Genomic DNA, 54,876 nt, shown 5'->3' with positions numbered 1-54,876 from the left:
TGCGACGAGGCGTCCCGCGACGAACGGTCCTGCGGCGAGCCGGAGCCCGTACCGGACGGCATCGGGTCGGTGCGCGGACCGCGCGGGACACCCCTGGTGGCGTCGCGCGAGCCGCGCGGATCCCCCTGCCGACGGTCGTCGCGTGGGTGTCCCGGCGGCGTGGTGGCGTGAGCCTCGCTGCTCCCCGGCTCGACCATGCGCCCATTGTGCCTGCCGACCGGCGGGCGCAGGGGCTCCTCAGCCATGGCTCGCCGGACCGGGCAACGGGCACAGGTCCAGGTCGAACGGCAGCAGGTCGGGAGAGCCCGCCTGCGCACGGGCGGCGTGCGCCGTCATCCGGCGCATGTAGTGGCGGCGGCAGAGCACCTCGTACTCCACCTGGCCCGCCGGCGCGCCCGCCGTGTCACCGACGACGACCTGCTCGCCCTCGACGACCATGTGTCCGTCGACGACGCGCGCGTTGTGGGTCGCACGCCGGCCGCACCAGCACAGCGCCTCGACCTGCGGCACCTGCGTGCGGTCGGCCAGCTCGATGAGTCGGCGGGAGCCGGGGAACAGCTCGGTCCGGAAGTCGGCCGTGATGCCGAAGGCGTAGACGTCGATGTCCATCTCGTCGACGATCCGGGCCAGCTGCTCGACCTGCTGCGGCGTGTAGAACTGCGCCTCGTCGCAGATGAGGTACTGCACGGCGCGGCCGTGGGTCGCCTGCTCGACGACGAGGTCCCACAGGTCCAGGTCGTCCCCGACCTCGGTCGCCTCGCGGGACAGCCCGAGCCGTGAGGAGATCACGGCCTCCCCGGCCCGGTCGTGCTTGGTGAGGACCAGGCCCGTGCGACCTCGCGCGCGATGGTTGTGGTCCATCTGCAGCGCGAGCGTCGACTTGCCGCAGTCCATCGTCCCGGAGAAGAACACCAGCTCAGCCACGGCACGACCTTAGGTGGCGAGCGACCCGCCGTCTCATCGCTGGTCGGGCGCGTCGAGGTGCAGCATCGGGACGTTCTGCTCCTCGGGCGTGAGAGAGCCGTGCTGACCCAGGAGCCCGAGCACGACCGGACGCATCACCCGGCTGTCGACGACGCCCACGGGCTCGTGGAACGCGACCACGACATCGCCGATGCGCGGCATCACCCGCTCCTGCACCGGGCCGAACCAGCCCTGACCGACGGCCTCCTCGCGCGAGAGGATCCACCCCGAGGCGCCGAGCCGGCCGCGCCAGGTCGCGAGGACGTCCGCGGCGGCTCCCTGCTCGCAGTACAGCTGCAGGGCCCGCATCTCTCCACCGACGAGACGGACGCCGGACGCGAGCTCGCCGTCGTGCGCGACGTCGATGCGGGCGTCCATCGGGATGTCGATCATGCCGTGGTCGGCCACCACGGTCAGGGAGCAGTCGCGCGGGAGCCGGTCGGACAGCCGGCGCAGCTCGCGGTCGATGTGCTCCAGCTCCTCGCCCCACTGCCGGCTCTGGCACCCGTGGACGTGGCCGGTGCGGTCCAGCTCGCCCCAGTACAGGTAGACGAGGGCCCGGCTGTCCTTGCGCACCGCGGAGAGCGTGGCGTCCACCCGGTCCTCCAGGGCGTCGGCCGCCCGAAAAGCGGCGCCACGCAACGCAGCTCGCGTCAGCCCTGAGCCGTCGAAGTACGCCGGCGCGACCATCGTCGTCGCGACGCCGGCCGCCGCGGTCCGCTGCAGGACCGTCGGCTCGGGCTGCCACGTGCGCGGGTCCGGGCCGCCCTCCCAGGAGAGCTCGTTGAACAGCCGGCCCTCGCCCGGGATCTCCACCTGGTAGCCGGTGAGGCCGTGCGCGCCGGGCGGCAGGCCCGTACCGAACGAGCCCACGCTCGTGGCGGTGGTCGAGGGGAACCCGGCGCGTAGGTCGCGAGCCTGCGCGAGCAGCGCCCGCAGGAACGGCGCGTGCCCCTTGCGCTGGCGGAGCAGCTCCATGCCGAGTCCGTCGACGAGGACGACCACGGCACGCCGGGCGGGTGCGAGGTCCAGCGGTCCGGTACCGACGCCCAGCGACGCCGCGACGGACGGGAGGACACCGGCGAGCCCACCACCGTCGTACGCCGGCAGGACCGGCTGGACGGTGTCGCTGCCTGCGGTCACGGCGTGGTCTGACCGATGGCGGCCGAGAGCGCAGCGGCGAACGCGTGGGCGCGCGAGAGGACGTTCTCGCCCTCGGCGTCCGCGCTCACCCGCAGCGAGATGTCATCGCCGGTGACCGTGCCCTCGTACCCGTGGTCGGCCTCGCACTCGGGGTCGCCGCAGGTCGCCGGGACGAGGTCGAGCCGCGCCACGGTGCCCCAGCCGAGCGTCAGGGTCAGCTCGCGCCCGAGGGTCCCGGGGACGTACTCGTCCGGGGAGGGGACGACGTGGGTCAGCATGACGCCGCGGACCGCGCTCAGCGGGACGCACTCGGTCGAGGCCGTGGCGACCGACGAGGCGTGGATGCTGGAGGTCGGGTCGGGCGCGTGGTCGTCGGCGTGGGCGATGACCAGCCGGCCGCGCGTGAGGGCCAGGACGGTGATGTGGCGGCGGACCGACTCCTGGTCCAGCGTGGTCTCCTGGTGCACCAGGTGAGCGGTGACCTCCTCGCCGGCAAGCGCGGCGGAGACGACGTCGGCCACCAGAGCCGGGTAGTAGCCCGCCTGGACGATGTCGTCGGTGAGCGTGGTGGGAAGCATCGCCTGCGGGGCTCGGGAGACCATGGCCCCGATTGTCCCACTGGTCAGGACAGGGCACGCCTCCCGGAGTCGGCCCGGGTGGCGGGCGGCGCGACGGCCACGCTCGCACCGAGCACCTCCAGCCCGCCCGCATGGCAGTTCACGGGGTTCAGCTCGAGCGAGACGACCTCGGGCACGTGGTCGGCCAGCACCGACACCCGCGCGATCAGGTCCTCCAGGGCCGCCCGGTCCACCGGGTCACCGCCGCGGTGCCCGTGCAGCAGGGGCGCCGCCTTCACCGACATCACCAGGTCGCTCACGTCGACGTCGGTCAGCGGTGGGATGCGGTAGCCGATGTCGTCCAGCAGCTCGGTCGGGGCGCCGCCGAGGCCGAAGCTGACGACCGGGCCGAACAAGGGGTCCTCGCTGCTGCCGATCACGCACGCGGTCCCCGGGGTCGCCATCTTCTGCACGACCATCCGGTTCGCGTGCAGCGGAGCGAGGCGCTCGTCGAGGGCGTCGTAGGCGCCACGCATCGCTGCGTCGCTGGTGATGTCGACCCGGACCGCGGTGACCGGCTGGTGGCGGACCAGCGGCGAGACCGACTTCAGCACCACCGGGTAACCGAGCTCGCGCGCGGCCCGCACGGCCGCCCTGCGGTCCTCGACCGGGACCGTCGGCCAGACCTCGATGCCGTAGCAGGCCAGCAGCCTCGTGACCTCCTCGGTCCGCAGCCGGCGGCCGTCCGGCGAACCGGCGAGCACCGCATCGACGAGACGCTCGGCGGCAGCCTGGTCGATGCCGTCCGGCCGCACCTGCTGCCCGTGGTCGCGAGCCCGCCACTCGCCGTACCGGGTAGCGGCAGCGAGCGCCCGTACGCCGTTCTCGGGCATGGAGTAGGAGGGCACGACGCGGCGGGTCCCGTCCGCGGCCACTGCGCTCGCGAGCGCCTCCGGAGCGCCGTCCACCCCGAGGAACGTGGTGATGCAGGGCTTGTCGTGCGCGCTGCTGGTCCGGGCGAGGACCGCGGCGACCTCGGCGCCGTCGGTGACCAGTGGCGGGATGAAGCAGGCGATCACGCTGTCCACGTCGGGGTCCTCGAACGCCTCTCGCAGCGCGCGCTCGAACGTCGCGGCGTCCGCCTCGGCAGGTACCGACACCGGGCCGTGGACCACGTCGAGGCCGCGCCCCGCGCACGCGTCGGCGGCGAGCACCCCGAGGGCGTCGGAGTTGCCGACGACGGCCACGTGACCGCCTCGGGGCAGCGGCTGGTTCACCACGAGCTGGGCGACGTCCAGCATCTGGTGGACGTCGTCGACCCGGATGACGCCGGCCTGCCGGAGCATCGCCCGGAACGCCGACGGCCGCGCCCGGGTCGCGCGTACCCGGTGCCCCGGCGGGACGCCGTACGACGACACACCGCTCTTGACGACGATGACCGGTTTCCGGCCGGTCAGCCGGCGGGCGATGCGGGAGAACTTGCGCGGGTTGCCCATCGACTCCAGGTACAGCGCGACCGCGTGGGTGTCGTCGTCGTCGAACCAGTACTGCATCAGGTCGTTGCCGCTCACGTCGACGCGGTTGCCGGCCGAGACGAAGTCGCTGAGCCCGAGCCTGCGGCGGTCGGCCTCCGCCAGCACGGCGATGCCGAGCGCGCCGCTCTGGGCAAACAGACCCAGCGCACCCGCCGCGGGCATCTGCGGCGCGAGCGAGGCGTTCATGCGCTGCTGCGGGCGGGCGTTGATGAGGCCGAAGGAGTTCGGGCCGACGACCCGCATGCCGAACCGGCGCGCGGTGCGCAGCAGCTCGACCTGCCGCCGCTCCCCCTCCGGACCCGCCTCGGCGAAACCGGCGGAGACGACCAGCAGCGCCCGGACACCGACCCGGCCGCAGTCGAGCACGACGTCCTGCACCGCGTCCGCCGGCACCGCGACGACCACCAGGTCGACCGGCTGCGGGATGTCCCCCACCCGCGCGTACCTGGCCCGGTCGGCGACCGGCTCCCCGGCGCTGCTGACGGCCCAGAGGTCGCCGGTGAAGCCCGCGTCCCGCAGGTGCTCGAACACCTGTCGCCCCACCGAGGCCTCGCGGCGGCTGACGCCGACGACCGCGACCGAGCGTGGCCGAAGCAGCGAGCGGACGCTCACCGACTCGGCGCGCTGCTCACGGGCGGCGCGGACCGCCTCGCTGCGGTCGGTGGGGCTGATGTCGAACGAGAGGGCGACCACGCCGTCGTCGAACTGCCGGCTCACCTCGTAGCCGGCGTCGGAGAAGACCGACAGCATCTTGGTGTTCTGCGGCAGGACGTCGGCGACGAACCGCTGGACCCCCGCCTCCTGCCCGATCGCCGCGAGGTGCTCCAGCAGCACCGAGCCGACACCGCGCCCCTGCATGGCGTCGGAGACGTTGAACGCCACCTCGGCGGTCGGCCCGTCGTTGCCCTCCAGCCGGTCGTACCGGGCGACGGCCACCAGTGCGTCCCCGACCTCGACCACCAGCGCGACGCGTCCGTGGTGGTCGACGTGGGTGAACCGGTGCAGGTCCTTGTCGCTGAGCCGCTTCAGCGGGGCGAAGAAGCGCAGGTAGACCGACTGCTCCGACTGGGACTGGTGGAACCGCTGCAGCGCCTCCGCGTCCTCGGGGCGGATCGGCCGGACGTGGGCGACGCTGCCGTCCCGCAGGACGACGTCCGCCTCCCACGCCCGCGGATAGCTCGGCGTGGTCTGCGCCTCGGACGACGTCATACCCGCAGCATGGCAGCAGCCCCGCGGACGGTGTCGGACGATCCGGTCAGCGACGGCTGGGCGCCGACGCGCTCCGGTACGGGTCGACGACCCGCCACGACCTGCCGTCGTTGCCGGAGTACCAGAAGCCGCGGGTGCTGCGCGATACGGCGTAGACCTGGGAGCCACCGGGGCTGGCCGACCAGTCGAAGCCGTCGGTCGGCGCGGCCGGCACGGCGGGCCGGGACCAGGTCCGACCGCCGTCGGTGGTCACCTGCAGGTGGGTCGCCGACACCGGGCCTCGGGGCTGGCGAGGACCTCCGGTGGTGGCGACGATCCGCCCGTCCCTCGTCGAGGCGAGGCTGAGTCGGCCTGCGCGCGGCATGACCAGCTGGTCCCCCGACGCCTGCCAGGTGCTGCCGTCGTCGGTGCTGCGCAGGACGCGGTAGCGGACCGATCCACCACTGCTGCCGGTCTCGCAGGCGGCGTAGAGCACGTTCTTCGCGTCGGCCGAGGAGGTGAGCGCCTCCAGCGGCCGGCCACCGCACGCGGTCGCCGACAGCGACGTGAGCGACCCGCCGTCCAGCCGCACCGGACCCGTCCCGCCGCCCGTGGGCTGGACGTACACCTGACCGTTGCGCAGGACCAGCTGAGCGTCCGCGATCCGGCCGGCGGCCTGCTGGGTCGCGACCCGGCGGAGGGCTCGAGGCCCGTCAGAGGTCGCGGTCGAGACGTACATCGGGCCGGTGCACCCCTGCGCGCTGCACCCGTCCGCGCTGAGCACGACCACCTTGGCGCGCCGGTCCCCCAGCCCCTCGATCTCGACGTCCAGCACGGTACGGCCGGGGTGCTCCACGCGGGTGAAGGAGGCACCCGCGTCGCCGGTGACCCACAGGTCGCCCCCGAGCACATAACCGACCTCGGGCAGCGCGAACCGCGCCTCGGTCAGTGCCTTCTCACCCTGGACGTACGGCTGCTGCCCGCCGCTCGCCCGGCTCATGTCCGCCTGCGGGAAGGTGTGCACCGTCACCCAGGTCCCGCCGTTGTCGATCGACCGGAGCAGCGTCGGGCAGGTACCCGCGGGCCGGCACGGCGAGGAGCCGAAGGCGAACATCGCGCCCTGGCCCGCGTACGTCAGTGACCACGTCGTGAACCGCGGGTCCACCGGGCTCGTCGCCTGGGCCGCCGCGGCGGCCGGCGCGCCGGCGCGGTCGAACGACTCGATCGTCGGGGAGGTGCTGGCCGAGACCGCTGCCCCGCGGCTGACCTCGCCCTCGCCGAACGACTTCTGGTGCACCGACCAGCCCGCCACGCCGATCGCGACAGCCGCGGCGGCACCGGCGACGACGCCCCACCACGGGCGACGGGTCACCCGGGTCCCGGACAGCGCGACGATGTGCTGCCACTCGTCGTCGTCCACCGGCGCTGGCCGGACGGCGTCGCGCTCCTGGGCGAAGAACCGCGCGACGGGGTCGTCCTGGTCCTCCGGGTCTCCCGAGACGTTCGGGTTCATCGCACTCCCTCCAGCTCGTTCGCGAGCAACCGTCGCGCATCGAACAGGTCACGCTTCACGGCGCCCTCCGACTTGCGCAGGCTCTGCGCCACCTGCACGACCGGGAGGTCGGCGAAGTAGTGGAGCAGGACGACCGCGCGCAACCGGTCCGGCAGCGCCAGGACCGCCCCCTGGACGGTGAGCCGGTCCGCCGGGTCCGGACCCGGCGCGGCCACGTCGATGCCGACCGGGCTGCCGGCGTGCCACTTGTCGTACGCGGCCGCCTCACGACCGCGGCGGCGCCAGTGGTCTCGGACCTGGTTGGTGACCGCCGTGTAGAGCCAGGCGCGCGGGTTCTGCACGCTCGACCAGTGCCGCAGCAGCCGGACGAACGCCTCGGTGACGAAGTCGTGCGCGAGGTCGGGGTCGTCGACCAGACGAGTGGTCCACCCGACGAGCTGGCCGTAGTGCGCGTCGAAGACCTCGCGTACGGCCTCCTCGGACCCGGCAACCCGCACTGCTGCGCTCCTCTCGACCCTGCCCCGAAGGCGCAGAGGTACCCCGTCGGTCACCGCTGTCATGGTCGGTACGACGTACGGACCTCGGCTTCGGTTGGCTCCCCGTGCGCCGGCGACGCGTCGGTCGCCGCGGACCAGTATCGACGACCGGCCACCCCCGTCGCAGGCCGGTCACCTGCTGGACGACTCGCGACAGGCGACCACCGACGTGCGAGGGTGGCCGGCGTGTCGACGCAGCAGACCGTGCTCCTGGTCCAGAACGCCGAGGGCAGCGGTCCCGGGCGGCTGGTCGAGTGGATCACCGAGGCCGGCCTGCGTCCGGTCGTGCTGCGCGCCGATGCCGGCGAGCCGGTCCCGACCGAGCCCGGCACCCACGCCGCGGTCGTCCTCCTCGGTGGCGGGCTGCTGCCCGATGACGACGCGCGGGCGCCGTGGCTCGGGGCCGAGCGAACGCTGGCACGCACCTGCCTGCGTACCCGGACGCCGTTGCTCGGGATCTGCCTGGGCGGTCAGCTGCTCGCCGTCGTCGCGGGCGGCCGGGTCGCCGCCGACCACGGGAAGCCCGAGAAGGGCGTGACCGACGTCCACATCCGGGCCGACGCGCGGGACGACCCGCTCCTCGGCGCGCTGCTCGGCGCGCTGCGCGGGAGCGTGCCCGCGGTCGAGAGCCACCGTGACGCGATCACCGCGCTACCGCAGGACGCGGTGTGGCTCGCCTCGAGCGAGCGCTGCCCCTACCAGGCCTTCCGACTCGGCGCCGCGGCGTGGGGACTGCAGATGCACCCCGAGGTCCACGCGGACGGGATCGCCTCCTGGGATCCTGCCGACGTCCGCGAGCTCGGCTTCGACCCCGAGGAGGTGACCGCACGCGCGCGGTCGCAGTCCGACCTCCTCGAGACGACGTGGAGCGGCGTCCTGCGTCGCTTCCTCGTCCTGGCCGGGACCCCGCTGTCCCCTGTCCCCTCGTAAGGAGCCCGTCATGCAGCTGCAGGAGGCGATCCGACGCCGCCGGATGGTGCGTCGCTACGACCCCGACCGCCCCGTGCCGCCGGAGGTCCTCGACCGGGTCGTGCAGCTGGCGCTGCGCGCACCGAGCGCCGGTTTCAGCCAGGGCTGGGACTTCGTGGTGCTGGAGTCCGCCGAGGACCGCACCGCGTTCTGGGACGCCACCGCCGAGGACGACGACCTGCCGGACGCCTGGCTGAGGGGTGTCTCCAGCGCGCCGGCGCTGATCCTGTGCTGCTCGGACCGGCAGACCTACCTCGACCGGTACGCCGAGATCGACAAGCCCTGGCAGGACAAGGACGAGTCGCACTGGCCGGCCCCGTACTGGGACATCGACACCGGCATGGCCGCGCTCCTCATGCTGCTCGTCGCGGAGGACGAGGGCCTGGGCAGCCTGTTCTTCGGCGTGCCGGCGGAGGCGCACGACACCGTGCACGAGACGTTCGACATCCCGAAGGACCACACGATCATCGGTGTCGTCGCCCTGGGGTACGCGGCCGAGGACGCGCCCAGCGGCAGCACCACGAAGCGTCGGCGACGCGGCGTCGAGGAGGTCGTGCACCGCGGGCGGTACGGCAGGCCGTACACGCCCTCAGCCTGAGCGCGGCGTCACGAACGAGCGGTCGAGCTCGGCGGGCGAGGTGACACCGGCGAGGCCGAGCAGGTGGTTCACGTGGTCGGTGAGACCGGCGAGCACGTCGCGGACACCGTCGGCACCGGCCGTCGCCAGTCCGTAGATCACCGGGCGGCCGACCATCACCGCGTCCGCGCCCAGCGCGAGCGCGGTCAGCACGTCGTACCCGCTGCGGATGCCGCCGTCGACGACGACCGGCGCCTCCCCCGCGACCGCGTCGACGACCTCGGGCAGCGCCTGCGCGGTGGGGACGACGCGGTCGAGCTGGCGTCCGCCGTGAGTGCTCACGATGATGCCCGCCGCGCCCGCGTCGAGGCACTCGCGGGCGTCGTCGCCCCGCAGCACGCCCTTGACCAGGACGGGGAGACCGGACAGATCAGCCAGCCAGTCGATCGTCTCGACGGTGAGGCCCGCGTCCTCCTCCAGGCAGCGCAGGTCGCGGCCGTCCAGATGGCGGGCGGCGTTGACCATGGCGGCCTCGTCGTCCAGCGGGAGCGCCCGGGCCGACCGGGTCCGCCACGACAGGTACGGCGTGTCACCGGTCAGCACGAGCGCGCACGCGCCTGCCTCGACCGCGCGGAGCACCATCGCCTCGGTGATGTCGCGGGCGACGGTGACGTACACCTGCATCCACCAGGGCTCGGTGGCCGCGGCGCCGACGTCCTCGATCGAGGTCGTCGACCGCGTCGACAGGCAGTACAGCGAACCCGCAGCGCCCGCGCCGGCGACGCTGGCGAGCTCGCCCTCGGGGTGGTAGACGCGGTGGAACGCCGTCGGCGCGGCGATGACGGGCGAGGCGAGCTCCTGCCCGAGGAGCGTCGTCCGCGTCGACACCGCCCGGACGTCGCGCAGCACGCGAGGGCGCAGTCTCCAGTGCTGCCAGGCGTTCTCGGCCTCCTCGAGGCTGATCTCGGCACCAGCACCGGTCTCCACGTAGTCCCACACCACCGGCGGGAGCTGCTCCTCGGCGGCGGCTCGGACGGACGCGATCGGTCTGCTCGTCGGCACGCCCCTAGCATGACCGCATGACGCCAGCCGTGGCTCGTCCGGTGCGGATCGCCGTTCAGCTGCAACCTCAGGACGCCGAGTACGGCCGGATCCGCGACGGTCTGCGGCGTTGCGAGGACGCCGGTGTGGACATCGCGTTCACCTGGGACCACTTCTTCCCGCTGCGGGGGGACCCGGACGGCAAGCACCTCGAGTGCTGGACGACCCTCGCGGCGTGGGCGGAGCAGACCAGCCGGATCGAGATCGGTGCGCTGGTCACCTGCAACGGGTTCCGCAACCCCGACCTGCTCGCGGACATGGCCCGTACGGTCGATCACATCAGCGAGGGCCGGCTGATCCTCGGCATCGGTTCCGGCTGGTTCGAGCGGGACTTCACCGAGTACGGCTTCGAGTTCGGCACCGCCGGTAGCCGCCTGGACGACCTGGCCGAAGCCCTCCCCCGCATCGAGTCGCGACTGGCCCGACTCACCCCACCGCCGACGCGGGACATCCCGGTGCTCATCGGCGGCGGCGGCGAGAAGAAGACCTTGCGCCTCGTCGCGCAGCACGCCGACCTGTGGCACTGGTTCTCCGGACCCGAGGAGCTCCCGCGCAAGCTGGACGTCCTGCGCCGGCACTGCGCCGAGGTCGGACGGGACCCGGCCGACATCGAGGTGTGCGCCGGCGTCGGGGGTCTGGGTCGCGCCGGCCTGCCGCCGGGTCCGCCCGAGCGGGAGGGTGCTCCGCTGCTCGCGCTCGGCGTGACGACGTACACCATCAACGCCGTCGGGCCCGACTTCGACCTGGACCACGTGCTGCCGTGGCTGGCCTGGCGGGACGCGGTCAACGCCGAGCGCAGCGCCTGAGCCGCCCGGCGACACCGACCTAGGGTGAGGCGCATGACTCGCCCTCTTCGGATCGCCGTCCAGCTCCAGCCGCAGCACGCCGACTACGCGCAGATCCGCGACGCCGTACGACAGGCCGAGGACCTCGGCGTCGACGTCGCGTTCAACTGGGACCACTTCTTCCCCCTGTCCGGCGGTCGCGACGGCAAGCACTTCGAGTGCTGGACGATGCTCGCCGCCTGGGCGGAGCAGACGACCCGGATCGAGATCGGCGCGCTGGTCACCTGCAACAGCTACCGCAACCCCGACCTGCTCGCGGACATGGCCCGCACCGTCGACCACATCAGCGAGGGCCGGCTGATCCTCGGCATCGGCTCCGGCTGGTTCGAGCACGACTACACCGAGTACGGCTACGCGTTCGGCACCGCCGGCGGCCGCCTGGACGCACTGGGCGAGGCCCTCCCCCGCATCGAGTCCCGGCTCGCCCGGCTCAACCCGCGTCCGACGAGGGACATCCCGGTGCTCATCGGCGGTGGCGGTGAGAAGAAGGCCCTGCGCCTCGTGGCACAGCACGCCGACGTCTGGCACACCTTCTCCGACGGCGACGAGCTGCGCCACAAGATCGAGGTGCTGCACCGGCACTGCGCCGACATCGGCCGGGACCCGGCCGAGATCGAGGTCTCGGTCAACTTCCTGGGCGGTCCCGAGAGGGAGGAGCAGCCCGAAGTCGAGGGCGAGCAGCTCCGTGCCCTCGGCGCCACCCTGTTCACCGTCGGCCTCACCGGACCCGACTACGACTTCACCGCCGTACGCCGTTGGCTCGCCTGGCGGGACGAGGTCAACGCGACCTCCTGAGCCGAGGTTTTCTTCCGATCACCGCGAACAGCAAAGGAACTCGCCCGATCCGGGCGGCCTGGCCGAGGACGATCTAGTCTCGCCCCATCAGTGGGGGATCCTGACGCGCGCCGATCGCCGCTGATCCGTGGCGGGCGACGACCCGCCGAGCCGGACACCACGGTCGCGGGCGCGGGCGACGCAGCAACGGCCGCCCCTACGGCGGACGGCCGACCCCTCCCTGCGTCCCCGCCACCCCGCGGCCGTGGCCGGCCCCGCGGCCTCCGGTCGGCGCGCCTGACCCGAGCGACGCGGGAGCCGCGCGATCATGGGAGGCTGACCGGGCGTCGTACGCGTGTGCGACGCACCGCCCTCTCATGCAGGAGAACGCACGCCTCATGGCCCGCCGCACCAAGACCTCGCAGGACACCGCACCCGTCGCCGACGTCCCGGAGAACATCGTCGACATCACCGTCGAGGACGAGATGGAGGCCGCGTACCTGGAGTACGCCTACTCCGTCATCTACTCCCGGGCCCTGCCCGACGCCCGCGACGGCCTCAAGCCGGTCCAGCGCCGCATCCTCTACGCGATGAACGAGCTCGGGCTGCGGCCCGACCGCGGCCACGTGAAGTCCTCGCGGGTGGTCGGCGAGGTGATGGGTAAGTACCACCCGCACGGCGACCAGGCCATCTACGACACCCTCGTCCGGATGGCGCAGCCGTTCACCATGCGCCTCCCGCTGGTGGACGGCCACGGCAACTTCGGCTCGCTGGACGACGGACCCGCGGCGGCGCGGTACACCGAGGCCCGGCTCGCCTCCGCAGCCATGCTGATGACGACGAGCCTGGACGAGAACACCGTCGACTTCGTCCCGAACTACGACGACCAGTTCACCCAGCCCGGGGTGATGCCCGCGGCGTTCCCGAACCTGCTGGTCAACGGCGCGAGCGGCATCGCGGTCGGCATGGCGACCAACATGGCGCCGCACAACCTGGGCGAGGTCATCGCGGCGGCCCGGCACCTGATCAAGAACCCGGACTGCTCGCTGGACGACCTGATGAAGTTCGTCCCCGGCCCGGACCTGCCGCTCGGCGGGCAGATCGTGGGCCTGGAGGGCATCCGGGACGCCTACCTGACCGGACGCGGCTCGTTCAAGACCCGCGCGACGGTCCGCATCGAGAACGTCACGCCGCGGCGCAAGGGCATCGTCGTCACCGAGCTGCCCTACCTCGTCGGCCCGGAGAAGGTCATCGACCGGATCAAGGACCTGCACAACGCCAAGAAGCTCCAGGGCATCTCCGACGTCAAGGACCTCTCGGACCGCCAGCACGGCCTGCAGCTGGTCATCGAGATCAAGAACGGGTTCAACCCCGAGGCCGTCCTGCAGAACCTCTACAAGCTCACGCCGATGGAGGAGTCCTTCGGCATCAACAACGTCACGCTGGTCGACGGGCAGCCACGCACTCTCGGGCTCAAGGAGCTGCTGCGCGTCTACGTCGACTTCCGGATCGATGTCGTCCGGCGGCGCACGCAGTACCGGCTCGACAAGCACGAGCGCGACCTGCACCTGGTCGAGGGCCTGCTGCTGGCCATCGTCGACATCGACGAGGTCATCCAGATCATCCGGTCCTCCGACGACGCGGCGTCGGCACGCGAGCGCCTGATGCAGGTGTTCGACCTGACCGAGGTCCAGGCCAACTACATCCTCGACCTGCAGCTGCGCCGCCTGACGAAGTTCTCCCAGATCGAGCTGGAGAAGCGTCGCGAGGAGCTGGTCAAGGCCATCGAGGCGCTGCGCGCGATCCTGGACGACGAGAAGCTCCTCCACAAGACGGTCTCGGACGAGCTGGCCGCCGTCGCCAAGGAGCACGCCACCCCGCGCCGGACGGTGCTGCTGGAGTCCAGCGGCCAGACCGCCCCCGCCGCGACGCCGTTGGAGGTCGCGGACGACCCGTGCTGGGTCCTGCTGTCCTCGACGGGCCTGCTCGCGCGTACGACGTCCGCGGACCCGTTGCCGTCCGAGGGCGGCAGACGCAAGCACGACGCGGTCATCGCCGCGGTCCGCACGACGTCCCGCGGGCAGTACGCCCTGATCACCTCGGCCGGCCGGATGATCCGGCTGTCGGCGATCGACCTGCCCACGCTGCCGCCCAGCGCGGACGCCCCGAACCTCTCCGGCGGCGCACCGCTCGCCGCGTACGTCGACCTGCCGCAGGGCGAGCAGGCCCTCACGCTCGCCTCGACCGACACCGAGGGACCGGGGATCGCGATCGGCACCGAGCGTGGTGTCGTCAAGCGGGTCGCCACGGACTATCCCGCCGGCAAGGACTCCTTCGAGGTCATCGGGCTCAAGGACGGTGACCGGGTCGTCGGTGCCGTCGCTCTCGAGACGGGCGAGGAGGACCTCGTCTTCGTCACCAGCGACGCACAGCTCCTGCGGTTCTCGGCCGGCCTGGTCCGACCTCAGGGTCGGGCCGCGGGCGGCATGGCCGGGATCAAGCTGAGTGCCGGAGCCCGGGTGCGGTTCTTCGGCGCGCTCACTCCCGAGCGCCCCAACGTCGTCGTCACCGTCGCGGGGTCGTCCGGCGCGCTGCCGGGCACCGAGAACGGCTCGATCAAGGTGACGCCGTACGACGAGTACCCCAGCAAGGGTCGCGCCACCGGAGGCGTGCGCTGCCACCGCTTCCTGCGCGGCGAGGACGAGCTGATGCTCGCCTGGGCCGGGGCCACACCCGCGCGCGCCGCGAGTGCGAGCGGCGTCGCGGTCGACCTGCCGGCGGCCGATGGACGGCGGGACGGCTCGGGTCAGCCGGCGCCGGCCCCGATCACCGCCATCGCTGCGGCGCCGCGTGGCTGACCGGGTCGTGGCCGCCGTCTAGGGTCGAGCGCGTGATGACCACACACGCTCACAGCAGTCCGACCGCGTGCTCCGTGCAGTGGGAGGACGCCGAGCTCCCGGCCTGGGGTACGGCGTCGCAGGCGCAGTTCTGGGTGGCGCTGGAACAGCCCGGGCCCTGGGGACGCGAGGCGGCGCTGGACTCCCACCTGGTGCCCGACCTCGGTCACGCGCTGACGACGGCGTGCGCGGACGCGGGCGGGCGGCTGCTGCTCGTCCGTGAGCCCGGTCGGCACGCGGACGTCCACGCCGAGCCCGGTTCCAGGGTCTGGATCGCCGGCGGGCTGGCCCGGGAGCCGTGGCTCGTCGAGGGCGAGATCGACGACCCCACCGACCTGCTGCGGCTTCCTTGGTCCGACCTGGTCGGCACCGAGCCGGACCGGGTCGAGGCGGCCGTGCCCGGTCTGGAGGAGACCCGGGAGCCGTTGCTGCTGGTGTGCACCAACGGTCGTCGGGACCTCTGCTGCGCCGTCCGCGGGCGGCCCGTCGCGCTGGAGGCCGCCGAGCGGCTGCCCGCCCGCGTCCTGGAGTGCTCGCACACCGGCGGCCACCGGTTCGCGCCGACCGGCATCATGCTGCCGTCCGGCCAGACGTGGGCCCGCCTGGACGCCGACCTCGCCGTCCTCGCCTTCGAGGCGGAGCGTCAGGGCCGCCTCCCGGCCGAGCTGAGCACCGCTGCGCACGACCGGGGTCGCAGCTGCCTCTCCCCCGCCGCGCAGGCGGCCGAGTCCTGGGTCCGTCAGGCGGTCGGCGAGCTCGGCCTCACTGCGCTGCGGACGCCGCCGGACGCCGGCGAGGGCGTGGTCGAGGTCACCCGGGGCGAGGAGGTCTGGCAGGTGCGCGTCACCCGCGTCGAGGGCGCGTCGCTGCCGGACTCGTGCGTCAAGCCGCCGAAGCCGTCCATCACCTGGCAGGCCGGGCCCGCGTAGGTCCGACTCAGTCGTCCTCGAGGTGGTCGGGGTCGTGCAGGTAGGTCCGGTGCGCGTAGAACGCCCGGTTGACGAACCAGGTGATGACCCACAGCACCAGCCCGAGCAGCAGCAGCCAGCCCGCGATGACGTACTGCTCGCTGTCCCGGCCGGAGAGCTTGGGCAGCACCAGGAAGGCACAGGTGATCGCGCCGACGACGGGCAGGTACGTCGGGGTCCGGAAGTGGTCGGCGCCCACGTGGTCGCGGCGTAGCACCAGCACCGCGACGTTCACCACGCTGAAGACCGCCAGCAGGAGCAGGGAGGTGGTCCCGCCGAGGTTCTTGACGATGTCACTGCCGGACTGGGACGTGACGTAGCTGATCAGTCCGAAGGCGATGGCGGTGGTGAACAGTATCGCCACCCACGGCGTCCGCCGACCCGGCAGCACCCGCCCGAGCGGCCGGGGCAGCACCTCCTGCTTGGACAGCCCGTACAGCAGGCGGCTGGCCATCAGCATGTTGATCAGGGCCGAGTTGGCGACGGCGAACATCGAGATGAACGGCAGGATCCGCTCGATCGGGAGGTCCGGTGCGCCCTTCTCGACCACCGTCACCAGCGGCGTCTCACTGCCGGCGAGCTCGCCGATCGGCACCAGGGCGACCGCGCAGATCGACACCAGCACGTAGATGATGCCGGTGACGGTGATGCCGGTGATCATCATCCGGGGGAAGATCCGCACCGGGTCCTTGGTCTCCTCGGCCATGTTGACCGAGTCCTCGAAGCCCACCATCGCGAAGAAGGCCAGCGAGGTCGCGGCCGTCACGGCGAGGAAGGTGCTCTTGTCGCTCGGCGACTCGAAGACGGTGACGCGGGAGAAGTCCGCCTTGCCCTGGGTCATCGCCCAGAACCCGACGAGGATCACCAGCAGCAGACCGGACACCTCGACCAGGGTGAGGACGACGTTCGCCCGCACGCTCTCGCCGACGCCGCGCAGGTTGATCAGCATGACCAGCAGCATGAAGCCGAGCGCGATCAGCATCACCTGACCATCGCTCGCCTCCCACTCCAGACCCTTGGCGAGGTTGGACGCGAAGGCTTGGGACGCCGTGGACGCCGAGGTGATGCCGGAGCACATCACCGCGAAGCAGACCACGAAGGTGACGAAGTGCACGCCGAACGCCTTGTGCACGAAGACGGCGGCACCGCCGGCGGCGGGGTACTTGGTGACCAGCTCCAGGTAGGAGAACGCGGTCACCATCGCGATCGCGAAGGCCAGCAGGAAGGGAGCCCAGGCGGCGCCGCCGACCTCGCCGGCGATCTCGCCGGTCAGGGCGTAGATGCCGGTGCCCAGGATGTCCCCGACGATGAACAGCAGCAGCAGCTTCGGGCCCATGACCCGCTTCAGCTCGGGCTGCTCCGCCCGTGGCCCGACCGGCTCCGCCTCCGTGACGTGGCTCATACCAGGACAACCTAACCGGGCGGCGCCGCACACGGTGGCGGCGCGCCCGGGGATTCGTCAGCTCTGCGCGGCCTTCGCCTTCGCCTTGGCGGCCTTCTTGAACTCGCGCACCTTCTGCAGCGAGTCCTCGTCCACCACGTCGGCGACCGAGCGGAAGCTACCCCCCTCGGCGTACGGGCCGATCGCCTCGCGCCAGCCGTCGTGCCGGACGTCGAGCTGCTTGCCCAGCAGGGCAGCGAAGATCTTCGCCTTCTGCTCGCCGTACCCGGGCAGCGCCTTCAGCCGCTTCAGCAGATCTCCCGTCGAGCCGGCGGTGGTCCAGATCCGCGAGGCGTCGCCGTCGTACTCGTCGCGCACCGTCGCGGCCAGCTGCTGGACGCGGCCGGCCATCGAGCGGCCGTACCGGTGGATCGCCGGCGGGGTGACGCACAGATCGGCGAACGACTCCGGGTCGGCGTCGGCGATCGCGGCGGGGTCGAGGGTGCCGAACCGCTGCGCGATCTTGGCCGGCCCCCGGAACGCGTGCTCCATCGGGTACTGCTGGTCCAGCAGCATCCCGACGAGCAGCCCGAACGGGTCGGTGGACAGGATCTCGTCGGCAGCCGGTTCCTGGGCGAGGTGCAGCGTCGCGGCCATGAGCGCAGCCTACGTCGCCGGGAGCGGCTAGTGGTCGTGGGCGTACTCCGCCCGCCGCAGCAGGACGACGCCGAGCATGAGGACGAGCATCGCGACGTGCGCCACCATCATGAAGTCCATCGCGCTCATCACCCCGGCCCGCACGAGCGGGACCAGCACGAGCGGCACGTACATGACCGCGCACATCTCCAGCGTGCGCGACCAGGTGTGTCCGCGCCATCGCATCAGGGCGGCCATGGCGATCGACATGTCGGTCGCCATCAGCAGGTAGCCGAGCGCGGGACGCTCCTCGAACGAGACGTCCGCGCCGAGCATCGCGCGCGCCGTTGCGAGCAGCAGCATCCCGGCCAGCATCGCCGCGACCATCTCGAGGTAGTGCCGGGCGATCGGGCGACAGGTGCGCGGTCCGTCGGTCCGGGGTGTGGTCAGCCGTGGTGAGGTCATGCCGCTCAGCCTCGGCCGGCCCTGCCGCTCAGGGAACGGCCGAGCCCGACCGTGTCCGTTCTGCTGGGCACGGCGTCCTCCCGGACACCGGTGGAGGCGGGCGGCGGCGCCGTACCGTGAAGCCATGATCGAGCCACGCCGCATCGTCGTCGTCGGCTACCACGCCGCCGAGCTCATCGACATCGCCTGTGTGACCAGCGCGCTGGTCATGGCCAACTGGCTGCGCCGGTCCGCGCTGTACGACCCCACGGTCGCCACGCCGGGTGGGCGGCCCATCGTCTGCGGCAGCGGCCTGACGCTGCAGGCGGAGTCAGCGCTGGAGCGGGTGACCGGGCCGGTCGACACGGTCCTGGTGTCCGGCGGCATCGGGCACGTGCAGGCCGCCGCCGACCCCGTCCTGGTCGCCCACGTACGCCGGCTCGCCCGGGACGCCCGCCGCGTCGCGTCGGTGTGCACCGGCGCCGGGATCCTGGCGGCGAGCGGCGTGCTGGACGGGCGCCGCGCCGCCACCCACTGGTTCCACGCGGACGACCTCGCGGCGTCCTACCCGCAGGTGTGCTTCGACCCCGCGCCGATCTACATCCGCGACGGCAACCTCGCGACGTCGGCCGGGGTGACCTCCGCGCTCGACCTCACCCTGTCGTTCATCGAGGAGGACGGCGGCGCCGACCTGGCGCGCTCGGTCGCGCGGCACATGGTGACCTATCTGCAGCGGCCCGGGAACCAGGCGCAGATGAGCGTGTTCACCAGCGCTCCGTCAGCAGCCGGTGACGTGGTCCGGCGGGTCGTCGACCGGATCACCGCCGACCCGGGCGGTGACCTCACCACCGCGAACCTCGCAGCGGTGGCCGGGGTCAGCGAGCGGCACCTCACCCGGCTGTTCCTGCAGGACCTCGGCGAGACGCCGGGCCGGTTCGTCCGGCGGGCTCGGGTGGAGGCCGCGGCCCACCTGCTGGTCACGACCGCGCTGACCGTCGAGCGGATCGCCGTCCGCTGCGGCTTCGGCAGCGCCGAGTCACTGCGTCAGGCCTTCACCACCCGGTACGGCGTCGCCCCGTCGCACTACCGACGTACGCAGTCCGCGACGGGCGGCGCCACCACGCCGGGCCGTGGCTCAGGCGTCGATCCGCTCGCGGTCCAGCTCGCCCGCTGAGGAGACGATGAACTCCTTGCGCGGGGCGACGTCGCTGCCCATCAGCAGGTCGAACACCCGCTCGGCGGCCTCCGCGTCGGCCATCGTGACCCGGCGCAGCGTGCGGTGCCGGGGGTCCATGGTCGTCTCGGCCAGCTGGTGGGCGTCCATCTCGCCGAGGCCCTTGTAGCGCTGCATCGGCTGCTTGATCGTGCGGCCCTTCTTCTGCAGGGCGGCCACCGTGCGCCGCATCTCCTGCTCGGAGTAGGTGTAGATCAGCTCGCCCTTGCTGCGCCCGCTCGCGGCCGTCTCGATGCGGTGCAGCGGCGGGACGGCGGCGTACACCCGGCCGGCCTCGACCAGCGGCCGCATGTACCGGAAGAACAGCGTCAGCAGCAGGGTGCGGATGTGTGCGCCGTCGACGTCCGCGTCGGTCATCAGGATGACCTTGCCGTAGCGAGCCATGTCGACGTCGAACGACCGGCCCGAGCCGGCGCCGACGACCTGGATGATGGCCGCGCACTCGGCGTTCTTGAGCATGTCGCCCACGGACGCCTTCTGGACGTTGAGGATCTTGCCGCGGATCGGCAGCAGCGCCTGGAAGTCGGAGCTGCGCGCGTCCTTGGCCGTGCCGAGCGCGCTATCGCCCTCGACGATGAACAGCTCGGTCCGGGCCGGGTCCGAGCTACGGCAGTCCTTGAGCTTGCCGGGCAGCGAGGACGACTCCAGCGCGGTCTTGCGCCGCTGCGTCTCCTTGTGCAGCCGCGCGGAGATGCGCGACTTCATCTCGGCGACGACCTTCTCCAGCAGCTGGGCGGACTGCGCCTTGTCGTCCCGCTTGGTCGAGGTCAGCCGGGCGGTCAGCTCGCCCTCGACGACCTTGCTGACGATCTGGCGGACGGCGGACGTGCCGAGCACCTCCTTGGTCTGGCCCTCGAACTGCGGCTCGGCCAGCCGGACGGTGACCACGGCCGTGAGCCCGGCCAGGATGTCGTCCTTCTCGACCTTGTCGCCGCCCACCTTGAGCCTGCGGGCGTTGACCTCCAGCTGCTTGCGGAACACCTTCATCAACGACTGCTCGAAGCCGCTGGCGTGGGTACCGCCCTTCGGCGTGGAGATGATGTTGACGAAGGAGCGCACGTGCGTGTCGTAGCCGTTGCCCCAGCGCACCGCGATGTCGACCTCGCACTCGCGCTCGACCTCGGTGGGACTCATGTGGCCCTTGGAGTCCAGGACCGGCACGGTCTCGGTGAAGCTGCCGCTGCCCTGCAACCGCCAGACGTCGGTGAGGGCAGGATCGGTGGCGAGGAACTCAGCGAACTCACCGATGCCGCCGTCGTGCTGGAAGACCTCCTCGTGCGGGCCGCTCTCGCCCTCCGTCCCTGCCAGACCCCGCTCGTCGCGGATGACCAGCGTCAGCCCGGGGATGAGGAAGGAGGTCTGCCGCGCGCGGGTGATGAGGCTGTCGTAGTCGAAGCCCGCGGTCTTGAGGAAGATCTGCCGGTCCGCCCAGTACCGGATGCGCGTGCCCGTCACGCCGCGCTTGGTCTTGCCGACGACCCGCAGCTCGCTGGTGTCGGTGTACGGCTCGAAGGTCGAGTCCGGGCTCGGGCCGTCGCTGCCGTCGACGAAGACGCCCGGCTCACCCCGCCGGAAGCTCATCGCGTACGTCTTGCCGCCTCGGTCCACCTCGACGTCGAGCCGGGAGGACAGGGCGTTCACGACCGAGGCGCCCACCCCGTGCAGACCGCCCGAGGCGGTGTAGGAACCGCCGCCGAACTTGCCGCCCGCATGGAGCTTGGTGAAGACGACCTCCACGCCGGTGAGGCCCGTGCGCGGCTCGATGTCCACCGGGATCCCGGCGCCGCGGTCGGCCACCGACACCGACCCGTCCGCGTGCAGCGACACGGTCACGTGGTCACCACGATCGGCCAGGGCCTCGTCCACCGCGTTGTCGATGATCTCCCAGAGGCAGTGCATGAGGCCCCGGGTGTCCGTGGTGCCGATGTACATGCCCGGACGCTTGCGCACCGCCTCCAGCCCCTCCAGGACCTGGAGGTGGCGCGCGGTGTAGTCGGCCGGGCGTGTCGTGGTGGTGATGGCCACGGAGGCTGCTCCTGCGGTGCTCGCGGATCGACGCGGATGCGTCGACCGAAGGGTAGTCGCCGCGGCCGACACCGGCGGCGCTGACAGGCCGGTGGCGCGCAACTGCCGTCCCATCGTGCGGCGCCCCGGCCACGACGCGTCCGGGGCGTTGCGCTGGAAGCGAACGTAGTCGCCGCCACGCCGCCGACCTGCGGGGAACTCGCCGGAATGACGCTCGCCACACGACGAGAAGTCACACGCGGGAATCCCCCGGCGTGCTTGACTGTTGGCACTTCCGAGACGACGGAGAAGGAAGCCGGTGCAACGACATCGGGCTCCGCACCGTCTACGAAGTACGGCCCCTCGGGGCCTCACCGCATTGGCGCTCCGGCGCCAGGACGAGAGGATGGCAGACATGACGACCGCTCTTGCCCCCACTTTGACGATGGCCGACCGCTGCGACCGTTGCGGCGCCCAGGCCTTCATCCGTGCTCGCCTCACGGGAGGCAGCGAGCTTCTCTTCTGCGCCCACCACGGCCGTGAGCACCTCGACAAGCTCCGGTCGATCGCCGAAGAGGTCATCGACGAGAGCGAACGCCTCCACGTGTCCACCGCGCCGGAGCCCCAGGAGGTCTGAGCGCGCCGCCTCACGGGCGTCACAGGAAGCCCCCGCATCCGACCCGGATGCGGGGGCTCCCTGCTGCTCGGGCGAGGTTCTCGACCGCTAGGTTCTGCGCATGGAGCTGGTCACCGTCGCCGCGGCCGTCCTCGTCGTGGGCGGCATCCTCGGTCTTGTCATCCCGGTTCTGCCGGGCCTGCTGCTGACCATCGCCGGCGTGCTGCTGTGGGCCGGCGACCGTAACGACGCGACCGGATGGACCGTGTTCGTCGTGTGCCTGCTGATCGCCGCAGCTGGGTGGACGATCCAGTACCTCGTGCCGAGCCGGCGGATGCGTGCCGCCGGGGTCCCCACGACGACGCTGCTCTTCGGCGCGGTTTGCGCGGTGGTCGGCTTCTTCGTGATCCCCGTGGTGGGGCTGTTCGTGGGGTTCGTCCTCGGCGTCTACCTGGCCGAGCAGCTGCGGCTGCGGGACGCCTCGCGGGCGTGGACGGCGACCAAGACCGCCCTGCGGGGGGTGCTGCTGAGCATCGGCATCGAGCTCGCCGCGGCCTGCCTGGTCGCCTGCGTCTGGGTCGCGGGACTGCTGATCACGCGCTGACCGGCCCTGACAACAGCAGAAGGCCGCCCGAGGGCGGTCTTCCTGCGTGCGCGGAGCGCGTGTGGGCTACCAGCCGTCCTGGCCCCGCCGACGGTCCCAGCGCTGCTCGATGCGGTCCATGAACGAGCCGGTGCTGCCCTTCGCCCCGCGCTTGCGCGCCTTCGTCTGTCCCTGGTGGTGCAAGGTGACGTCGCCGTTCTCGCCGACGGAGCCGAGAGTCCGACGATGCGTCGGCGTGACCGCGTAGCCGGCGCCCCCCACCATGACCGCGAAGCCCACGCCGCCGAGCCAGATCTGCTGACTCATGACGCCCAGGACGACCAGCACGAGCCCGATGACCAGGACTGCCCCGCCGATCATCAGCTTGCGTCGAGTGCGGTGACGGGAGGGGTCACCCACCATGTGTGAAGCAAACTTCGGGTCCTCGTCGTAGAGGGCCTGCTCCATCTGGTCGAGCAGACGCTGCTCGTGCTCGGAGAGCGGCACCTTTGACACCTCCCACATTCCCGAACGCTGACGCGACGGCGCTGACTCAGCCGGCCCTGACCGTTCAGGCGCTGGCCGTGTGCTGGTCAGGATAGGTCTCCAGAATACGCCGCGGTAGTCGGCCGTGGGAATCTGCGACCTGACCTCGATCAGGGCAGGACCCCTCAGGCCCACCGGCCTCTAAACGACCCGGCGAGGCGAATCGTGCCCGGCGGTGCCGCACGCGTGCGCCGAGAGCCGACCGGTCAGGTCAGGGGCGGACGGTCGGCGTCATGCATCGGGTGACCGACGCCTGGACCGGCAGGCCGAGCTGAGCCAGCACCAGGTCGAGGAACGTCTCCGCCTGGCGGACCAGGTCGTCCGCCTCACGACTGCTCATGTCGGCGCTGCCCCGCTCGACCGCCTGCCGGCGACGGCCGGTCGCCGCGAAGAACGCGGTCCACTCGGTCAGCTCGGGCGCCACGACCGGGACGGTCTCCCAGACGCTGCGTGGCCTCCCCTTGCCCGAGGGCCTGCCGCGCGCCGCGAGCACCGCGGCGGCCGCCCGCAGGGCGGCCAGGTGGGCGAGGCAGAAGCGCTCACCGGAGGCGTCGGCCCGGCACGCGGCCAGCAGACCTGTACGAGACCGCTCGACGAGATCGAGCACCGTGCCCGCGACCGGCGCCGGCGATGTCGACTGCACCTCAACCTCCGACCGGCAGCAGGGTCCACCCGCCGCCGGACAGACCGACCGGCACCGGTGCTCGGTAGGAGAGGTCGAACGTCGCGCAGCCGTGCTCCCGGCCGGCGCTCGCCTCGACGCGCCACACGACGTGGGCACGCGCGGACCGCTCGGTGCTGCGCCGTGCCACCACCCGGCGGACGACGAAGAGCCGACCCCGCCACACGAACATCGACGGCTCGCCCGTCCCCTGAGCGATCGGACGCACGTCGACCTCCTCCTGCACCGCTCTCACCACTCACCTCCGAACGCCTTATCGAACACCTGTTCGACTGAGTCGAGACTAGCGCTCCGCGCCGACGGCGCCAACCCCGCCAGGCCGGCAAATCCGCGCATGTCACCGGCGATGCCGCTACCGTCCTGCCATGTCGGACGACACGGGGGCGAGCACCACGAACGGCCCGACTCTGCCCTCGACCACCGACAGCCGACAGCTGAGCCGTGATCCGGCGGTCATCCGGGTGCGGCAGGCGCTGCTGGAGCAGCGAGCGACCGGTCGGACCTTCGCCATCCGCGGGCCGGCTCAGGGGCCTGCCGCGACGGCCGCGCTGCTCGGGGTCGACGTCAGTCAGGTCGCCCGCACGACCGTGTACCGGGCGTACGACCTGGACCGTCAGCAGTCACCGCTGCTGGTGGTGGCCTCGAGCGGCCACGACGTCGACACCGTGAAGCTGTGCGAGGTGCTCGACCTGGCCCACCTGGAGCTCTTGGAGGCGAACGCCGTCGAGCAGCTGACGGGGTTCCCCGTCGACGGGATCGCGCCCGTCGGTCTGCGCGAGCCGATCGAGACGGTGGTCGACGTGGCGCTCAGCCGGTGCGTCGAGGTGTGGGTGACTGCTGGACACCCGCGAGCGGTGTTCTCCACCACCTACGGCGAGCTGCTGCGCATCACCGCGGGGCACGCCGCGGAGGTCGGCTGAGCCGAGGCTCAGCGCAGGTTCGCGAAGACCTCGAGGGTCGCGGTGGACCGGTTCATGGTGATGAAGTGCAGCCCCGGCGCGCCTTCGGACCGCAGCCGCTCGGCGTGCTCCGTCGCGATGGCGATGCCTTCGGCGCGCACGGCCGCCTCGTCGTCCTGGACCGCCTCGATCCGCCGGACGACCTCGGCGGCCAGCGGCTGACCGTTGAGGGCGGTCATCCGCTGCAGCTGACCGAAGCGGGTCACCGGCATCAGACCCGGGACGATCGGGATGTCCCGGCCCCGCGCGGCGACGAGGTCCCGCAGCCGCAGGTAGGCGTCGACGTCGGTGACCATCTGGGTGATCGCGAACTGCGCGCCGGCGTCCGCCTTGCGCACCAGCGTCTCGGCGTCGTCCTCCAGGGTCGCCGACTCCGGGTGCTTGTCCGGGAACGCCGCGACACCGACCGTGAACCGCCCGAGCGAGCGGACCAGCCGGACCAGGTCGTCCGCGTGGTCCAGACCCTCGGGGTGGGCGACCCACGGCGCGTCCAGCCCGCCCTGGGGGTCGCCGCGCAGGGCGAGGACGTTCGAGACGCCCGCTGCGGCGTACTCACCGATCACCTGCCGCAGCTCCGCGACCGACGACCCCACACAGGTGAGGTGCGCCATCGGGACCAGGGTCGTCTCACGGGCGATCCGTCCGGTCACGCGGACCGTACGATCACGGGTGGATCCACCCGCGCCGTACGTGACGGACACGAAGGACGGGCGGATCTGCTCGATCCGGCGTACGGACTCCCACAGCACCGCCTCGGACGCGTCGTCCTTCGGTGGGAAGAACTCGAAGCTGTAGGCGGTGCCGGGGTCGGCCAGCATCTGCGGGATCGAGACAGCGGCAGACTGGACCTGGCGGCCGGCGGCGACGGACATGCCGCCGATCGTAGACACATCGGCGCCCCGTACGCTCGTGACGGACCACCTGACGGAAGGACTCTCGTTGGCCAGCCCCCTGGACGTCGACTCGCTGCGCTCTCGCGTGCAGGCCGCGATCGACACCCAGCTGAAGTCGCAGCAGGAGGTGCTCGCCCCCGTCGGGCCTGCCACCGACATCCTGATGGCGGCCGCGACCGACCTGCTCAGCGGCGGCAAGCGGCTGCGCGCTGCCTTCTTCTACTGGGGATACCGCGCGCTCGGCGGCGTCGACAGCGACGAGCTCGTCCGGGCCGCCGCCGCGATGGAGATGTTCCAGGCAGCGGCCCTCATCCACGACGACGTCATGGACGACAGCGACACGCGGCGTGGCGCGCCGGCGGTGCACCGGCGGATCGAGGTGCTGCACCGCGACAGCGGCTGGCAGGGCGACAGTGCGCGGTTCGGTGCCGCGGGCGCCGTCCTGACCGGCGACCTGTGCCTGACCTGGACCGACGAGATGTACGCGACGAGCGGGCTGCCCGAGCCCGAGCTCGCACGCGGACGCGCGCTGTTCGACGCGATGCGCACCCAGCTGATGGGGGGCCAGTTCCTCGACGTCCTCGAGGCGGCCCTGGGCTGGGAGGGCTCCTCGACCGATGAGCGGGTCGCGCGCGCCCGGCACGTGGCGCGGGTCAAGAGCGCCCGCTACACCGTCGAGCAGCCGCTGCTGATCGGCGCGCTGTGCGCCGGAGCCGACGAGGCGACGGCCGGTCACCTCTCGGCGTACGGACTGGCGCTCGGCGAGGCGTTCCAGCTGCGGGACGACCTGCTCGGCGTCTACGGCGACCCGCAGCAGACGGGCAAGCCCGCCGGCGACGACCTGCGCGAGGGCAAGCGCACCGTGCTGATCGCCTACGCCCTCGACCGCCTCGCCGCGGCGCAGACGGAGCGCTTCGAGTCGGTGTTCGGCCGGCCCGACCTCGACGAGGCCGAGGTCGCCACCGTGCGCGAGACCATCTCGGACACCGGAGCGGTCGAGCAGGTCGAGGACCTCATCACTGCGCTGGCCCGGTCCGCCCAGGACGCCCTGGCGCAGGCCACGAGCCTGGAGCCCGCGGCGCGCGAGGCCCTGGAGGAACTGATCGGGATCTCAACGGCTCGCTCCTCCTGAGCCGGACGCGCCACGGTTGGTCTCACGACTCCCCAGGCGGGTCCACACGGCGCAGGTGAGCAGGACGAGCGCGAACCCGAACCCGAGGTCCTCCACGGGAGCGAAGACCAGGCGACCGTCGCCGACGAGCACCGGCTGCCCGCCGCCGATCACCGTGCCGGGGTCGTACCGGACGATGCCCCGGCCGGTGAGCCACCCGTTCGTGAGCAGCTGGAACCCCACGATCACCGCGTACGACGCCCACCAGGTCGCGGTGCACACCAGACGGGTCCGCAGCACGAGCAGGTCGAGCAGGACCACCAGCGGGATGGCGCAGCCGACGAGCGCGGTGTAGCTCACCGCGACGCCCGCCTGGCCCGCCGCCGGCCGACGACCTCGCCGACGGCGGCATGGGTGAGAACGGCCGCGACCGGGATCACCACGAAGAAGCCGACCTCCTCCCAGGGGACGCCGAGCACCCGCATGGGCAGCGTCTGAGCGGGGTCGAACCACCAGTGCCCGGCGTGGGTCGCCAGCAGGTCCCACACCAGGAACGGTCCGGCGGCCAGCAGAAGGGTCAGCGAGAGCCGCCGTCCCTGCCTCAGCACTCCGAGACCGAACCAGCGGTCCAGCGGAAGGGTGCCGAGCAGGCAGAACACCAGCATCCCGGCGTACGCCAGGTGTCTCATCTCAGAACGCGAGCTCCTGTGCGCGCTTGCGCACCTCGGCCCGGCGGCCGGCGATCAACATGTGCACCGGCGCACCCTCGATCGGGAGCGTCGGGTCAGGCGTGAAGAGCCAGATGAGCGCCTCGTCGTCGCTCAGGCCCGCGTCGCCGAGCACGGTGATCGTCCCACCGAGGTTGGGCAGCACGGCACCGTCGAGGACGAACAGGGCCGGTACGGCGACGACGTCCCGCTCCCCGACCCGGTGCGCGAGCAGCTCGCGGTCGGCGATCATCTGACGCACCTTGCGCAGCGGGAGATCGAGTGCCTCGGCGAGGTCCGGGACGGTCAGCCAGTCACCGACCAGCCGCTCCAGCGTGCGGTCGTTCGCATCATCAGTCACGTGCTCAGGGTGCCAGAGCGGTCGGAGCGCTCCGTGGCGCGCCTGCGTGGAACCCCCGCCGAAGTTCGTTAGCGTCGCCGAGCACGGTCACAGGCGCCACTCCAGCACCACGATCACCAGCGCCGACACCGGCCGGTGGTGCAGAGCCAGAGCAGCCCAGGGCGAGAGGACGACCGATGGCACCGTTCGACTACACCCCTCCGCCGAACCCGCACGCGCTGCACAGCATCGACGAGCAGGTCGCGGGCCGGACCTGGGCGCGCTACACCGTCCGGCCGGGTGACTCGTTGGCCAAGCTCGCCCGCACCCACCAGACCTCGATCGCCGTGCTCGTGCACAAGAACCGCATCAGCGACCCGCGCAGGCTCCCGGTGGGCGCGGTCATCCAGGTCCCGACGGGGAAGGCACCCGTCCGCTCGGCCGCCCCGGTGACCAGGCCGGCGGCGCGGGCCGCGGTGGCGCCTCGTGCGGCCACGGCTCACAAGCAGCCCGTCCGGCAGCTGCGCACCCATGTCGTGCGGCCGGGCGACAACCTCATCACGCTGGGCATCCGGTACGGCGTCGGCTGGTCGGCCCTGATGAAGGCCAACGGCCTCGCCAACCCGAACCAGATCGCGGTCGGCCGGGTCCTGCAGGTCCCGGTCCGGCCCGGCGCACCCGTCCAGGCCCCGGCGAGGCCGACCCCCGCTCCCGCCACGCCCCGCGCCGCCACGCCGCGGCACCCGGTGTCCAGGTCGGCGGTGCTGCCGCGGACCCACACGGTCCGGCCGGGCGAGAACCTCATCGGCCTCGGCGTCCGGTACGGCGTCGGCTGGCGCGCCCTGATGAACGCGAACCACATGTCGGACCCGAACCGGGTGTCGGTGGGTACCGTGCTGCGCATCCCGGCGAAGGGGCAGCCCGTCCCGGCTCCCGCCCCGGCACGACCGACGCCGAAACCGGCGCCCCCGCAGGCGAAACCGGCACCCGAGCCCGCACCCCCGCAGGCCAAGCCCGCTCCCAGACCCGCGCCGAAGCCCGCCCCCAGGCCCGCGCCGAAGCCGGCCCCTCCGAAGACCAAGCCGGCTCCTCCGAAGGCGACACCTCCCCACGCCAAGCCGGCCCCACCGAAAGCCAAGCCGGCCCCGAAGCACACCGCCCCCACGTCGTCCGGCCGCAGCAGCCGGAACAGCTCCAACACGTTCCTGGGCCGTACCTACCCCGACCACGTCGTGGCGTCGGCGAGCCGCAACCGCGAGGCGCTGCGCCACGTGGCCGTCCCCTCCCGCAGCCAGACCCGGGACCTCATCGTGCAGACCGCCCGCCGCTACGGCGTGGATCCTCGGCTCGCGCTCGCGATCGGGTGGCAGGAGTCGGGGTGGAACCAGCGCTCGGTGTCCGTGGCGAACGCCGTCGGGGTGATGCAGGTGATGCCGAGCACCGGCACGTGGTGCAGTGACATGGTCGGGCGGCGGCTCAACCTGATGAACCCGCGCGACAACGTCACAGCGGGTGTCGTGCTCCTGCGCTGGCTGACGACGCACGCGAGCAGCCGCGACCAGGCCATCGCCGGCTACTACCAGGGGCTCGGCGGCGTGCGGAAGAACGGCATGTACCCCGACACCCGCGCCTACGTCCGCAGCGTCAAGCAGCACATGGCCCGCTTCTGAGGCGGACGGCACCGTCTCGCCGCGCCTGTCCGGCCCCTCCGCCCGGCCTCCGTACACTCGGGGCGTGTCCAAGGTCGCGTCGTCGTCACTCGTCGGTCGTGTGATCGACGGTCGGTACCGCGTGGTCTCCCACCACGCCGACGGTGGCATGGCGTCGGTGTTCGTCGCGGTCGACGAGCGCCTGGACCGCGAGATCGCCCTGAAGGTCATGCGCGCCGACCTCAGCCGCGACGAGGCGTTCGTCGCCCGGTTCCGGCGCGAGGCCCGGTCGGCGGCCCGCCTCTCCCACCCCCACGTCGTCAGCGTCTACGACCAGGGCCAGGACGGGACGTACGTGTTCCTGGTCATGGAGCTCGTGCGCGGGCGGACGCTGCGCGACGTCATCCGCGCCGACGCCCCCCTGACCGCTCGCGCTGCCCTGGACATCTTCGAGGTCGTGCTGCGGGCGCTGGCCGCCGCGCACGGCGCGGGCCTGATCCACCGGGACGTCAAGCCCGAGAACGTCCTGATCAGTGAGGACGGCTCCGTCAAGGTCGCCGACTTCGGCCTCGCCCGGGCCGTCACCACCGACACGCTGACCACGAACAGCGACGTCCTGCTCGGCACGGCCGCCTACCTCTCTCCGGAGCAGGTGGAGCACGGCACGGTCGACCAGCGCAGCGACGTCTACTCCGCGGGTCTGGTGCTGTTCGAGATGCTCACGGGCGAGAAGGCGTACGCGGGCGACAGCCCGATCCACGTCGCCTACCAGCACGTGCACGGCGCCGTGCCCCGTCCCTCCGACGCGGTCGCGGGCATTCCCACCGAGCTGGACGACCTCGTCGCGCTCGCCTCGGCGAAGGACCCCACGGACCGGCCGGAGAACGCCGCAGCCATGCTGCAGGAGGTACACCGCACCCGGGCCCGGCTGGACGACGACACGCTCGACGGACGGCCCGAGCCGGCGTCGCCTCCGGCCCAGGCCGGGACCGTCACGCCGACGAGGGCCATCCGTCGCACCGGCGCTACGGACCCGCTGCGCCGCCCGCCCGTCGGCGCTGGGCCCGCACGACCGCACACCGGGCCGGACCGGCGCGTCGCGACCGCCCGCACCGGTGGTCCGCCCAGGGGCATGAAGCCGGTCCGGGCCGTTGGTCCCGGCGGGCCACGCCCCGGCGGCGCCCGGCGAGCCGGATCGCCCGACCGGCGTACGGGCTGGTGGATCGCCGCCGCCGTCGCCGTTCTGGTCGCGATCACCGGCAGCGGTGCCGCCTGGTGGTTCACCGCAGGGCCCGGAGGCGCCAGGACGGTACCGAACGTCGTCGGCGTCGGACGCGGCAGCGCCGTCCGCACCATCGACGAGGCGGGCCTGCCCGTCCAGGTGCGCGAGGTGTTCAGCGAGACGGTCGCCCGCGACTCCGTCGTCCGGACCGTCCCGGGTGCCGGCGCCGACCAGCGCCGGTCCGAGGCGGTCGTCGTCGAGGTGTCGAAGGGCCCGGAGCGCTACCTGGTCCCCACGCTGCCCGGGGTCTCCCAGGCGGCCGCGGAGCAGCGCCTGACGTCGGCCCGGCTCGCCCGGGGCACGGTGACGCAGGCCTACAGCGAGACGGTGGCGTCCGGCCTGGTCGTCAGCAGCCGTCCCGGCACGGGCGCGGAGCTGAGGAAGGGCGCGAAGGTCGACCTCGTCGTCAGCAAGGGCCGCGAGCCGATCACCGTGCCCGTGGTGACCGATCAGCCGCAGGCGTCCGCGGCAACCACCATCACCGATGCCGGCCTCACGGTGTCGCTCGCCCCGCAGGAGTTCAGCGACACCGTGCCGCAGGGCAACGTCATCCGTCAGTCCCCCGGCAGCGGCACCCTGTTCCGCGGCGGCCAGGTGCAGCTGGTCGTCTCGAAGGGTCCGCAGATGGTCACGGTGCCGCGGGTCGTGGACCAGAGCACCGGTCAGGCGCGCCGGACTCTCCAGGACGCCGGGCTGAAGGTGAAGGTGAAGCGCCTGTTCGGCGGGCTGTTCGACACCGTCCGCGACCAGGACCCGGCGCCCGGGACGAGCGTGCCCCGCGGCACCGAGGTGACGATCTCGGTCGTGTGAGACCGAGACCGCCGGTCAGCGCACGCGCTGGCTGAGCATCTCCGCGACGAGGAACGCCAGCTCCAGGCTCTGCTGATGGTTCAGGCGAGGGTCGCAGGCCGTCTCGTACCGCTTCTCCAGGTCCGCGGCGAGGATCTTCTCCGAGCCGCCGAGGCACTCGGTGACGTCGTTGCCGGTCAGCTCGACGTGGATGCCGCCCGGGATGGTCCCCAGTGCCTGGTGCACCTCGAAGAACCCGCGCACCTCCTCGACGACGTCGTCGAACTCGCGGGTCTTGTACCCGGTCGAGGACTCGAAGGTGTTGCCGTGCATCGGGTCGGAGACCCACACGACCTGCGCACCGCTCGCGGTGACCTTCTCGACCACCTTGGGCAGCGCGTCACGCACCGTGCGGGCGCCCATGCGGGTGATGAACGTCAGACGACCGGGCTCGCGGTCCGGGTCGACCTTGTCGATGATCCGCAGGACCTCGTCCGGGTCGACCGTCGGGCCGAGCTTCACACCGACCGGGTTGTGGATCCGCGAGACGTAGTCCAGGTGGGCGCCGTCCAGCTGGCGCGTGCGCTCGCCGACCCACACGAAGTGCCCGGACGTGGCGTACGGGTTGCCGGTCCGGGAGTCGATGCGCGTCAGGGGCTGCTCGTAGTCCAGCAGCAGCGCCTCGTGGCTGGCGAAGAACTCGACCGAGCGCATCGCGTCGAAGTCCGCGCCGCAAGCGGCCATGAACCGCATCGCCCGGTCGATGTCGCGCGCGGTGGACTCGTACCGCGCGTACGCGGCGTTGGCGATGAAGCCGCGGTTCCACTCGTGCACGTGCCGCAGGTCCGCGAACCCGCCGCTGGTGAACGCGCGCACGAGGTTCAGCGTCGCCGAGGACGTGTGGTACGCGCGGACGAGCCGGTCGGGGTCCGGACGGCGGGCCTCCGGGGTGAAGGCGAAGTCGTTGACCATGTCCCCGCGGTACGCCGGCAGGGTCACCTCGCCGCGCGTCTCGTCATTCTTGCTCCGGGGCTTGGCGTACTGACCCGCGATCCGGCCCATCTTGATGACGGGCGTGCTCGCGCCGTAGGTGAGAACCGCCGCCATCTGCAGGATCGTCTTGACCCGGTCGCGGATGTTGTCGGCCGTCGCGGACTCGAACATCTCGGCGCAGTCGCCACCCTGCAGCAGGAACGCCTCACCACGAGCCGCGTCGGCGAGGCGGCCGCGCAGCACGTCGCACTCGCCGGCGAAGACCAGCGGCGGATAGGAGGCGAGCGTCCCGCGGACCCGCTCGAGCGACCCGTCGTCGGGCCAGATGGGCTGCTGCGCCGCGGGCAGGTCGGGCCACTGCAGCCCCGAGGAGCTCGGGTGCGTGGGGGCCTGGCCGGCGGATGACACGGTCGTACTCACTCCCTCAGGGTAGTTGGCCGACCTGTGCCCGTCGGACCAGCCCACGTCTCGGACAGGCGGGGATAGCGTGACGCGGTGACCTTCTCCATCGTGGCCCGCAGCGGTCAGTCCTACGGCGTCGCCGTCGCCAGCAAGTTCCTCGCCGTCGGGTCGGTCGTCCCGTCGGTGAGCCCGTACGGTGCGGTCGCCACCCAGGCGTGGGCGCGCACTGCGTACAAGGAGGAGCTGCAGGAGCTGCTCGCCGCCGGCGTCGACCCGCAGGACGCCCTGCGCCGCGCGACCGAGGCCGACGAGCGCTCCGCCGTACGGCAGGTCGGCGTCGTCGGGTCCGGCGGTGCCGCCACCTTCACCGGCTCCGAGGCGATGGCCTGGTGCGGCGGCCGTCGCGGTCAGCAGGGCGACGAGGCGTACGCGATCCAGGGCAACATCCTGGTCGGCGAGCAGGTCGTCGCGGAGATGGAGCGCGCCTGGCTCGAGGGTTCGGGCGCGCCGTTCGAGCAGCGGCTGGTCCAGGCCCTCGTCGCGGGCGACCGAGCCGGCGGTGACCGCCGTGGCCGTCAGTCGGCGGCGATCCTCGCCCACTCCCCCGGCACCGGGTACGACGACAGCGGAGTGCTCGCCGACCTGCGGGTGGACGACCACGCCGACCCGGTGACCGAGCTGGCCCGGCTGCTGGACCTGCAGGACCTCTACCTGGGGCGCCCGGGGCCGATCCTGCCGCTCGAGGGCGAGCTGGCGACGGAGGTACGTGAGCGACTCGCCGCGGCGGGCCACGCGACGCCGGACCTGCACGAGGCGCTGGCCGACTGGGCCGGCGCCGAGAACCTGGAGATGCGACTGACCTCCGAGGGCATCGACACGCGGGTCCTGGAGGTCCTGCGCGACAGCACCGCCGGAGGAGCCGCCACCGGCTGAGACCGGTCGGTCAGGCGCTGGCCGGCTTGCTGTCCCGGCCGGCACCCGTCAGTCGCGAGTCACTCCCCGACGGGGACGCGACCGCCTCGCCGTCGACGGCCGTCGAGGCGGGCTCGTCGGCCGCGGACTCCGCCGCTGCCGCCTCGCTGGCCGCGCGCCGCTGCTGGACCCGCTCGATACGTGCCGCGGCCTCCTCCTGGAGGTGGTGCGCCAGCGCCGCCGCCCCGCTGCCGATCTCCTTGGCGCGGGCCGTGAACCGGTCCTTGACCGAGGAGGCGTACACGTCGACGTACTCCTGACCGGACAGCAGCATCAGCTCGTACATGACCTCGTCGGTGATCGAGCGCAGGATGAAGCGGTCGTCCTCCATGCCCTCGTAGCGGGAGAAGTCCATCGGACGACCGATCCGCACGCCGACCCGCATGATCTTGGGGATCACCGTGCCGGTCGGCTGGGCCTTGTCGGTGTCGATCATGGCGACCGGGAGCACCGGCACCTTCGCCTCGAGCGCCATCCGCGCGACACCCGTCTTGCCCTTGTAGAGGCGACCGTCGGGCGAGCGGGTGCCCTCGGGGTAGATGCCGAACAGCTCACCGCGCCCGAGCACCCGCAGGCCCGCCTGGATGGCGGCCTCGCTGGCCGAGCCACCGGAGCGGTCGATCGGGATCTGGCCCACCCCGCGGAAGAAGGCGGCGGTCAGGCGGCCCTTGACACCCGTACCGGTGAAGTACTCCATCTTCGCCGGGAAGGTGATGCGTCGCTCGAGCACGAGCGGGAGGAAGATGGAGTCGGAGAACGACAGATGGTTGCTCGCGAGGATCGCGCCACCGGATCGCGGGACGTGCTTGTCCCCCTCGACCCAGGGTCGGAACAACAGATTGAGAAGAGGGCCGAGGACGACCTTCTTCAGCACCCAGTAGAACACCGCACCTCCGCCTGCCGGTCTGACCGCTGAACTCTACGGCACCCTCGCACGCGGCCGACGTCGATGGAAGGATGATCCCATGCAGATCCTGCCCGGCGCCGAGCCCTGGTCGTTCGACGGGTCCTCGGTCGGCGTGCTGGTGTGCCACGGCTTCACCGGCACGACGCAGAGCGTGCGCCCGGTCGCGCAGCGTTGCGCCGAGGAGGGCTGGACCGTCCGCATGCCGCGGCTACCCGGTCACGGCACCACCTGGCAGGACCTCAACCGCACGGTGTGGACCGACTGGTACGCCGAGGTCGAGGTGGCCTACGCCGAGCTGCAGGAGCGGTGCTCGCAGGTGGTGGTCGTCGGGCTGTCGCTCGGCGGCAGCCTGGTGACCCTGCTCGCCCAGGAGCACTCCGACGTCGCCGGTCTGGTGCTGGTCAACCCGGCGTACGCGCCGAAGGACCCCCGCCTGAAGGCGCTGCCGCTGGCCAAGCACCTGGTCCCCTCGCTCGCGGCGATCGGGGGCGACATCCGCAAGCCGGGCGTGACCGAGCTCGCGTACGACCGCACCCCGCTGAAGTCGCTGCACTCCGCGGTCCGGCTGTGGCGGCGCGTCAGCCGCGACCTGCCCAGCGTCACGGCGCCGATCCTGCTGATGCACTCCCCGGAGGACCACGTCGTCGAGCCGTACAGCTCCGAGCTGCTGCTCGCGCGGGTCTCCAGCACCGACGTCACCGAGATCCTGCTGGAGGACTCCTTCCACGTGGCCACCCTGGACCACGATGCGGAGCGCATCCTGGAGGAGACCGTCGCCTTCGTCCGAAGGGTGAGCACCTCATGAGCTCTGACTCGCGCGACAACGAGAGCACCGACTTCGACGCGCGGTTCGCCGAGATCATCGCCCAGTTCGACGACGACCCGCTGGACTCCTCGGCGCTGGACGAGCGACCCGAGGACACGGCGCCCGAGGCGAAGCCGCGGGACGCCGAGGGCGAGCCGGCGCCCGCGCTCGACCCCCCGTCGGACCCGCTTCACAGCCTGCCGACCCAGTGGCGGATGCCGAGCACGGACGACCCGCCGGCGCTGATGGAGGACGAAGGCACCTACGAACCACCGCCGCCCGCTCCCCTGCCCGCGGGAGACCTGCACTTCTGGGCGATCCTCACGGCGATGGTGGGTGGTCCGCTGTGGCTGCTGTACCTGTTCCTGTTCGACCGGTACGCCCGCCCGCTGTGGTGGGTGCTCGCGTGCGCGACCTCCGCGGCCGGCGTGGTGCTGCTGATCCTGCGTCAGCCGGCGAACCGCGACGAGCAGGACGAGGACGACGACGGCGCGGTCCTCTGAGACGGCGCCCCGCTCCGGCCTCAGGCCTGCGGGAGCCGCAGCGCGCCGAGGTCCAGGTCGAGGTACAGCGGCCGGTGATCGGTGGCCGCGACCAGGTCGGCCTCCTCGAGCGCGATCTGCGGGCGGACCGGCTTCAGCGCGGGTGAGGCGAAGATCGCGTCGATCCGCTTGACCGGAGCGCTGCTGGGGAAGGTCAGGACGTCGCCGTTGGCGTCCTCCAGGTCTCGGGACAGCTCGGTCCAGGCGTTCCCCTGGTGCGTCTCGTTGATGTCACCGGCGATGACCAGCGGCGAGTCCTCGCCGAGCTCGGCGGACCGGCGCAGCAGCGCCGCGTGGTGCGGCCGCTCGGCGGGACGCAGGCTGAGGTGCACGCTCACCGCGGTGATCGGGAGGTGGCCGGGCAGGCGCAGCCGCGCGAAGGCGTACCCCCGCGGCTCGTCCGGACGCCGTACCGGCAGGTTGCGGTGACCGGAGTCGAGGACGTCCACCCGCAGCGCGGTCAGCAGGGTCGTGCTCATCCGGCCACGGTGCCCACCGCCCCAGAACAGACCCAGGCTCGCGGCGAAGTCGGCGATGCGGTGGCCGGAGAAGGGGTGGCGCGGCACCTCCTGCAGGCACAGCACGTCGGGCTGCAGCGTCGAGATCACCCGCCGCAGCGCGTCCGTGTCGTCCTTGAACGCCCGCACGTTGTACGAGACCACGCGCAGCAGGCTGCTGCCCGACCCGCCGCCGGGCGCGGGCTCGACGTGATCAGTCATGAGGGACCACAGCGGCGCGGGCCAGGTCGGCCGCGCCCACCAGCCCCGCCTCGTTGCGCAGCCTCGCGGCCTTGATCCGTGCCTCCGGCCGGTAACCGCGCCCGGCGAGATGGCGCCGGAACGACTCGCGAGCGGGGTCGAGGAGCAGGTCGCCGGCGGCGCTCACGCCCCCTCCGATGACGAACGCACCCGGGTCGAACGCGTTGGCCAGGTTGGCGAGACCGGTGCCCAGCCAGGTGCCGATCTCGGCGAGCAGCTCGGCGGCGATCGGGTCGCCCTGCTGGGCCGCCTCGGTGACCATCGGGCCGGTGATGGCGGCGACGTCGTCGCCCACGTGAGCGATGAGGTCGGCGGCCAGGGGCGACTGCGCCTGGACCAGCGAACGCGCCTCTCGCACCAGGGCGTTGCCGCTGGCGTACTGCTCCCAGCACCCCCGGTTGCCGCACTCGCAGCGGTGGCCTCCGGGCATCACCTGCATGTGCCCGAACTCGCCGGCAATGCCGAAACGACCTCGCTGGATCCGGCCGTCGACCAGCACGGCGCCACCGATGCCCGTCCCGAGCGTGACCATCACCAGGTGCGACTCGCCCTGGCCGGCACCGAAGCGCCACTCCGCCCAGCACGCGGCGTTCGCGTCGTTGTCCACGAAGACCGGGAGCTCGATGCGCCGGTCCAGCGCCTCGCGCAGCGGCTCGTGCCGCCACGACAGGTGGGGGGCGAACACGACCGTCGCGCGGTCGGCCGCCACGAAGCCGGCGGCACCGATCCCGATCGCCGCCACCGGCTCCTCGCTGCCCTCGAGGAGCTCCTCGACGACGCTGACGATCATGTCCTCGACGACCCGCGGTGCGGTCGATCGGTGTGGGGTGTCGCGGCGGGCGCGCAGCAGGACCGTGCCGTGCTCGTCGACCAGCCCGCCCGCGACCTTGGTGCCGCCGATGTCGATGCCGATCGCTCGCGGCGTGCTCATCCGCGGCCTCCTGCCTGCGTCCGGCACTGCGCCTCCCGCGCCAGCGCTGCCGCCCCGATCATGCCAGCGTCGTTGACCAGGCGCGCCGGGACGACGTCGGGCAGCGGCCGGTGGCCCTGGCCCGTGAGGTTGGCCTCGTACGCCGTCCGCAGGGGCTCCAGCACGAGGTCGCCGGCGGCGCTCAGACCGCCTCCGACGACGACGAGACCGGGGTCGACGACGGCCGCGATGGACGCGAGTCCCTCACCGAGCCACCGTCCGACCTCGGCGACCAGGTCGACGCACAGCGGGTCACCGTCCTGCGCGAGGGCGGTCACGTCCGGGCCGGTGAGCCGGTCGACGTCCTGCCCGCACCGCACGCCCAGGGCTGTGGCCCTGGGGTCGCCGGCGGTCACTGCCGCGCGCGCCTGTGCGAGCAGTGCGTTGCCGCTGGCGTACGCCTCCAGGCAGCCCCGGAGGCCGCACGGGCAGGGCCGTCCGTTCCGCTCGACGCGAATGTGCCCGAGCTCACCGCCGATCCCGAATGCGCCTCTGCGCAAGGACCGTTCGGTGACCACGGCACCGCCGACGCCGGTACCCAGCGTGACCAGGACCATGTTGTCGGCGTCCTGAGCCGCACCGTGCAGCAGCTCGCCGTACGCGGCGGCGTCCGCGTCGTTCTCCATCACAACGGTGCGCCCGCACGCCTGTGCGAGCAGCGCCCGCAGCGGGAAGTCGCGCCACGCGAGGTTCGGGGCGAACCGGATCGACTCACGCTCGGCGTCCAGGTAGCCGGCACACGCGACGCCCACGGCGGCGGTGTCGTCGCTGCCGAGACGGGAGACCAGCCCGGCGAGCGCCGCGACGATGGCGTCGGGGTTCGAGGCCGGGGTGGGCACGTGCTCGCGCCGCAGGACACGGCCGTCGTGGTCGACCACCGCAGCGGCGATCTTGGTACCGCCGACGTCGAGCCCGATGGTCGTCCCGGTGGTGGCGCGCTCAGACATCGTCCGGACCGGGCTGCTCGTCGGCATCGGCGTCGACCACGTCGACCGTCTCCTGGCGCCCTCGTTCCCGGGCCGGTCCCTCGGGTTCGACGGGAGCCTCGGCGCCTGCGCGGCTCTCGCGCCGGTCGGCGGCCACCGCCTGGAGCGAGCCCGCGACCATGCCGAGCAGGTCCGCGACGCGCTCCATCGTCTCCGGCTGGATGCTGTGCAGCAGGGCCACCCCACGACAGATCGGGCACACCCCGCAGACGGACTCCACGACGGGCGTGGAGCACGCGCAGGCCGGCTCGGCGCTGTCCTCGGGGGCGCGGGTCGCGTCCCGCTCCGCACGCCCGGACGAGGCGGCGTCAGGCTCCGACTGCGGGGACCGGTGCGCGGCGGTCAGACCGGCGAGTGCCTCCATGAGACGCATCGCCTCGTCGGACACCGACGGTGTCGGATCGGACTCATCGGGCGGGCGCGTCACGACATCTCCTGCTCATCGGGCTCGAATCGCACCTCCAGGGTGCCGTCGCGCACCACGGCACGGCGTGCGCGACATCGTCTCAGTGCGGTCGGCAGCCGGGCCACTCGCCTCACGCCGACCGCCTCGATCACCAGGTCGTCGTCGGATCGTGTCACGCGTACGTCCCGAGATCGCAGCAGCGGCAGGCCGATCCGCCACAGCCACGCCTCTCCGTCCGGGGTGATGGTCGCGGCGCACCGGCTCGGTCCGGCGGTCACCAGGTCGAGCAGCGGCTCGGTCGCGCGACTCCCGTCCGGGACGAGTGGCACCGCCTCGGTGTCCTCGCTGTCCGCGCGACCGCGGACCCGCGCGCGCAGCTCGACGCCGTGCAGCGCCAGGCCGACCTCGTGCCGGAGGGACCGCCGATCGACGGGCGACGGCTCCACCAGGACGGCGACAGCCCCGCTCATCAGGTCGCGCACCGCCACCGCTTCCTGGTGGGCATCGGCCAGGGCGCGCGCCACGCGGTCCCCCGGCCAGCGCCGGCCGAGAGCCGACGCGACGAGCGGGTTCGACGTGGTGAGCCATCCGCGCTGGGCCGGCAGCACCCGGGCGGCGAGCCAGGGCATCCGTTCGGCCACGGCGGCCAGGTCGACCGCGCGGGAACCGGCGTCGACGACGAGGAGCTGCGTGGAGGAAGCGCGCTCCCGCAGCGCGAGGAGCATCGCCACCAGGTCGCTGCCCGGGAGAAGGCCCACCTCGTCCACGAGTCGATCGTCCAGGCCGAGCAGCCGCACCAGCTCGCGCAGCATCGAGGCGCTCGAGCGGTCGGCACGCGCGGAGACGTCGACGAGGCGGGGCCGATCGCCGTGCGGAGGGAGCAGCGAGGCCGCTCCACAGACAGGGTCCAGATCGGCCAGGACGACGTCGACGCCCTCAGCGGCCGCTGTCGTCGCGAGCCGCGCCGCGACGGTCGAGGACCCCGCGCCACCGGCCCCGGCCACGAGGACCAGCTGCGCCGGCACGGCTCAGGCCTCGGCGCGCTTCTTCAGCTCCTTGAGGGCCGTGTCGATGATGACCTTCTCGGCCTTGCGCTTGAGCACGCCGAGCATCGGGAGCGACACGTCGACGGCGAGCTCGTACCCGACCCGCGTGCCGCCCGATCCGTCCGAGGTCAGCGTGTACGCACCGTCGAGAGCCTTCAGCAGCGTCGCCTTCACCAAGGTCCAGGAGACCGTGCCGGTCCCGTCCTCGTCGACCTCCCAGGTGTAGCCCAGGGTGTAGGTGTCCTTGATCACGCCGGCGTCCAGGACGAACTCGACCTCATCAGCCCAGCCGTCGGTGTCCTCGACCAGCACCTTGGCGCTCTTCACCTGCCCTGCCCAGTCCGGGTAGCGCTCGAAGTCGGCGATGACGTCGAGGACCGTCTCGGGTGCTGCGGAGACGTCGATGGAGGACTGTGTTCGCTCGGCCATGCAGCGCACTGTAGCCCGCAGGCCCCCACGTGCCGGTCGCGGCGGCGGATACGCTGCGAATGATCCAGCCACGGTCCAAGGAGGCACTGCTGTGCGGGAGCTCGACGTCCCACCGCTCGTCGTCCCGACGACCCAGGGCAACCTGTCTCTGCTGCCCGTCCGCAACGCCGAGGTCGATCCGCAGGGCGTCGGCTACTCCCGCCGCACCGACGAGGGCGCCTGGCAGGACGTGACGCACGCCGAGTTCGCGGCCGCCGTCGAGAGCCTGGCGAAGGGCTTCATCGCCGCGGGCATCGAGGCCGGCGACCGCGTCGGTCTGCTGTCCAGGAGCAGGTACGAGTGGACCCTCACCGACTTCGCGCTCCTGGCCGCGGGCGCGGTCGTCGTTCCCGTCTACGAGACCTCCTCGGCCGAGCAGGTGTCGTGGATCCTCGGCGACTCCAGAGCGGTCGCGGTCGTGGTCGAGACCGCCGACCACGCGGCGACCGTCGCGGCCGTCCGACCGGACCTGCCCGTGCTCCGGGACGTGTGGCAGATCGACACCGGCGGCCTGGACGAGCTCGTCGAGGGAGCCGTCGAGATCACCGACGCCGAGCTGCGCAGCCGCCGCACACTGGCGGACCGTGCCACGACCGCGACGATCGTCTACACCTCCGGCACCACCGGCCGGCCCAAGGGCTGCGTCCTCACCCACGGCAACTTCCTCACGCTGACCGAGAACGCCGTCGAGCGACTGAAGACCGTCGTCGACTCCCCCGCCGCAGCGACGCTGCTGTTCCTGCCGCTCGCGCACGTGTTCGCCCGACTGATCCAGTTCGTCGCGGTGTACTCCCGCTCGCGGCTGGGCCATGTCGCCTCGACCGCCACGGTGGTGGACGACCTGGCGGTGTTCCGGCCGACGTACGTGCTCGCGGTGCCGCGGGTGTTCGAGAAGATCTACAACACCGCCGAGCAGCAGGCCATGGCCGCCGGGCGTGGCCGGCTGTTCGACCTCGCCACCCGGACGGCCGTGGGCTGGAGCCAGGCCACCGGCGCCGGTCGTCGCGCCCCGCTGTCGGTCCGCGCCCGCCGCGCGGCGTTCGACCGGGTCGTGTACCGCCGGCTCCGCGAGGCCATGGGCGGTCGGATGGAGTACGCGATCAGTGGTGGTGCGCCGCTCGGCGAACGGCTCGGCCACTTCTTCGCCGGTGCCGGTATCCCCGTCCTCGAGGGGTACGGCCTCACGGAGACGACGGCGCCGGCGACGGTCAACACCCCGGAGCTGACCAAGGTCGGCACGGTCGGGCCCCCGCTGCCCGGTGTGGCCGTCCGGATCGCCGAGGACGGTGAGGTCCTGGTGGGCGGCGTCGGGGTCTTCCAGGAGTACCTCGGCAACCCGGACGCGACGGTCGCCGCCCGGCAGGACGGCTGGGTCCGGACCGGTGACCTGGGCGAGCTCGACGCCGACGGCTTCCTGCGCATCACCGGGCGCAAGAAGGAGATCATCGTCACCGCCGGCGGCAAGAACGTCTCGCCGATGATCCTCGAGGACCGGCTGCGCCATCACGCGCTGGTCTCGCAGTGCGTGGTCGTGGGCAACGGGCGTCCGTTCGTCTCCGCGCTCATCTCCCTCGACGCGGAGATGCTCCCGACCTGGTTGGCCGCGCACGACCTGGAGCCACTCGACGTCGAGGCAGCACGCCACCACCCGGCCGTGCTGGAGGAGCTGCAGCGCGCGGTCGACGACGCCGACTCCGCCGTCAGCCGCGCCGAGTCGATCCGCGAGTTCCGGGTGCTACCAGTCGATCTCACCGAGTCCAACGGGTACCTCACGCCCTCGCTGAAGGTGCGCCGGGCACTGGTCGAGCGCGACTTCGCCGACGAGGTCGAGCAGATCTACAGCTGACGCCGCAGCCAGGCGCCGTACGTGGGCCCCAGGCTCGACGGTGTGGTCCCGTAGGTGCGGCGGAAGGCGCCGCTGTCCCCCGCGTCCGCCGCCCGGACGAATCGCGTGAACGCCTCCAGGCCTGTGCGGTCGACCAGGAAGGTGCACCACGCCCACGCCTGCTGGTACCCGAGCGGCAGCACCGTGCGCGACCGGAGGCGCAGCACGTCGTCGGTCGGTGGGCCTCCGGGGACGCGTCCCGCGGCGACCTCACGCGCCAACGACGGCGCGACGGTCGCGGCGGGCAGGCCGGTCGCCCGGTACGCGGTGAGCTCGGCGGAACCCTCGACGACCCACAGCGGCACCCCAGTCAGCCCGCCCTGCCCGAGCGCGACGTGGGTGAGCTCGTGGGTGATGACCACCTGCCGACCGGGCGCGGAGGTCGAGGTCCACAGCGTCGGGTGGATGGCGACCAGACCTGCGGCCGTGGTCACGGCCGGAACCGTGCCGTCGGCGGGCCGGCCCGTGAGCCGAGCGAACTCCTCGCCCGTCGCGGCGATGACCACGCGTACCGCGATGGTGGACCACCTCGGGCGCCAGACCTCGCTGACGAGACGCATCCCGGTGCTCACGTGGGCGCGGTACGCGGCGAGCTGCGAGGCAGGGACCGATCCGAGGACCTGCACGGTGCCCGGGCGCTGCGTGCTCGTGCGTCCGGTCGGCGTACGCGGGGTGCTCGGCGCTGCCGAGGTCCCGGAGGAGCAGGCGGCGACCAGCGGCAGGGACGCGATCGCGGCGACCACGCTGCGACGGGTCGGCTGCTGCACCGCCCCAGGCTACGGGGACCGGCGGGCGATGCTCACACCGCGGACGCCAGCCCCGGCCAGGGCTCCTTCCTCGCCTGGGCACGGTTGGCCTCCTGCGGGCTCACCAGGCCGGCGGACACCAGCGCCGTCACGGCCTCTCGCTCCGCGGGGTCCAGCGGGAGGTCGTGCGGCGAGATGGTCAGCATCGCGGTGACCATGCAGTCCTCGCAGTGCGTCCCTCGGACGGGGCACGTCCGGCAGTCGACGATCATGGCTGTCCTCCTTCCGTGAGGTCCTGCCTGCACGCTAGGAGGCACCACCGACAGACCCGAGGACGTAGGTCCGGGTGCGCCCGATCGCCCGCATCCCGAGCGTGCCGTACAGGTGGCGGGGCACCGGGTACGCGTCGTCCCCCCGCGGACACACCACGGCTCCCTGCGCGCCCGCTCGCGCCAGCGCCACGAGCAGGGCCGCACACGCCGCCCGGCCGAGCCCGCGGACGGCGTACGAGGGGTCCGTCCCGACCGGTTCGATCAGACCGCTGCGCGACACCGGGTCGAACCAGCCGAGCGCCGAGGCGACCAGCCGGCCGTCGGACGCCTCGACGACCAGGTCGAGGTCACGGCGGTAGAGGGTCGTCGCGGTGACCCGGTCGTACGCCTCACGGTCGAAGGAGGACTCGGTCGCTCGTCCGTTCGTCGTCCCTCCGGCCATCGCCAGGACTCGCGCCGGCGCCCACGACCGCCGGTGCACCAGGACGCGTGCCTCGACGTCGTCGCTGCGCACGGACCTGATGCGGTAGCCCCGCGGCAGCAGAGCCTGGGGCAGCGCGCCGGCCAGCGGCCGGTGCTGGTGGACGAACCACGCACTGCCGGCGGACTCCCGCGCGCCCAGGTGCTCCAGCCCGGCTCGCAGGTGCCGCTCGCGGTCCAGGACGGGCACGACGACACGACCGAGCGTCCCCACCCACGCCATCACCTCGTCGCGGACCTCGGGGCGCGGCGACGGCTCGACGTGCAGGTCCAGGTATGCGGGCGCGCCGGTGTCCGCGTACGCCCAGGCGACCACGTGCGAGCCCTCGGACCAGAGCCGGCGGGGGCCGAGCGCGGGCGCGGCGGCCGACCACGCGACGTCGCCGGCGTGGGTGCGCTGGCACGGCGTCCACGTCCGGCACACCGCGCGCACCCGCCGCTCCAGGACGGCGGAGGGCTCGGGACCAGCAGCGAGGTCCGTCACCTCCAGCTGTGCTCGTGTCATCCCCCGATGGTCATCGGCGGGCCTCGGTGCGCGCCAATCGTTTTCCAGGCCGACGGGCGGGCCGACCCCGGCCGTGTCAGAGCCGGCCCCTAGCGTCTGGGCATGCCATCGAGCCCGGCCCCGCGCGCCATCCAGGCGACGTTCGACGACCTCGGCACCGCGCTGCACGACGTCACCTTCGTCGTGGTCGACCTCGAGACGACCGGCGGCAGCGCCCAGACCGACGAGATCACCGAGATCGGCGCCGTCAAGGTCCGCGCAGGAGAGCAGCTCGGAGAGTTCCAGACGCTGGTCAACCCCGGCCTGCCCATTCCCGCGTTCATCTCCGTGCTCACCGGCATCACCGACCGGATGGTCGCCTCGGCACCGCGGATCGACACCGTGCTGCCGGCGTTCCTGGAGTTCGCCCGCGACGCGGTCCTGGTCGCCCACAACGCGCCGTTCGACGTCACGTTCCTGCGCACCAACGCACAGCGGCTGGGCCTGCCGTGGCCGGGGCACCAGGTCGTGGACACCGCGCACCTCGCCCGGCAGCTGGTGACCCGCGACGAGGCGCCGAACCACAAGCTGTCGTCCCTGGCCCGGCTGTTCGGTGCCGCCACGACGCCCGACCACCGTGCCCTGCACGACGCCCGGGCGACCGTCGACGTGCTCCACGCGCTGCTGGGGCGGGTCGGCAACCTGGGCGTGCACACGCTGGAGGAGCTCGGGTCCTACTCCGCGAGGGTCACCACCGCGCAGCGGCGCAAGCGCTTCCTCGCCGACGGGCTGCCGTCCGCACCCGGGGTGTACGTCTTCAAGGACGCCGAGCAACGACCGCTCTACGTCGGCACGTCCGTCGACATCCGGCGGCGCGTCCGGACGTACTTCACCTCCAGCGAGCAGCGCACCCGGATGGCGGAGATGGTCGGCATCGCCGAGAGCGTCACCCCGATCGTGTGCGCGACGGCGCTGGAGGCACAGGTGCGTGAGCTGCGGCTCATCGCCGAGCACAAGCCGCGGTACAACCGGCGCAGCAGGCACCCGGAGCGGTCGGTGTGGGTGAAGCTCACGGTCGAGCCGTTCCCCCGGCTCTCGATCGTCAAGGAGGTGCGCGGCGACGGAGCGCACTACGTCGGGCCCTTCTCCGGCCGTCAGCAGGCCGAGCAGGCGGTCGCCGCCGTGCACGAGGTCGTACCCCTGCGGCAGTGCACCCAGCGGCTGTCCCCGACCAAGCGGGTCAGCGCCTGCGCGCTCGCCGAGATGGGTCGGTGCGGCGCACCGTGCACCGGTGGCCAGACCGTGGAGGAGTACGACGCGGTCGTGCTGCGCGCCAGCGCCGCGCTCTGCGGTGACGCCGAGCCGTTCGTGCGGTCCTTGGAGGAGCGCATGGCCCACCTCTCCGAGCAGGAGCGGTACGAGGACGCCGGCGCCCTCCGCGACCGCCTCCTCGCTCTGGTGCGCGGGGCAGCGCGGGCTCAGCACCTGGCACCGCTCGCGGCCAGCCCGGAGATCGTCGCGGCCCGCCGTGCCGACAGCGGCGGGTGGGAGATGGTGTGCGTCCGGTACGGGCGTCTCGCGGGGAGCGCCCTGTCACCCCGCGGCACCGACCCCATGGCCACGGTCGAGTCGCTGGCCGTCAGCGCAGAGGTGGTCGCGGCGCCGACCGGGCCTGCCCCTGCCGCGCTGCCGGAGGAGACCGAGAAGATCCTTCGCTGGCTGGAGACCCCCGGCGTGCGCCTGGTCCACCTCGAGGGTGCCTGGACCTGCCCGGTCAACGGCGCCGGACGCTCGCGCGACCGGCTGGAGCCGCTCGTGCGCGCACGCGAGCAGGTGAGCGGGTTCGACGAGCCGCACGGCCGTCTGCTCAGCCGTCCGCCGAAGGCGGTCCGCAGCGGCGTCTGAGGGCGGTCCAGCGGGCGTCCGGCACGGTCGCCCGGCCGGGCCCCAGGGGCGGCACGCTGGCTAGAGTGGCCCGGTGATCTCCGCCATCGTGCTCATCAAGGCCGACGTGAACCGCATTCCGGAGGTGGCCCAGGCCATCGTCGAGATCGAGGGCGTGAGCGAGGTCTACTCCGTGACCGGCGACGTCGACCTCGTCGCGGTCGCCAAGGTGGCGCGGCACGAGGACTTCGCCGACGTGATCGCCGACCGGCTGAACAAGGTCGAGGGCGTCCGCGACACCCAGACGCACATCGCCTTCCGCACCTACTCCTCGAAGGACCTGGGCGAGGCGTTCAGCATTGGTGGCGACTGAGCCGACCGGCTAGACCGACGCGGTCGCCTCGACCCAGCGCTGCAGGGTGCTGGCCGCAGCGCCCGAGTCGATCGCTGCTGCCGCGGCAGCAACCCCCGCCGAGACGGCGGAGGCGAGGTCGTCGTGCGAGCCGAAGCGCGACTCCGAGCCGTCGGGGTCACCGGTCGCCGTGATCGCCAGTGCGACGCCGGCGTTGAGCAGGACGGCGTCGCGGACCGGGCCGATGCGCCCCTGGACCAGCTCGCGGACCACACCCGCGTTGTGGTCGGCGTCCCCTCCGCGCAGCGCCTCCAGCGGTGCGGGTGCGAGCCCCACGTCCGAGGGAGAGATGCGGTGCTCGGTCACGTCCTGCCCGCGTACCCACCACACGCGTGAGGTCGTCGAGAGCGTGAGCTCGTCCAGCCCGTCGTCGCCGCGGAAGACGGCCGCGTCCTTGCCGCGGTCGGCGAACACGCCGGCGATGTTCGCGGCCATGCGCTCGTCCGCCACCCCGATGGCGGCGTAGCGGGTCTGCGCGGGGTTGGTGAGCGGTCCCAGCACGTTGAACGCGGTCGGGATGCCCAACGCGCGGCGCGCGGACCCCGCGTGCCGGAACGAGGGATGGAAGGTCTGGGCGAAGCAGAACGTGATGCCGGCGCGCTCCCCTACCCGCAGCACCTGGTCGGGGGTGAGGTCGAGCCGCACGCCGAGCGCCTCGAGGACGTCCGCCGACCCGGAGGAGGAGCTGGCCGCCCGGTTGCCGTGCTTGACCACGGTGGCGCCCGCCGCGGCGGCGACGACGGAGGACATCGTCGAGATGTTGACCGTGTGCGCCTGGTCGCCGCCGGTGCCGACGATGTCCAGCGTGCGCCCCGGTACCTCGATGCGGATCGCCCGCTCGAGCATGCCGTCGGCCAGGCCACGCATCTCCGCGGCCGTCTCGCCCTTGGCCCGCAGCGCGACCAGGAACCCCGCGAGCTGGGCGGGGTCGGCCTGCTCGGTGAGCACCTGGTCCATCGCCCAGGCCGTCTGCTCGGCGGAGAGGTCGTTCCCGCTCAGGAGGGAGGTCAGGACCTCGGCCCAGGAGGTCCGGAAGGTCATCGGCTCAGGCCGACGGCGCGGCGTGCCGTGCGACGGCGGCCATCGTGCTGCCCAGCGTGAGCGGGTCGATCGGCTGCGGCACCGCCGCGTCGGCGAGGGACCAGGACGCGAGCCACGCGTCCTGCGGCCGACCGGTGAGGACGATGACCGGCGGGCAGTCGGAGATCTCGTTCTTGAGCTGTCGGCACAGGCCCATGCCGCCCGCAGGAGTGGCCTCGCCGTCCAGGATCAGCAGGTCGTAGCCGCCGGCGTCGACGGCCTCGATCACGGCCTCCGGCGTGGCGCACTCGCGCCAGCGGGCGACCTCGACGTCGCGCGCCGGCCGGCGCCCGACACCGATCCGCACGGCGTCGCGAGTCGCGATGTCGTCGCTGTAGAGCAGGACGGACAGGCTGCGGACGGTCGGCTGCGCGGGTGCGACGGAAGCGGTCGAGGCCATGCGGCGATGCTACCCATCCAGGCCGGGAACTCGTACGCGGGCCGCCGCGTTGGGCTGCTCGCAGGTAGTGACCGACCGACCGTCGTACTACGCTTCGTCGTATGCGTTCGTACGATCCCGGTCGGTCTCTCACGTCGGAGGCGGTCCCCCCAGGGGGTCGCCCGACCCTTGCTGCGCGGATGGGGCCATAATGGCCGACGTGGCGACCGCGACTGCTCAGACGAGCCAACCAGGAATCCCCGCCGGACACGGTCCGGTGACCCGCCCGAACATGACCGCCGTCGGCACGATGGTCTGGCTCGCGAGCGAGCTGATGTTCTTCGCCGGGCTCTTCGCGATGTACTTCACGATCCGGTCGGTGGCGCCCGAGCTCTGGACCAAGAACACCGAGGTGCTCAACGTCCCTTACGCCCTCGCCAACACCCTCGTGCTGGTGATCTCCTCCGTGTGGTGCCAGCTCGGCGTCTTCAAGGCGGAGCAGGGCGTTCCCTTCCGCACCGGCAAGCTGTTGCAGCTCGGCCAGTGGGGCATGCGCGAGTGGTACGTCCTGACGTACATCTTCGGCTCGGTGTTCGTCGCCGGTCAGGTGATGGAGTACTCCGAGCTCGTCCACGAGGGCATCCGGCTGGACTCCGACGCGTACGGCTCGATGTTCTACCTGACCACCGGGTTCCACGGTCTGCACGTGACGGGCGGTCTGCTCGCGTTCCTGCTGATCATCGGCCGGACCTTCACCTCTCGTCGCTACACCCACCACCAGGCCACCGGCGCGATCGTGACCAGCTACTACTGGCACTTCGTCGACGTGGTGTGGATCGCGCTGTTCGCGACCATCTACCTCCTGCAGTGAGGTCCGCGATGACGACGCCTCATCTGCCCGCCCCTCCCACCGACGAAGACAGGACGACCACGTGAGCTTCCTCGCCGCTCGCCGCCGACACCCAGCAGCCATCGTGCTCGTGCTGCTGCTGGGGCTGGTCGTGACCGGCGGCCTCTACACCGCGCTCGCCCCCAAGGACGCGAAGGCCGCCACCGCGACCGCCGACGACGTGAAGGCCGGCAAGGACCTGTTCCTCGCCAACTGCGCCAGCTGCCACGGCACCAACGCCAACGGCACCGCAGCCGGCCCCTCGCTGGTGGGTGTCGGCGCGGCCGCGGTCGACTTCCAGGTCGGCACCGGACGCATGCCGCTGACCCAGCCGGGCGTCCAGGCCCAGCGCAACAAGGTCACGATGGACGCCACCGAGACCAAGCAGCTGGCCGCGTACGTCGCCTCGCTCGGCCCCGGCCCCGCCGTGCCGGCCACGGAGTACACCAACGGCAACGGCAACATCGCCAAGGGCGGTGAGCTGTTCCGGGTCAACTGCGCCATGTGCCACAACTTCGCCGGTTCCGGCGGCGCGCTGACGCGCGGCAAGTTCGCGCCCAGCCTGCGCAACATCGAGGGCAAGCACATCTACGAGGCCATGCTGACCGGCCCGCAGTCGATGCCGGTGTTCAACGACACCAACCTCTCCCCCCAGGACAAGAACGACGTCATCGCCTACCTGCACAACGTCGACAACGAGGCCAACGCCGGCGGTCACAACCTCGGCAACCTCGGTCCGGTGTCGGAAGGCATGTTCGCCTGGACCATCGGTATCGGTCTGCTGATCGGCGCCGCGGTCTGGCTCGGACGGAAGGCTGCCTGATGAGCGAGCACGACAACCTGCCCGAGCGCAGCTCCGGGTCCTCGCCGGTCGACCTGAGCAAGGGTCACGTCGAAGGCACCGGCGGTCTGCCCGCCCGCTTCGAGAACCCGGGGCTGCCCGCGCACGTCCACCGCCACGGTGACGACGACGACGCCGCCGCCCGACGCTCCGAGCGTCAGGTCGCCGGACTGTTCGTCCTGTCGATGCTGGCCACGGTCGGCTTCGCGGTGGCCTACTTCGCCATCGACAAGAACTCCACCGTCACCCTCCCGCTCGTCGGCGTCACGAACGCCCTGCACGTCGCGCTCGGCGTGACGCTGGGCCTCTCGCTGCTGGGGATCGGCCTGGGCGCCGTGCACTGGGCGAAGACGCTGATGTCCGACGAGGAGATCGTCGAGGAGCGCCACGTGCTGCGCTCGGACGACGGGGCGCGTCAGGGCGCCATCGACGTCCTCACCGAGGGCGGCGAGTCCGCCCAGATCCGTCGCCGGCCGCTGATCGTCTACACCCTCGGCGGTGCGCTCGGGCTGTTCGCCGTGCCGCTCGGCCTCCAGCTGGTGGGCTCGCTCGGCCCGCTGCCCAAGAACGACCTGTCGACCACGCTGTGGAGCACCCGGATCGGTCAGCGGGACGGCAAGGGCGGGCGCAAGCGCAAGCTCATGCGCGACCCCGAGGGCACCGCGATCCGCCTCACCGATGTCACGCTGGGCTCGGTGTTCCACGTGCTGCCCGAGGGCATCAACGAGACCGAGCACCCGCTGAACGAGAAGGTCAAGGCCTCCGTCATCCTCGTGCGACTGGAGGAGTCCAAGATCAGGAGCCAGCGCCAGCGCGACTGGGGCATCGACGGCGTCGTGGCCTACTCCAAGATCTGCACGCACGTCGGCTGCCCGGTCGGTCTGTACGAGCAGCAGACGCACCACCTGCTGTGCCCGTGCCACCAGTCGACGTTCGACATGACCGACGACTGCAAGGTGATCTTCGGCCCGGCCAAGCGCCCGTTGCCACAGCTGAAGATCTCTGTCGATACTGAGGGATACCTCGTTGCCGACCAGGGCTTCGCAGAGCCTGTCGGCCCGAGCTTCTGGGAGCGTGGATGAGTACTGAGACACCGGCCCGCAGCGCCGACGCGCTGCGCAAGGACGACGACACCTCAGCCCCGGCGAAGGGCGCCGGCGCTGTCGGCGCGGTCGCGAGCTGGGTGGACGAGCGCACCGGCACCGCCAAGGGCTTCCGCTACCTGATGCGCAAGGTCTTCCCCGACCACTGGTCCTTCATGCTCGGCGAGATCGCCATGTACTCCCTGGTGATCCTGCTGCTGACGGGCACCTTCCTGACCTTCTGGTTCGTGCCGAGCGCGGGCCACACGGTCTACGACGGCAGCTACGAGCCGTTGAAGGGCATCGCGATGTCCGAGGCGTACGCCTCGACGGTGGACATCTCCTTCGACGTGCGCGGCGGCCTGATCATCCGGCAGATCCACCACTGGGCGGCGCTGCTGTTCATCGTGGCGATCATGCTGCACATGTTCCGGGTGTTCTTCACCGGCGCGTTCCGCAAGCCGCGCGAGATCAACTGGATCATCGGTCTGACGCTGCTGATGCTGGCGCTGGTCGAGGGGTTCGCCGGCTACTCGCTGCCGGACGACCTGCTCTCCGGTACCGGCCTGCGAGCCGCCGAGGGCTTCATGCTCTCCATCCCGGTCCTCGGGTCGTACATCTCCTACATGGTGTTCGGCGGCGGCTTCCCGGGTGAGGCGATCATCCCGCGGCTCTTCACGGTGCACGTGCTGCTGCTGCCCGCGATCATCGTCGGGCTGTTCACGGCGCACATCATCCTGGTGATGGTGCACAAGCACACCCAGTACCCCGGCCCCGGCCGCACCGAGAAGAACGTCGTCGGCTTCCCGATGATGCCGGTCTACATCGCCAAGGCGGGTGGCTTCTTCTTCATCGTCTTCGGCATCACCGCGCTCATCGCCGGCCTGGTCACGATCAACCCGATCTGGGCGTACGGGCCGTACGAGCCGACGCAGGTCACGGCCGGCTCGCAGCCCGACTGGTACATGGGCTTCGCCGACGGAGCGCTACGACTGCTGCCGGGCTTCCTGGAGTTCGACCTGCTCGGACGCACCTGGAGCTTCAACATCTTCCTCGGCGCCATCGCGCTGATCCCGGTGCTGTTCACCATCGCCGGCGCCTACCCGTTCCTGGAGGCGTGGATCACCGGTGACAAGCGCGAGCACCACATCCTGGACCGCCCGCGCAACGCTCCGACCCGGACCGCCCTGGGCATGGCCGCGATCAGCTTCTACGCGGTCCTGTTCTTCGCCGCCGGCAACGACATCATGGCGATCAAGCTGCACCTGTCGATCAACGACATCACGAACATCCTGCGCCTGTCGGCCGTCATCCTGCCGCCGCTGGTGTTCTGGGTGACCAAGCGCATCTGCCTGAGCCTGCAGCGGCGCGATCGTGACCTGGTGCTGCACGGCCGCGAGACCGGCCGCATCGTCCGGACGGCGGACGGCCGGTTCTTCGAGGCGCACGAGCCCCTCGATGCGCACACCCGCTGGCGTCTGGTGGCGTTCGAGTCGAACCGGCCGCTGGAGCTCCCGGAGGGCAGCGACAGCAACGGCGTCCGTCGCATGGGTGCGGCCAAGCAGCGCCTGCGCACGCGCCTGTCGGGCTTCTGGTTCAACGACCGCATCGAGGCGGTGACCCCGGCCGAGCTGGCCGCGGCGCACCACCGCGGCGAGTACGAGGCCCTGGAGGCGGCGGCCGTCGAGGACAGCCACCCGCAGGAGTTCGGCGGCCACCTGCACGGCGGCGCCGAGGAGATCGGCACCAGCCACGCGTACGGCCACCTCGAGGAGGAGAAGAGCGACCGCTGAGGTCCTCCCTCCCCCGGACGACGAAGGGGCGGAACCGCTGTCGAGCGGTTCCGCCCCTTCGTCGTGCCGTCGGTTCACGCGCCTCTCGACCCCGGTACCCGTCGTGTGCTGCAGCGTGAGCAACAATGCGGACGTGGCCGTTGACCTGAGCGACGAGGAGTTCGACGAGATCGTCGGAGAGGCGCTGGACGGCGTGCCACCCGCGTTCCTCGACCGGCTGGACAACATCGCCATCCTCGTCGACGACGAGCCTCCCCCGGACGGTCCGGTGCTGCTGGGCCTGTACGAGGGGACGCCGCTGCCCGAGCGCGTCGGTGGCTGGGGCTACGGCTCGTTGCCGGACCGGATCACCATCTTCCGCGGTCCGCTACGACGCCTGGCGCGCGACACCGACCACCTGCGTCACGAGATCACCGTGACCGTGGTCCACGAGCTCGGACATCACTTCGGGATCGACGACGATCGGCTGCACGAGCTCGGCTGGGGCTGATGACGTTGCCGCCGGATGCATTCACCGGGCTGTCCGTCCTGCGGCTCGAGTACGACGTCCCAGCACGTCGGCCCGACTGGCCGAATCTGGCCATCCGCGTGGACGGCGAGGACCCGTTTGTCGCGGTCGCGAAGGACTGGCGTGGTTTCGACCCGTCGACGATGCTCGGCCCGGCCTCACCCTTGCTGCCCGACGACAACGGACGTCGCGTCGCGCTGTACCGATGCTCCTGCGGCGAGGCCGGCTGCGGCGTGATCGCGCCCGTCATCGTGGCGTCCGCCGACCGGCGCCGAGTCTCGTGGGTGGACTTCCGGGACTACGTCGGCGTGTTCGACGGCCCGACCTCTCAGACAGTCGAACGCCACGAAGGCCGTCCCTGGGATCTGCCGGACATCCACTTCGAGCGAGACCAGTACCTTGCGGAGGTCGAGCGCGCCACGAGCGACCGAAGCTGGGAAACTCCGCGGCGGCAGGTCGCGCGCCTGCTCCAGCAGCGCCTCGAGCCACTGCGGCTGCTCCTGCCGCCTGACGATCTCGGTCTGGCGGGGGTCACTCCCTCATGGCTCGGCCACGGTGTTGTCGTGACGTTCGAGCTCATGATGCACGGCCCCGGCGCTTTCCATCACCCGCTGCTGCACCTCACCAGCAGTCAGAGCGAACCCGAGCACGCGGCCGAGGACATGGCGCACCAGCTGCTGTCGGTGCGGCCCGACGAGTGGGCCGACACTTTCGGCCAGCCGCCGACTGAGCGCACCTGAGAGCCAGGGAACGACAAGACGGACGGCGCCGCCTCCCGGTGAGGAAGGCGGCGCCGTCGGCGTGTGCGGAGAGCGTCAGATGGCGTTCTCGCCGCGGAAGTACTCGAACACCCAGCCGACCGCCGAGATGGCCAGCAGCGGCATCCCGATGATCACCAGCCACCAGCCGACGGCCAGTCCGAGGAACACGACCGCGCCGGAGAGGCCCAGAAAGAACGGCCACCAGCTGTGCGGGCTGAAGAACCCGTAGTCGCCCTCGACGTCGGAGATGTTGCCCTGGGGGTCATCGTCCGGACGCGGACCGAGCTTGCGGGCGGTCCACCAGACGAACCCGCCGATCATGGCGCAGAGGCCGCCGGTCAGGAACAGGCCGACGACGCCGACCGGCTCCTCCCAACCGGTCCAGATGCCGTACCAGATCCCGACGCCGAAGCAGAAGACGCACAGGATCGCGAAGAGCTTGTACTCGACCTTCATCGGTCACTGTCCTCCGGGTGAGTGCCGCCCAGGGTCTGCGCGCCGTGGTCGGCCGGGCCGACGATCTTGGCGAGCGTGTCAGGAGCGGGCTGGACGGACGCCACAGCGGCCTCGGGGTGGTTGATGTCGAACGCCGGGCGCTCCGAGCGGATCCGCGGGATGGAGTTGAAGTTGTGCCGCGGCGGCGGGCACGAGGTCGCCCACTCCAGCGAGCCGCCGTACCCCCCCGGGTCGTCGCTCTGCACCA

General features: G+C 72.2%; 58 protein-coding genes and 1 pseudogene (1 of these 59 only partly in view). 25 read left to right on the top strand and 34 right to left on the bottom strand.

Going from position 1 to position 54,876, the window contains the following annotated elements; genetic code table 11:
• The 7 genes in view from P4R38_RS16415 to P4R38_RS16385 are tightly spaced (at most 46 nt apart) and all read right to left on the bottom strand, a layout consistent with a single transcriptional unit that may run on beyond the window.
• On the bottom strand, nt 1-197 hold the 5' end (the start) of the coding sequence (locus P4R38_RS16415; protein WP_277193106.1) for an MFS transporter. Its footprint begins 1,633 nt before the window's first position; only the first 197 of its 1,830 coding nucleotides appear in the window; its start codon is at nt 195-197; the stop codon falls past the left edge of the window.
• A gap of 40 nt (nt 198-237) precedes the next feature.
• Nucleotides 238-924, bottom strand: a complete 687-nt coding sequence (locus tag P4R38_RS16410) for a thymidine kinase (RefSeq protein WP_275239369.1) — start codon at nt 922-924, stop codon at nt 238-240.
• 33 nt (nt 925-957) lie between these two features.
• Complete coding sequence (locus tag P4R38_RS16405; protein ID WP_277193105.1) at nt 958-2,106, bottom strand: alkaline phosphatase family protein; 1,149 nt, start codon at nt 2,104-2,106, stop codon at nt 958-960.
• Nucleotides 2,103-2,708, bottom strand: a complete 606-nt coding sequence (locus tag P4R38_RS16400; protein WP_277193104.1) for a DUF5998 family protein — start codon at nt 2,706-2,708, stop codon at nt 2,103-2,105. Before P4R38_RS16400 ends, P4R38_RS16405 begins: the two co-directional genes overlap by 4 nt.
• Before the next feature lie 20 nt (nt 2,709-2,728).
• A complete protein-coding gene (locus P4R38_RS16395; RefSeq protein WP_277193103.1) occupies nt 2,729-5,407 on the bottom strand; it encodes a bifunctional acetate--CoA ligase family protein/GNAT family N-acetyltransferase in 2,679 nt (892 codons plus the stop codon).
• Nucleotides 5,408-5,453: 46 nt separating this feature from the next.
• Nucleotides 5,454-6,899 carry a WD40/YVTN/BNR-like repeat-containing protein gene (locus P4R38_RS16390; RefSeq protein WP_277193102.1) on the bottom strand — a complete coding sequence of 482 codons (1,446 nt, stop codon included), beginning with the start codon at nt 6,897-6,899 and terminating at the stop codon, nt 5,454-5,456.
• Nucleotides 6,896-7,396 (bottom strand): RNA polymerase sigma factor, encoded by a 501-nt coding sequence (locus P4R38_RS16385; protein ID WP_277193101.1) that lies wholly within the window; start codon nt 7,394-7,396, stop codon nt 6,896-6,898. Before P4R38_RS16385 ends, P4R38_RS16390 begins: the two co-directional genes overlap by 4 nt.
• A 225-nt stretch (nt 7,397-7,621) precedes the next feature.
• Here P4R38_RS16385 and P4R38_RS16380 point away from each other — a divergent pair, with 225 nt between their 5' ends.
• On the top strand, nt 7,622-8,365 hold the full coding sequence (locus tag P4R38_RS16380; RefSeq protein ID WP_277193100.1) for a type 1 glutamine amidotransferase: 744 nt from the start codon (nt 7,622-7,624) through the stop codon (nt 8,363-8,365).
• 10 nt (nt 8,366-8,375) lie between these two features.
• Nucleotides 8,376-9,002: a nitroreductase family protein gene (locus tag P4R38_RS16375; protein WP_277193099.1), complete on the top strand. Its 627-nt coding sequence runs from the start codon at nt 8,376-8,378 to the stop codon at nt 9,000-9,002.
• Here the strand turns inward: P4R38_RS16375 and P4R38_RS16370 are convergent.
• The gene (locus P4R38_RS16370) at nt 8,994-10,043 is read right to left on the bottom strand and encodes an alpha-hydroxy acid oxidase (RefSeq protein WP_277193098.1); all 1,050 of its coding nucleotides are present in this window, start codon (nt 10,041-10,043) and stop codon (nt 8,994-8,996) included. The two genes, P4R38_RS16375 and P4R38_RS16370, sit on opposite strands and share 9 nt — an antisense overlap.
• A gap of 17 nt (nt 10,044-10,060) precedes the next feature.
• Between P4R38_RS16370 and P4R38_RS16365 the strand changes: the two genes are divergently transcribed.
• The 4 genes from P4R38_RS16365 (at nt 10,061) to P4R38_RS16350 (ending at nt 15,527) form a co-directional block, all read left to right on the top strand.
• A complete protein-coding gene (locus P4R38_RS16365; protein ID WP_277193097.1) occupies nt 10,061-10,888 on the top strand; it encodes an LLM class F420-dependent oxidoreductase in 828 nt (275 codons plus the stop codon).
• Nucleotides 10,889-10,921: 33 nt separating this feature from the next.
• The gene (locus P4R38_RS16360) at nt 10,922-11,722 is read left to right on the top strand and encodes an LLM class F420-dependent oxidoreductase (protein ID WP_277193096.1); all 801 of its coding nucleotides are present in this window, start codon (nt 10,922-10,924) and stop codon (nt 11,720-11,722) included.
• Between the two features lie 377 nt (nt 11,723-12,099).
• Entirely contained in the window at nt 12,100-14,559 is a 2,460-nt protein-coding gene (locus tag P4R38_RS16355) for a DNA gyrase/topoisomerase IV subunit A (protein WP_277193168.1), read from the top strand.
• Nucleotides 14,560-14,594: 35 nt separating this feature from the next.
• Entirely contained in the window at nt 14,595-15,527 is a 933-nt protein-coding gene (locus tag P4R38_RS16350; protein WP_275239430.1) for a sucrase ferredoxin, read from the top strand.
• 7 nt (nt 15,528-15,534) lie between these two features.
• Here the strand turns inward: P4R38_RS16350 and P4R38_RS16345 are convergent, their stop codons facing one another.
• From P4R38_RS16345 to P4R38_RS16335, 3 genes are read right to left on the bottom strand one after another with little or no spacing between them, the layout of a single operon-like run.
• Complete coding sequence (locus P4R38_RS16345; RefSeq protein WP_277193095.1) at nt 15,535-16,968, bottom strand: APC family permease; 1,434 nt, start codon at nt 16,966-16,968, stop codon at nt 15,535-15,537.
• Nucleotides 16,969-17,025: 57 nt separating this feature from the next.
• A complete protein-coding gene (locus tag P4R38_RS16340; protein WP_277193094.1) occupies nt 17,026-17,604 on the bottom strand; it encodes an HhH-GPD-type base excision DNA repair protein in 579 nt (192 codons plus the stop codon).
• Between the two features lie 27 nt (nt 17,605-17,631).
• The gene (locus P4R38_RS16335) at nt 17,632-18,048 is read right to left on the bottom strand and encodes a hypothetical protein (RefSeq protein WP_277193093.1); all 417 of its coding nucleotides are present in this window, start codon (nt 18,046-18,048) and stop codon (nt 17,632-17,634) included.
• A gap of 124 nt (nt 18,049-18,172) precedes the next feature.
• Between P4R38_RS16335 and P4R38_RS16330 the strand changes: the two genes are divergently transcribed.
• Entirely contained in the window at nt 18,173-19,201 is a 1,029-nt protein-coding gene (locus tag P4R38_RS16330; RefSeq protein ID WP_277193092.1) for a GlxA family transcriptional regulator, read from the top strand.
• On the opposite strand, the gene P4R38_RS16325 is transcribed toward P4R38_RS16330, so the two are convergent.
• Nucleotides 19,163-21,286 carry a DNA gyrase/topoisomerase IV subunit B gene (locus P4R38_RS16325; RefSeq protein WP_277193091.1) on the bottom strand — a complete coding sequence of 708 codons (2,124 nt, stop codon included), beginning with the start codon at nt 21,284-21,286 and terminating at the stop codon, nt 19,163-19,165. The genes P4R38_RS16330 and P4R38_RS16325 overlap by 39 nt on opposite strands.
• Before the next feature lie 394 nt (nt 21,287-21,680).
• On the opposite strand from P4R38_RS16325, the gene P4R38_RS16320 reads away from it, so the two are divergent.
• Nucleotides 21,681-21,902 carry a DUF7455 domain-containing protein gene (locus tag P4R38_RS16320; RefSeq protein ID WP_275239345.1) on the top strand — a complete coding sequence of 74 codons (222 nt, stop codon included), beginning with the start codon at nt 21,681-21,683 and terminating at the stop codon, nt 21,900-21,902.
• A 100-nt stretch (nt 21,903-22,002) separates the two neighbouring features.
• Nucleotides 22,003-22,485, top strand: a complete 483-nt coding sequence (locus P4R38_RS16315) for a DUF456 domain-containing protein (RefSeq protein WP_275239344.1) — start codon at nt 22,003-22,005, stop codon at nt 22,483-22,485.
• A gap of 66 nt (nt 22,486-22,551) precedes the next feature.
• Here P4R38_RS16315 and P4R38_RS16310 read toward each other — a convergent pair whose 3' ends face one another.
• The 3 genes from P4R38_RS16310 to P4R38_RS16300 all read right to left on the bottom strand — a co-directional run bounded on the left by P4R38_RS16310 (nt 22,552) and on the right by P4R38_RS16300 (nt 23,927).
• Entirely contained in the window at nt 22,552-22,989 is a 438-nt protein-coding gene (locus P4R38_RS16310) for a DUF3040 domain-containing protein (RefSeq protein ID WP_275239343.1), read from the bottom strand.
• A gap of 232 nt (nt 22,990-23,221) precedes the next feature.
• Nucleotides 23,222-23,653, bottom strand: a complete 432-nt coding sequence (locus P4R38_RS16305) for an SAV_6107 family HEPN domain-containing protein (protein ID WP_277193090.1) — start codon at nt 23,651-23,653, stop codon at nt 23,222-23,224.
• Between the two features lies 1 nt (nt 23,654).
• Nucleotides 23,655-23,927, bottom strand: a complete 273-nt coding sequence (locus tag P4R38_RS16300) for a DUF6504 family protein (protein WP_277193089.1) — start codon at nt 23,925-23,927, stop codon at nt 23,655-23,657.
• 130 nt (nt 23,928-24,057) lie between these two features.
• Here P4R38_RS16300 and P4R38_RS16295 point away from each other — a divergent pair, with 130 nt between their 5' ends.
• Nucleotides 24,058-24,612: a YbaK/EbsC family protein gene (locus tag P4R38_RS16295; protein WP_277193088.1), complete on the top strand. Its 555-nt coding sequence runs from the start codon at nt 24,058-24,060 to the stop codon at nt 24,610-24,612.
• A gap of 8 nt (nt 24,613-24,620) precedes the next feature.
• On the opposite strand, the gene metF is transcribed toward P4R38_RS16295, so the two are convergent.
• Nucleotides 24,621-25,523 carry a methylenetetrahydrofolate reductase [NAD(P)H] gene (metF, locus tag P4R38_RS16290; protein WP_409201277.1) on the bottom strand — a complete coding sequence of 301 codons (903 nt, stop codon included), beginning with the start codon at nt 25,521-25,523 and terminating at the stop codon, nt 24,621-24,623.
• A gap of 67 nt (nt 25,524-25,590) precedes the next feature.
• Here metF and P4R38_RS16285 point away from each other — a divergent pair, with 67 nt between their 5' ends.
• Complete coding sequence (locus P4R38_RS16285; protein ID WP_277193087.1) at nt 25,591-26,676, top strand: polyprenyl synthetase family protein; 1,086 nt, start codon at nt 25,591-25,593, stop codon at nt 26,674-26,676.
• On the opposite strand, the gene P4R38_RS16280 is transcribed toward P4R38_RS16285, so the two are convergent.
• Genes P4R38_RS16280 through P4R38_RS16270 form a run of 3 tightly spaced genes read right to left on the bottom strand, consistent with a single transcriptional unit; the run spans nt 26,656 to nt 27,723 of the window.
• Nucleotides 26,656-27,015 carry a hypothetical protein gene (locus P4R38_RS16280; RefSeq protein ID WP_277193086.1) on the bottom strand — a complete coding sequence of 120 codons (360 nt, stop codon included), beginning with the start codon at nt 27,013-27,015 and terminating at the stop codon, nt 26,656-26,658. The two genes, P4R38_RS16285 and P4R38_RS16280, sit on opposite strands and share 21 nt — an antisense overlap.
• A complete protein-coding gene (locus P4R38_RS16275; protein WP_277193085.1) occupies nt 27,012-27,344 on the bottom strand; it encodes a lycopene cyclase domain-containing protein in 333 nt (110 codons plus the stop codon). Before P4R38_RS16275 ends, P4R38_RS16280 begins: the two co-directional genes overlap by 4 nt.
• A 1-nt stretch (nt 27,345) precedes the next feature.
• The gene (locus P4R38_RS16270; protein ID WP_277193084.1) at nt 27,346-27,723 is read right to left on the bottom strand and encodes an Rv2175c family DNA-binding protein; all 378 of its coding nucleotides are present in this window, start codon (nt 27,721-27,723) and stop codon (nt 27,346-27,348) included.
• Nucleotides 27,724-27,899: 176 nt separating this feature from the next.
• Here P4R38_RS16270 and P4R38_RS16265 point away from each other — a divergent pair, with 176 nt between their 5' ends.
• Both P4R38_RS16265 and pknB read left to right on the top strand, forming a co-directional pair.
• Nucleotides 27,900-29,372 carry a lytic transglycosylase gene (locus P4R38_RS16265; protein ID WP_277193083.1) on the top strand — a complete coding sequence of 491 codons (1,473 nt, stop codon included), beginning with the start codon at nt 27,900-27,902 and terminating at the stop codon, nt 29,370-29,372.
• A 64-nt stretch (nt 29,373-29,436) separates the two neighbouring features.
• Nucleotides 29,437-31,443 (top strand): Stk1 family PASTA domain-containing Ser/Thr kinase, encoded by a 2,007-nt coding sequence (gene pknB, locus P4R38_RS16260; RefSeq protein WP_277193082.1) that lies wholly within the window; start codon nt 29,437-29,439, stop codon nt 31,441-31,443.
• A gap of 15 nt (nt 31,444-31,458) precedes the next feature.
• Here pknB and P4R38_RS16255 read toward each other — a convergent pair whose 3' ends face one another.
• On the bottom strand, nt 31,459-32,823 hold the full coding sequence (locus P4R38_RS16255; RefSeq protein ID WP_409201281.1) for a class II 3-deoxy-7-phosphoheptulonate synthase: 1,365 nt from the start codon (nt 32,821-32,823) through the stop codon (nt 31,459-31,461).
• 87 nt (nt 32,824-32,910) lie between these two features.
• Here P4R38_RS16255 and P4R38_RS16250 point away from each other — a divergent pair, with 87 nt between their 5' ends.
• Nucleotides 32,911-33,750, top strand: coding sequence for a DUF1028 domain-containing protein (locus P4R38_RS16250; RefSeq protein ID WP_277193081.1), 840 nt, complete (start codon nt 32,911-32,913; stop codon nt 33,748-33,750).
• Nucleotides 33,751-33,760: 10 nt separating this feature from the next.
• On the opposite strand, the gene P4R38_RS16245 is transcribed toward P4R38_RS16250, so the two are convergent.
• The gene (locus P4R38_RS16245; protein WP_277193080.1) at nt 33,761-34,675 is read right to left on the bottom strand and encodes a lysophospholipid acyltransferase family protein; all 915 of its coding nucleotides are present in this window, start codon (nt 34,673-34,675) and stop codon (nt 33,761-33,763) included.
• A gap of 79 nt (nt 34,676-34,754) precedes the next feature.
• On the opposite strand from P4R38_RS16245, the gene P4R38_RS16240 reads away from it, so the two are divergent.
• Together P4R38_RS16240 and P4R38_RS16235 are read left to right on the top strand one after the other, a co-directional pair.
• Nucleotides 34,755-35,501, top strand: a complete 747-nt coding sequence (locus P4R38_RS16240; RefSeq protein ID WP_277193079.1) for an alpha/beta hydrolase — start codon at nt 34,755-34,757, stop codon at nt 35,499-35,501.
• Nucleotides 35,498-36,004: a hypothetical protein gene (locus P4R38_RS16235; RefSeq protein WP_277193078.1), complete on the top strand. Its 507-nt coding sequence runs from the start codon at nt 35,498-35,500 to the stop codon at nt 36,002-36,004. Before P4R38_RS16240 ends, P4R38_RS16235 begins: the two co-directional genes overlap by 4 nt.
• Nucleotides 36,005-36,024: 20 nt before the next feature.
• Here the strand turns inward: P4R38_RS16235 and P4R38_RS16230 are convergent, their stop codons facing one another.
• The 6 genes from P4R38_RS16230 to P4R38_RS16205 are packed head-to-tail and all read right to left on the bottom strand — an operon-like array spanning nt 36,025 to nt 40,638.
• Complete coding sequence (locus tag P4R38_RS16230; RefSeq protein ID WP_277193077.1) at nt 36,025-36,762, bottom strand: endonuclease/exonuclease/phosphatase family protein; 738 nt, start codon at nt 36,760-36,762, stop codon at nt 36,025-36,027.
• On the bottom strand, nt 36,755-37,732 hold the full coding sequence (locus P4R38_RS16225) for an ROK family glucokinase (RefSeq protein ID WP_275239325.1): 978 nt from the start codon (nt 37,730-37,732) through the stop codon (nt 36,755-36,757). The genes P4R38_RS16230 and P4R38_RS16225 overlap by 8 nt, the downstream gene beginning before the upstream one ends.
• Nucleotides 37,729-38,718, bottom strand: coding sequence for an ROK family glucokinase (locus P4R38_RS16220; protein WP_277193076.1), 990 nt, complete (start codon nt 38,716-38,718; stop codon nt 37,729-37,731). Before P4R38_RS16220 ends, P4R38_RS16225 begins: the two co-directional genes overlap by 4 nt.
• The gene (locus P4R38_RS16215; protein ID WP_277193075.1) at nt 38,711-39,184 is read right to left on the bottom strand and encodes a hypothetical protein; all 474 of its coding nucleotides are present in this window, start codon (nt 39,182-39,184) and stop codon (nt 38,711-38,713) included. Before P4R38_RS16215 ends, P4R38_RS16220 begins: the two co-directional genes overlap by 8 nt.
• Nucleotides 39,181-40,188 carry a nucleotide-binding protein gene (locus P4R38_RS16210; protein ID WP_277193074.1) on the bottom strand — a complete coding sequence of 336 codons (1,008 nt, stop codon included), beginning with the start codon at nt 40,186-40,188 and terminating at the stop codon, nt 39,181-39,183. Before P4R38_RS16210 ends, P4R38_RS16215 begins: the two co-directional genes overlap by 4 nt.
• Before the next feature lie 3 nt (nt 40,189-40,191).
• Nucleotides 40,192-40,638, bottom strand: a complete 447-nt coding sequence (locus P4R38_RS16205; RefSeq protein WP_277193073.1) for an SRPBCC family protein — start codon at nt 40,636-40,638, stop codon at nt 40,192-40,194.
• A 91-nt stretch (nt 40,639-40,729) separates the two neighbouring features.
• Between P4R38_RS16205 and P4R38_RS16200 the strand changes: the two genes are divergently transcribed.
• A complete protein-coding gene (locus tag P4R38_RS16200; RefSeq protein ID WP_277193072.1) occupies nt 40,730-42,523 on the top strand; it encodes an AMP-dependent synthetase/ligase in 1,794 nt (597 codons plus the stop codon).
• On the opposite strand, the gene P4R38_RS16195 is transcribed toward P4R38_RS16200, so the two are convergent.
• The 3 genes from P4R38_RS16195 to P4R38_RS16185 are packed head-to-tail and all read right to left on the bottom strand — an operon-like array spanning nt 42,514 to nt 44,565.
• Nucleotides 42,514-43,329, bottom strand: coding sequence for a hypothetical protein (locus P4R38_RS16195; protein ID WP_277193071.1), 816 nt, complete (start codon nt 43,327-43,329; stop codon nt 42,514-42,516). The genes P4R38_RS16200 and P4R38_RS16195 overlap by 10 nt on opposite strands.
• A gap of 32 nt (nt 43,330-43,361) precedes the next feature.
• Nucleotides 43,362-43,580, bottom strand: a complete 219-nt coding sequence (locus P4R38_RS16190; protein WP_277193070.1) for a hypothetical protein — start codon at nt 43,578-43,580, stop codon at nt 43,362-43,364.
• Nucleotides 43,581-43,614: 34 nt separating this feature from the next.
• Nucleotides 43,615-44,565, bottom strand: coding sequence for a GNAT family N-acetyltransferase (locus tag P4R38_RS16185; protein ID WP_277193069.1), 951 nt, complete (start codon nt 44,563-44,565; stop codon nt 43,615-43,617).
• Nucleotides 44,566-44,667: 102 nt separating this feature from the next.
• On the opposite strand from P4R38_RS16185, the gene P4R38_RS16180 reads away from it, so the two are divergent.
• Together P4R38_RS16180 and P4R38_RS16175 are read left to right on the top strand one after the other, a co-directional pair.
• Complete coding sequence (locus P4R38_RS16180; RefSeq protein ID WP_277193068.1) at nt 44,668-46,449, top strand: DEDD exonuclease domain-containing protein; 1,782 nt, start codon at nt 44,668-44,670, stop codon at nt 46,447-46,449.
• A 73-nt stretch (nt 46,450-46,522) separates the two neighbouring features.
• Nucleotides 46,523-46,801, top strand: a complete 279-nt coding sequence (locus P4R38_RS16175; protein WP_275239314.1) for an Lrp/AsnC family transcriptional regulator — start codon at nt 46,523-46,525, stop codon at nt 46,799-46,801.
• A 9-nt stretch (nt 46,802-46,810) separates the two neighbouring features.
• Here P4R38_RS16175 and trpD read toward each other — a convergent pair whose 3' ends face one another.
• Together trpD and P4R38_RS16165 are read right to left on the bottom strand one after the other, a co-directional pair.
• Nucleotides 46,811-47,881, bottom strand: a complete 1,071-nt coding sequence (gene trpD / locus P4R38_RS16170) for an anthranilate phosphoribosyltransferase (protein WP_277193067.1) — start codon at nt 47,879-47,881, stop codon at nt 46,811-46,813.
• 4 nt (nt 47,882-47,885) lie between these two features.
• Nucleotides 47,886-48,320 carry a response regulator transcription factor gene (locus tag P4R38_RS16165; RefSeq protein ID WP_275239312.1) on the bottom strand — a complete coding sequence of 145 codons (435 nt, stop codon included), beginning with the start codon at nt 48,318-48,320 and terminating at the stop codon, nt 47,886-47,888.
• 190 nt (nt 48,321-48,510) lie between these two features.
• Between P4R38_RS16165 and ctaE the strand changes: the two genes are divergently transcribed.
• The 6 genes from ctaE to P4R38_RS16135 all read left to right on the top strand — a co-directional run bounded on the left by ctaE (nt 48,511) and on the right by P4R38_RS16135 (nt 54,152).
• On the top strand, nt 48,511-49,170 hold the full coding sequence (gene ctaE, locus P4R38_RS16160; RefSeq protein WP_409201276.1) for an aa3-type cytochrome oxidase subunit III: 660 nt from the start codon (nt 48,511-48,513) through the stop codon (nt 49,168-49,170).
• Between the two features lie 61 nt (nt 49,171-49,231).
• Nucleotides 49,232-50,011, top strand: coding sequence for a cytochrome bc1 complex diheme cytochrome c subunit (gene qcrC / locus P4R38_RS16155; RefSeq protein ID WP_275239311.1), 780 nt, complete (start codon nt 49,232-49,234; stop codon nt 50,009-50,011).
• Nucleotides 50,011-51,111, top strand: a complete 1,101-nt coding sequence (gene qcrA, locus P4R38_RS16150) for a cytochrome bc1 complex Rieske iron-sulfur subunit (RefSeq protein ID WP_277193066.1) — start codon at nt 50,011-50,013, stop codon at nt 51,109-51,111. The genes qcrC and qcrA overlap by 1 nt, the downstream gene beginning before the upstream one ends.
• A complete protein-coding gene (gene qcrB / locus P4R38_RS16145) occupies nt 51,108-52,904 on the top strand; it encodes a cytochrome bc1 complex cytochrome b subunit (protein ID WP_277193065.1) in 1,797 nt (598 codons plus the stop codon). Before qcrA ends, qcrB begins: the two co-directional genes overlap by 4 nt.
• 133 nt (nt 52,905-53,037) lie before the next feature.
• Nucleotides 53,038-53,394 carry a metallopeptidase family protein gene (locus P4R38_RS16140; protein ID WP_275239308.1) on the top strand — a complete coding sequence of 119 codons (357 nt, stop codon included), beginning with the start codon at nt 53,038-53,040 and terminating at the stop codon, nt 53,392-53,394.
• Nucleotides 53,394-54,152, top strand: a complete 759-nt coding sequence (locus P4R38_RS16135) for a hypothetical protein (protein WP_277193064.1) — start codon at nt 53,394-53,396, stop codon at nt 54,150-54,152. Before P4R38_RS16140 ends, P4R38_RS16135 begins: the two co-directional genes overlap by 1 nt.
• 75 nt (nt 54,153-54,227) lie before the next feature.
• On the opposite strand, the gene P4R38_RS16130 is transcribed toward P4R38_RS16135, so the two are convergent.
• Together P4R38_RS16130 and P4R38_RS16125 are read right to left on the bottom strand one after the other, a co-directional pair.
• Nucleotides 54,228-54,629 (bottom strand): cytochrome c oxidase subunit 4, encoded by a 402-nt coding sequence (locus tag P4R38_RS16130; RefSeq protein WP_275239307.1) that lies wholly within the window; start codon nt 54,627-54,629, stop codon nt 54,228-54,230.
• Nucleotides 54,626-54,876 (bottom strand): annotated as a pseudogene (locus tag P4R38_RS16125) (cytochrome ubiquinol oxidase subunit I); the annotation flags it as partial. The pseudogene P4R38_RS16125 and the gene P4R38_RS16130, both read right to left, overlap by 4 nt.

Source organism: Luteipulveratus flavus (assembly GCF_029439465.1).
Lineage (GTDB): Bacteria > Actinomycetota > Actinomycetes > Actinomycetales > Dermatophilaceae > Luteipulveratus > Luteipulveratus flavus.
This window is presented reverse-complemented; position numbering and strand designations above follow the sequence as displayed.

What these genes read in the sequence shown, in the direction of transcription:
- P4R38_RS16135 (WP_277193064.1), top strand. Translation starts at nt 53,394, where the DNA reads ATGACGTTGCCGCCGGATGCATTCACCGGGCTGTCCGTCCTGCGGCTC.
- P4R38_RS16395 (WP_277193103.1), bottom strand. Translation starts at nt 5,407, where the DNA reads ATGACGTCGTCCGAGGCGCAGACCACGCCGAGCTATCCGCGGGCGTGG.
- P4R38_RS16390 (WP_277193102.1), bottom strand. Translation starts at nt 6,899, where the DNA reads ATGAACCCGAACGTCTCGGGAGACCCGGAGGACCAGGACGACCCCGTC.
- P4R38_RS16230 (WP_277193077.1), bottom strand. Translation starts at nt 36,762, where the DNA reads ATGACTGATCACGTCGAGCCCGCGCCCGGCGGCGGGTCGGGCAGCAGC.
- P4R38_RS16320 (WP_275239345.1), top strand. Translation starts at nt 21,681, where the DNA reads ATGACGACCGCTCTTGCCCCCACTTTGACGATGGCCGACCGCTGCGAC.
- P4R38_RS16365 (WP_277193097.1), top strand. Translation starts at nt 10,061, where the DNA reads ATGACGCCAGCCGTGGCTCGTCCGGTGCGGATCGCCGTTCAGCTGCAA.
- P4R38_RS16345 (WP_277193095.1), bottom strand. Translation starts at nt 16,968, where the DNA reads ATGAGCCACGTCACGGAGGCGGAGCCGGTCGGGCCACGGGCGGAGCAG.
- P4R38_RS16295 (WP_277193088.1), top strand. Translation starts at nt 24,058, where the DNA reads ATGTCGGACGACACGGGGGCGAGCACCACGAACGGCCCGACTCTGCCC.
- P4R38_RS16235 (WP_277193078.1), top strand. Translation starts at nt 35,498, where the DNA reads ATGAGCTCTGACTCGCGCGACAACGAGAGCACCGACTTCGACGCGCGG.
- P4R38_RS16400 (WP_277193104.1), bottom strand. Translation starts at nt 2,708, where the DNA reads ATGGTCTCCCGAGCCCCGCAGGCGATGCTTCCCACCACGCTCACCGAC.
- P4R38_RS16265 (WP_277193083.1), top strand. Translation starts at nt 27,900, where the DNA reads ATGGCACCGTTCGACTACACCCCTCCGCCGAACCCGCACGCGCTGCAC.
- P4R38_RS16205 (WP_277193073.1), bottom strand. Translation starts at nt 40,638, where the DNA reads ATGGCCGAGCGAACACAGTCCTCCATCGACGTCTCCGCAGCACCCGAG.
- P4R38_RS16225 (WP_275239325.1), bottom strand. Translation starts at nt 37,732, where the DNA reads ATGAGCACGCCGCGAGCGATCGGCATCGACATCGGCGGCACCAAGGTC.
- qcrA (WP_277193066.1), top strand. Translation starts at nt 50,011, where the DNA reads ATGAGCGAGCACGACAACCTGCCCGAGCGCAGCTCCGGGTCCTCGCCG.
- P4R38_RS16275 (WP_277193085.1), bottom strand. Translation starts at nt 27,344, where the DNA reads ATGAGACACCTGGCGTACGCCGGGATGCTGGTGTTCTGCCTGCTCGGC.
- P4R38_RS16360 (WP_277193096.1), top strand. Translation starts at nt 10,922, where the DNA reads ATGACTCGCCCTCTTCGGATCGCCGTCCAGCTCCAGCCGCAGCACGCC.
- P4R38_RS16220 (WP_277193076.1), bottom strand. Translation starts at nt 38,718, where the DNA reads ATGTCTGAGCGCGCCACCACCGGGACGACCATCGGGCTCGACGTCGGC.
- P4R38_RS16375 (WP_277193099.1), top strand. Translation starts at nt 8,376, where the DNA reads ATGCAGCTGCAGGAGGCGATCCGACGCCGCCGGATGGTGCGTCGCTAC.
- P4R38_RS16240 (WP_277193079.1), top strand. Translation starts at nt 34,755, where the DNA reads ATGCAGATCCTGCCCGGCGCCGAGCCCTGGTCGTTCGACGGGTCCTCG.
- ctaE (WP_409201276.1), top strand. Translation starts at nt 48,511, where the DNA reads ATGGCCGACGTGGCGACCGCGACTGCTCAGACGAGCCAACCAGGAATC.
- P4R38_RS16310 (WP_275239343.1), bottom strand. Translation starts at nt 22,989, where the DNA reads ATGTGGGAGGTGTCAAAGGTGCCGCTCTCCGAGCACGAGCAGCGTCTG.
- P4R38_RS16330 (WP_277193092.1), top strand. Translation starts at nt 18,173, where the DNA reads ATGATCGAGCCACGCCGCATCGTCGTCGTCGGCTACCACGCCGCCGAG.
- P4R38_RS16130 (WP_275239307.1), bottom strand. Translation starts at nt 54,629, where the DNA reads ATGAAGGTCGAGTACAAGCTCTTCGCGATCCTGTGCGTCTTCTGCTTC.
- qcrB (WP_277193065.1), top strand. Translation starts at nt 51,108, where the DNA reads ATGAGTACTGAGACACCGGCCCGCAGCGCCGACGCGCTGCGCAAGGAC.
- trpD (WP_277193067.1), bottom strand. Translation starts at nt 47,881, where the DNA reads ATGACCTTCCGGACCTCCTGGGCCGAGGTCCTGACCTCCCTCCTGAGC.
- P4R38_RS16190 (WP_277193070.1), bottom strand. Translation starts at nt 43,580, where the DNA reads ATGATCGTCGACTGCCGGACGTGCCCCGTCCGAGGGACGCACTGCGAG.
- P4R38_RS16315 (WP_275239344.1), top strand. Translation starts at nt 22,003, where the DNA reads ATGGAGCTGGTCACCGTCGCCGCGGCCGTCCTCGTCGTGGGCGGCATC.
- P4R38_RS16355 (WP_277193168.1), top strand. Translation starts at nt 12,100, where the DNA reads ATGGCCCGCCGCACCAAGACCTCGCAGGACACCGCACCCGTCGCCGAC.
- metF (WP_409201277.1), bottom strand. Translation starts at nt 25,523, where the DNA reads ATGTCCGTCGCCGCCGGCCGCCAGGTCCAGTCTGCCGCTGTCTCGATC.
- P4R38_RS16350 (WP_275239430.1), top strand. Translation starts at nt 14,595, where the DNA reads ATGACCACACACGCTCACAGCAGTCCGACCGCGTGCTCCGTGCAGTGG.
- P4R38_RS16335 (WP_277193093.1), bottom strand. Translation starts at nt 18,048, where the DNA reads ATGACCTCACCACGGCTGACCACACCCCGGACCGACGGACCGCGCACC.
- P4R38_RS16340 (WP_277193094.1), bottom strand. Translation starts at nt 17,604, where the DNA reads ATGGCCGCGACGCTGCACCTCGCCCAGGAACCGGCTGCCGACGAGATC.
- P4R38_RS16180 (WP_277193068.1), top strand. Translation starts at nt 44,668, where the DNA reads ATGCCATCGAGCCCGGCCCCGCGCGCCATCCAGGCGACGTTCGACGAC.
- P4R38_RS16165 (WP_275239312.1), bottom strand. Translation starts at nt 48,320, where the DNA reads ATGGCCTCGACCGCTTCCGTCGCACCCGCGCAGCCGACCGTCCGCAGC.
- P4R38_RS16185 (WP_277193069.1), bottom strand. Translation starts at nt 44,565, where the DNA reads ATGACACGAGCACAGCTGGAGGTGACGGACCTCGCTGCTGGTCCCGAG.